This is a genomic window from Promicromonospora sukumoe 327MFSha3.1, assembly GCF_000385135.1.
GTDB lineage: Bacteria > Actinomycetota > Actinomycetes > Actinomycetales > Cellulomonadaceae > Promicromonospora > Promicromonospora sukumoe_B.
This window is the reverse complement of sequence record NZ_ARQM01000004.1, coordinates 57,672-115,342: the sequence shown is the minus strand read 5'-3', so window position 1 is coordinate 115,342 and position 57,671 is coordinate 57,672. Positions and strand designations below refer to the sequence as shown.

50 protein-coding genes (2 of these 50 cut by a window edge) are annotated in these 57,671 nt (G+C 71.5%); 17 read left to right on the top strand and 33 right to left on the bottom strand.

Annotated features, from left to right (window positions below; genetic code table 11):
* The 5 genes in view from H291_RS0102645 to H291_RS0102625 are tightly spaced (at most 14 nt apart) and all read left to right on the top strand, a layout consistent with a single transcriptional unit that may run on beyond the window.
* A protein-coding gene (locus tag H291_RS0102645; protein ID WP_020013431.1) for a glycosyltransferase crosses the window boundary here: on the top strand, positions 1-813 show its 3' portion. 906 nt of this gene lie to the left of the window's left edge; the window shows 813 of its 1,719 coding nt (coding positions 907-1,719); the start codon falls outside the window, past its left edge; it ends in the stop codon at positions 811-813.
* Complete coding sequence (locus H291_RS0102640) at positions 810-1,712, top strand: ABC transporter permease (RefSeq protein WP_020013430.1); 903 nt, start codon at positions 810-812, stop codon at positions 1,710-1,712. Before H291_RS0102645 ends, H291_RS0102640 begins: the two co-directional genes overlap by 4 nt.
* Complete coding sequence (locus H291_RS28340; RefSeq protein WP_020013429.1) at positions 1,702-2,841, top strand: ABC transporter ATP-binding protein; 1,140 nt, start codon at positions 1,702-1,704, stop codon at positions 2,839-2,841. The genes H291_RS0102640 and H291_RS28340 overlap by 11 nt, the downstream gene beginning before the upstream one ends.
* 14 nt (positions 2,842-2,855) lie before the next feature.
* Positions 2,856-4,031, top strand: a complete 1,176-nt coding sequence (gene wecB, locus H291_RS0102630; RefSeq protein WP_020013428.1) for a non-hydrolyzing UDP-N-acetylglucosamine 2-epimerase — start codon at positions 2,856-2,858, stop codon at positions 4,029-4,031.
* Positions 4,028-5,968 (top strand): XcbB/CpsF family capsular polysaccharide biosynthesis protein, encoded by a 1,941-nt coding sequence (locus H291_RS0102625; protein WP_157236675.1) that lies wholly within the window; start codon positions 4,028-4,030, stop codon positions 5,966-5,968. The genes wecB and H291_RS0102625 overlap by 4 nt, the downstream gene beginning before the upstream one ends.
* Before the next feature lie 119 nt (positions 5,969-6,087).
* On the opposite strand, the gene H291_RS0102620 is transcribed toward H291_RS0102625, so the two are convergent.
* The 6 genes from H291_RS0102620 to H291_RS28330 form a co-directional block, all read right to left on the bottom strand.
* The gene (locus H291_RS0102620; protein ID WP_084467641.1) at positions 6,088-9,945 is read right to left on the bottom strand and encodes a CDP-glycerol glycerophosphotransferase family protein; all 3,858 of its coding nucleotides are present in this window, start codon (positions 9,943-9,945) and stop codon (positions 6,088-6,090) included.
* 26 nt (positions 9,946-9,971) lie between these two features.
* Complete coding sequence (tagD, locus tag H291_RS0102615; protein WP_020013425.1) at positions 9,972-10,364, bottom strand: glycerol-3-phosphate cytidylyltransferase; 393 nt, start codon at positions 10,362-10,364, stop codon at positions 9,972-9,974.
* Positions 10,361-13,444 carry a bifunctional glycosyltransferase/CDP-glycerol:glycerophosphate glycerophosphotransferase gene (locus H291_RS32170; protein ID WP_020013424.1) on the bottom strand — a complete coding sequence of 1,028 codons (3,084 nt, stop codon included), beginning with the start codon at positions 13,442-13,444 and terminating at the stop codon, positions 10,361-10,363. Before H291_RS32170 ends, tagD begins: the two co-directional genes overlap by 4 nt.
* Entirely contained in the window at positions 13,441-14,700 is a 1,260-nt protein-coding gene (wecC, locus tag H291_RS0102605; RefSeq protein WP_020013423.1) for a UDP-N-acetyl-D-mannosamine dehydrogenase, read from the bottom strand. Before wecC ends, H291_RS32170 begins: the two co-directional genes overlap by 4 nt.
* Positions 14,701-14,720: 20 nt before the next feature.
* Positions 14,721-16,538, bottom strand: a complete 1,818-nt coding sequence (locus tag H291_RS0102600) for a glycosyltransferase family protein (RefSeq protein WP_020013422.1) — start codon at positions 16,536-16,538, stop codon at positions 14,721-14,723.
* A gap of 315 nt (positions 16,539-16,853) precedes the next feature.
* Positions 16,854-17,927 (bottom strand): LCP family protein, encoded by a 1,074-nt coding sequence (locus H291_RS28330; protein ID WP_084467639.1) that lies wholly within the window; start codon positions 17,925-17,927, stop codon positions 16,854-16,856.
* A gap of 205 nt (positions 17,928-18,132) precedes the next feature.
* Between H291_RS28330 and rfbA the strand changes: the two genes are divergently transcribed.
* Both rfbA and H291_RS0102585 read left to right on the top strand, forming a co-directional pair.
* The gene (rfbA, locus tag H291_RS0102590; RefSeq protein ID WP_020013420.1) at positions 18,133-18,999 is read left to right on the top strand and encodes a glucose-1-phosphate thymidylyltransferase RfbA; all 867 of its coding nucleotides are present in this window, start codon (positions 18,133-18,135) and stop codon (positions 18,997-18,999) included.
* 182 nt (positions 19,000-19,181) lie between these two features.
* Positions 19,182-19,691 (top strand): hypothetical protein, encoded by a 510-nt coding sequence (locus H291_RS0102585; RefSeq protein ID WP_020013419.1) that lies wholly within the window; start codon positions 19,182-19,184, stop codon positions 19,689-19,691.
* 147 nt (positions 19,692-19,838) lie between these two features.
* Here the strand turns inward: H291_RS0102585 and rfbD are convergent, their stop codons facing one another.
* Positions 19,839-20,711, bottom strand: a complete 873-nt coding sequence (gene rfbD / locus H291_RS0102580; RefSeq protein ID WP_020013418.1) for a dTDP-4-dehydrorhamnose reductase — start codon at positions 20,709-20,711, stop codon at positions 19,839-19,841.
* A gap of 54 nt (positions 20,712-20,765) precedes the next feature.
* Here rfbD and H291_RS0102575 point away from each other — a divergent pair, with 54 nt between their 5' ends.
* Positions 20,766-21,401, top strand: a complete 636-nt coding sequence (locus tag H291_RS0102575) for a dTDP-4-dehydrorhamnose 3,5-epimerase family protein (protein ID WP_020013417.1) — start codon at positions 20,766-20,768, stop codon at positions 21,399-21,401.
* A 187-nt stretch (positions 21,402-21,588) separates the two neighbouring features.
* Here the strand turns inward: H291_RS0102575 and rfbB are convergent, their stop codons facing one another.
* Both rfbB and H291_RS0102565 read right to left on the bottom strand, forming a co-directional pair.
* The gene (rfbB, locus tag H291_RS0102570; RefSeq protein WP_020013416.1) at positions 21,589-22,584 is read right to left on the bottom strand and encodes a dTDP-glucose 4,6-dehydratase; all 996 of its coding nucleotides are present in this window, start codon (positions 22,582-22,584) and stop codon (positions 21,589-21,591) included.
* Between the two features lie 3 nt (positions 22,585-22,587).
* Positions 22,588-23,754 carry a nucleotide sugar dehydrogenase gene (locus H291_RS0102565; protein WP_020013415.1) on the bottom strand — a complete coding sequence of 389 codons (1,167 nt, stop codon included), beginning with the start codon at positions 23,752-23,754 and terminating at the stop codon, positions 22,588-22,590.
* 155 nt (positions 23,755-23,909) lie between these two features.
* Between H291_RS0102565 and H291_RS0102560 the strand changes: the two genes are divergently transcribed.
* Entirely contained in the window at positions 23,910-24,710 is an 801-nt protein-coding gene (locus H291_RS0102560; RefSeq protein ID WP_026365320.1) for a siderophore-interacting protein, read from the top strand.
* Between the two features lie 33 nt (positions 24,711-24,743).
* Here the strand turns inward: H291_RS0102560 and H291_RS0102555 are convergent, their stop codons facing one another.
* Positions 24,744-25,283 carry a DUF402 domain-containing protein gene (locus H291_RS0102555; RefSeq protein WP_020013412.1) on the bottom strand — a complete coding sequence of 180 codons (540 nt, stop codon included), beginning with the start codon at positions 25,281-25,283 and terminating at the stop codon, positions 24,744-24,746.
* A gap of 218 nt (positions 25,284-25,501) precedes the next feature.
* Between H291_RS0102555 and H291_RS0102550 the strand changes: the two genes are divergently transcribed.
* The gene (locus H291_RS0102550) at positions 25,502-28,228 is read left to right on the top strand and encodes a glycosyltransferase (RefSeq protein ID WP_026365318.1); all 2,727 of its coding nucleotides are present in this window, start codon (positions 25,502-25,504) and stop codon (positions 28,226-28,228) included.
* Positions 28,229-28,358: 130 nt separating this feature from the next.
* On the opposite strand, the gene deoC is transcribed toward H291_RS0102550, so the two are convergent.
* From deoC to H291_RS0102490, 12 genes are all read right to left on the bottom strand, one after another.
* A complete protein-coding gene (deoC, locus tag H291_RS0102545; protein WP_020013410.1) occupies positions 28,359-29,105 on the bottom strand; it encodes a deoxyribose-phosphate aldolase in 747 nt (248 codons plus the stop codon).
* Complete coding sequence (locus H291_RS0102540; RefSeq protein WP_020013409.1) at positions 29,102-30,217, bottom strand: adenosine deaminase; 1,116 nt, start codon at positions 30,215-30,217, stop codon at positions 29,102-29,104. Before H291_RS0102540 ends, deoC begins: the two co-directional genes overlap by 4 nt.
* A gap of 20 nt (positions 30,218-30,237) precedes the next feature.
* Positions 30,238-31,116 (bottom strand): hypothetical protein, encoded by an 879-nt coding sequence (locus H291_RS0102535; RefSeq protein WP_157236674.1) that lies wholly within the window; start codon positions 31,114-31,116, stop codon positions 30,238-30,240.
* 135 nt (positions 31,117-31,251) lie between these two features.
* Positions 31,252-32,631 (bottom strand): thymidine phosphorylase, encoded by a 1,380-nt coding sequence (locus H291_RS28325; RefSeq protein ID WP_020013407.1) that lies wholly within the window; start codon positions 32,629-32,631, stop codon positions 31,252-31,254.
* Positions 32,628-33,080, bottom strand: a complete 453-nt coding sequence (locus H291_RS0102525) for a cytidine deaminase (protein WP_051109359.1) — start codon at positions 33,078-33,080, stop codon at positions 32,628-32,630. Before H291_RS0102525 ends, H291_RS28325 begins: the two co-directional genes overlap by 4 nt.
* Positions 33,081-33,082: 2 nt before the next feature.
* Positions 33,083-34,378, bottom strand: a complete 1,296-nt coding sequence (locus tag H291_RS0102520; RefSeq protein ID WP_020013405.1) for an ABC transporter permease — start codon at positions 34,376-34,378, stop codon at positions 33,083-33,085.
* Positions 34,375-35,727: an ABC transporter permease gene (locus tag H291_RS0102515; protein ID WP_020013404.1), complete on the bottom strand. Its 1,353-nt coding sequence runs from the start codon at positions 35,725-35,727 to the stop codon at positions 34,375-34,377. Before H291_RS0102515 ends, H291_RS0102520 begins: the two co-directional genes overlap by 4 nt.
* The gene (locus tag H291_RS0102510; RefSeq protein WP_020013403.1) at positions 35,724-37,247 is read right to left on the bottom strand and encodes an ABC transporter ATP-binding protein; all 1,524 of its coding nucleotides are present in this window, start codon (positions 37,245-37,247) and stop codon (positions 35,724-35,726) included. Before H291_RS0102510 ends, H291_RS0102515 begins: the two co-directional genes overlap by 4 nt.
* A 135-nt stretch (positions 37,248-37,382) precedes the next feature.
* Entirely contained in the window at positions 37,383-38,465 is a 1,083-nt protein-coding gene (locus H291_RS0102505; RefSeq protein WP_020013402.1) for a BMP family lipoprotein, read from the bottom strand.
* 238 nt (positions 38,466-38,703) lie between these two features.
* Positions 38,704-39,465, bottom strand: a complete 762-nt coding sequence (locus H291_RS0102500) for a hypothetical protein (protein ID WP_020013401.1) — start codon at positions 39,463-39,465, stop codon at positions 38,704-38,706.
* Between the two features lie 147 nt (positions 39,466-39,612).
* The gene (locus tag H291_RS0102495) at positions 39,613-40,842 is read right to left on the bottom strand and encodes an amidohydrolase (protein ID WP_020013400.1); all 1,230 of its coding nucleotides are present in this window, start codon (positions 40,840-40,842) and stop codon (positions 39,613-39,615) included.
* A gap of 160 nt (positions 40,843-41,002) precedes the next feature.
* Positions 41,003-42,136 (bottom strand): mannose-1-phosphate guanylyltransferase, encoded by a 1,134-nt coding sequence (locus H291_RS0102490; protein ID WP_026365316.1) that lies wholly within the window; start codon positions 42,134-42,136, stop codon positions 41,003-41,005.
* A gap of 270 nt (positions 42,137-42,406) precedes the next feature.
* Between H291_RS0102490 and sdhC the strand changes: the two genes are divergently transcribed.
* From sdhC to H291_RS0102470, 4 genes are all read left to right on the top strand, one after another.
* The gene (sdhC, locus tag H291_RS0102485) at positions 42,407-42,790 is read left to right on the top strand and encodes a succinate dehydrogenase, cytochrome b556 subunit (RefSeq protein ID WP_084467637.1); all 384 of its coding nucleotides are present in this window, start codon (positions 42,407-42,409) and stop codon (positions 42,788-42,790) included.
* On the top strand, positions 42,790-43,254 hold the full coding sequence (locus tag H291_RS0102480; protein ID WP_020013397.1) for a succinate dehydrogenase hydrophobic membrane anchor subunit: 465 nt from the start codon (positions 42,790-42,792) through the stop codon (positions 43,252-43,254). Before sdhC ends, H291_RS0102480 begins: the two co-directional genes overlap by 1 nt.
* 74 nt (positions 43,255-43,328) lie before the next feature.
* A complete protein-coding gene (gene sdhA, locus H291_RS0102475) occupies positions 43,329-45,161 on the top strand; it encodes a succinate dehydrogenase flavoprotein subunit (protein ID WP_020013396.1) in 1,833 nt (610 codons plus the stop codon).
* Positions 45,161-45,919 carry a succinate dehydrogenase iron-sulfur subunit gene (locus tag H291_RS0102470; RefSeq protein ID WP_020013395.1) on the top strand — a complete coding sequence of 253 codons (759 nt, stop codon included), beginning with the start codon at positions 45,161-45,163 and terminating at the stop codon, positions 45,917-45,919. The genes sdhA and H291_RS0102470 overlap by 1 nt, the downstream gene beginning before the upstream one ends.
* Before the next feature lie 30 nt (positions 45,920-45,949).
* Here H291_RS0102470 and H291_RS28320 read toward each other — a convergent pair whose 3' ends face one another.
* The 7 genes from H291_RS28320 to sigE form a co-directional block, all read right to left on the bottom strand.
* The gene (locus H291_RS28320) at positions 45,950-46,870 is read right to left on the bottom strand and encodes a YihY/virulence factor BrkB family protein (protein ID WP_020013394.1); all 921 of its coding nucleotides are present in this window, start codon (positions 46,868-46,870) and stop codon (positions 45,950-45,952) included.
* Positions 46,871-46,959: 89 nt separating this feature from the next.
* Positions 46,960-47,502: a 2'-5' RNA ligase family protein gene (locus tag H291_RS0102460; RefSeq protein ID WP_020013393.1), complete on the bottom strand. Its 543-nt coding sequence runs from the start codon at positions 47,500-47,502 to the stop codon at positions 46,960-46,962.
* Entirely contained in the window at positions 47,499-48,572 is a 1,074-nt protein-coding gene (gene trpS / locus H291_RS0102455) for a tryptophan--tRNA ligase (RefSeq protein ID WP_051109366.1), read from the bottom strand. The genes H291_RS0102460 and trpS overlap by 4 nt, the downstream gene beginning before the upstream one ends.
* A gap of 40 nt (positions 48,573-48,612) precedes the next feature.
* Positions 48,613-48,999 (bottom strand): twin-arginine translocase TatA/TatE family subunit, encoded by a 387-nt coding sequence (locus tag H291_RS0102450; protein WP_020013391.1) that lies wholly within the window; start codon positions 48,997-48,999, stop codon positions 48,613-48,615.
* A 56-nt stretch (positions 49,000-49,055) separates the two neighbouring features.
* On the bottom strand, positions 49,056-50,567 hold the full coding sequence (locus H291_RS0102445) for a S1C family serine protease (RefSeq protein WP_020013390.1): 1,512 nt from the start codon (positions 50,565-50,567) through the stop codon (positions 49,056-49,058).
* Positions 50,564-51,502, bottom strand: coding sequence for a zf-HC2 domain-containing protein (locus H291_RS28315; RefSeq protein ID WP_020013389.1), 939 nt, complete (start codon positions 51,500-51,502; stop codon positions 50,564-50,566). The genes H291_RS0102445 and H291_RS28315 overlap by 4 nt, the downstream gene beginning before the upstream one ends.
* Positions 51,499-52,104, bottom strand: coding sequence for an RNA polymerase sigma factor SigE (sigE, locus tag H291_RS0102435; protein ID WP_026365315.1), 606 nt, complete (start codon positions 52,102-52,104; stop codon positions 51,499-51,501). Before sigE ends, H291_RS28315 begins: the two co-directional genes overlap by 4 nt.
* A 176-nt stretch (positions 52,105-52,280) precedes the next feature.
* Here sigE and H291_RS0102430 point away from each other — a divergent pair, with 176 nt between their 5' ends.
* Positions 52,281-52,853, top strand: coding sequence for an O-methyltransferase (locus H291_RS0102430; protein WP_020013387.1), 573 nt, complete (start codon positions 52,281-52,283; stop codon positions 52,851-52,853).
* A gap of 135 nt (positions 52,854-52,988) precedes the next feature.
* On the opposite strand, the gene H291_RS33160 is transcribed toward H291_RS0102430, so the two are convergent.
* The 4 genes from H291_RS33160 to dapE form a co-directional block, all read right to left on the bottom strand.
* Entirely contained in the window at positions 52,989-53,156 is a 168-nt protein-coding gene (locus tag H291_RS33160) for a DUF3117 domain-containing protein (RefSeq protein ID WP_084467633.1), read from the bottom strand.
* Between the two features lie 169 nt (positions 53,157-53,325).
* Positions 53,326-54,264, bottom strand: coding sequence for a dihydropteroate synthase (gene folP, locus H291_RS0102420; protein ID WP_020013385.1), 939 nt, complete (start codon positions 54,262-54,264; stop codon positions 53,326-53,328).
* The gene (locus tag H291_RS0102415; protein WP_020013384.1) at positions 54,265-55,116 is read right to left on the bottom strand and encodes a TIGR00730 family Rossman fold protein; all 852 of its coding nucleotides are present in this window, start codon (positions 55,114-55,116) and stop codon (positions 54,265-54,267) included.
* 9 nt (positions 55,117-55,125) lie between these two features.
* Positions 55,126-56,253, bottom strand: a complete 1,128-nt coding sequence (gene dapE, locus H291_RS0102410; RefSeq protein ID WP_020013383.1) for a succinyl-diaminopimelate desuccinylase — start codon at positions 56,251-56,253, stop codon at positions 55,126-55,128.
* Between the two features lie 42 nt (positions 56,254-56,295).
* On the opposite strand from dapE, the gene dapD reads away from it, so the two are divergent.
* Together dapD and H291_RS0102400 are read left to right on the top strand one after the other, a co-directional pair.
* The gene (gene dapD / locus H291_RS0102405) at positions 56,296-57,243 is read left to right on the top strand and encodes a 2,3,4,5-tetrahydropyridine-2,6-dicarboxylate N-succinyltransferase (protein ID WP_020013382.1); all 948 of its coding nucleotides are present in this window, start codon (positions 56,296-56,298) and stop codon (positions 57,241-57,243) included.
* A gap of 90 nt (positions 57,244-57,333) precedes the next feature.
* Positions 57,334-57,671: the beginning of a hypothetical protein gene (locus tag H291_RS0102400; RefSeq protein ID WP_020013381.1), read on the top strand. It continues 631 nt past the right edge of the window; the window shows 338 of its 969 coding nt (coding positions 1-338); the start codon lies at positions 57,334-57,336; its stop codon lies beyond the right edge, outside the window.

Here is a 57,671-nt window from a genome sequence, read left to right as displayed (position 1 = left end):
GCGCAGGGCACGGCCGAGGCACGCGCGCGGGCGGCGGCGTCCCGCCGTCGGGCACTGATGCAGGCCAAGGAGACCGAGCTGGCCCTGGCCGCCGACGCGGTGGTGACGCTCAGCGGCACGATGCGCGACGCGCTCGTGGCGCGGGGTGTGCCCGCGGAGCACATCACCGTGGTGCCGAACGCCGTGCCGGACGCCCTGCTCACCGCGCACCACCCGGCGCCGGAGGCGGCGCGGGCGGCGCTGGGCCTGCCCGCCGGCCCCGCGATCGGCACGGTGAGCAGCCTGGTCGACTACGAGGGTCTGGAGACCGTGGTCCGCACCGTGGCGACGCTCCGCGCGCGCGGCCAGGAGGTGACGGGCGTCCTCGTGGGCGACGGCGTCTCCCGGCCGGGGCTGGCGCGGCTCGCGCGCGAGCTCGGCGTGGCCGACCACGTGGTGCTGCCCGGGCGGGTGCCGCCCGACGTCGCGCTGACCTGGCTGGCCGCGCTCGACGTGGTGCTCGTGCCGCGGCGCGACCACGAGGTGACTCGCCTGGTCACGCCGCTCAAGCCCGTCGAGGCGATGGCGGTGGGGCGACCGGTGGTGGCGAGCGCGCTGCCCGCGCTCGTCGAGGCGGTGGGCGGGGCGGGACTGCACGTCGACGCGGACGACCTGGAGGGCTGGGCGGACGCCGTCGGCGGTCTCCTGGCCGACGCGGGACGACGGGCCGAGCTGGTGGAGCTGGGCCACGGGGTGGCTACCGAGAGGACATGGGTGCGTAACGCGGAGACCTACCTGGGCATCTACCGGAAGTGCCTGGGGGTGAGGGTGTGAGCGCGGGACCCGAGACCGGTTCGTACGCGGCGCTGTTCGACGCCTCGCCGACGACGACGAAGCTGGTGACGCTCGGCAACCTGTCGCGCGTGGGAGCGCGACCGCCGCTGGGGCAGTACGCGCGGCTGCTGTGGGCGCGCCGGCACTTCCTGTGGGCCGACGCGCGGGCCAAGGTGGCCAGCGGCACGCGGCAGAGCCTGCTGGGCAAGGCGTGGCTGGTGCTGAACCCGCTGATCGACGGCGCGGTCTACTACCTGGTGTTCGGGCTGCTCATGAAGACCGAGCGCAGCGTCGACAACTTCGTCGGGTACCTGCTGATCGGCGTGTTCCTGTTCCAGTTCACCACGCAGTCGATCAACGGCGGGGCGCGGTCGGTGCAGACCGGCAAGAACCTGATCCGGGCGTTCACGTTCCCGCGGGCGGCGCTGCCGATCTCCGTGGTGCTGCGCAACCTGCTCAACCTGGGCCCCACGCTGGTCACGCTCGCCGCGCTGATCTACTTCGTGCCGCCGGCCGAGGAGTACACCTGGCGCCTCGCGCTGGTGGTGGGCGCCCTGGCGCTCCAGGTCATGTTCACCACGGGGATCTCGCTCCTGGTGGCCCGGTGGGCGGCCGCGCTGCCGGACATCACCAACCTCATCGGCATGGCGATGCGCGTCTGGCTGTACGCGTCGGCGGTGTTCTTCTCCTTCGACCACCTGCTGGCCGACAAGCCGGAGCTGAAGGTCTGGCTCGAGGCGAACCCCATGTTCATCGTGCTCGACATCGTGCGGGACTGCGTCCTGTACGCGACGACGCCCGACCCGATGCGCTGGATCGTGCTGGGCGGCTGGGCCGTCGGCACCCTGGTGATCGGGTTCGTCGTCTTCTGGCGGGCGGAGGAGAGCTATGGCCGCTGATCTCGACTACCCGATGCCGCCGCCCCTGAACCAGGGCGGCGGCGCGCCGTCCGCTCCGATCGCCGGCCCGGTTGGCGCGCGCCCGCTCACCGGCGCCATCCCGATGTCGGTGCAGGCCCCGCCGCACACCGGCCAGCTCGCCGCCGTCCGGCCGAAGTCCGGGAGCACGCCGGTGCTGTGGCCCACGGTGGCCGTGCAGGGGCTGCGGATGTTCTACCGGACGCCGTCCACCGACACGAGCCACGGCCGCCGGGCCAAGGCGAAGCGGGCCGTGCTCAACGTCCTGGGCCAGGAGCCCAAGGTGACGGTGCGCGCCCTGACGGACATCTCGTTCGTCGCCAACTCCGGCGAGCAGATCGGCCTCGTGGGGCAGAACGGCTCGGGCAAGAGCACGCTCCTGCGCATCATCGCCGGGCTGGAGAAGCCCACCAAGGGCCAGGTGCTGGCCGAGAGCACGCCCGTGCTCATCGGCGTCAACGCCGCCCTGGTCCCGGACCTGCCGGGCGAGGAGAACGTGCGCCTCGGCTGCCTGGCGATGGGCCTCTCCCCCGCCGAGGCGCAGGCCGCCATCCCCGACGTGATCGAGCTGGCCGGCCTGGGCAAGTCCATCTACCTGCCCATGCGCACCTACTCCTCGGGTATGGCGGCGCGCCTGCGCTTCGCCATCGCGACGGCGGCCCGCCCGCACATCCTGCTCATCGACGAGGCCCTGGCCACCGGCGACGCGGCGTTCAAGGAGCGCAGCGAGGCCCGGATGACCAGGCTCCGCGAGCAGGCGGGCACGGTGTTCCTGGTCAGCCACGCGGCGCAGACCATCGAGGAGTCCTGCACCCGTGCGATCTGGCTGCACCACGGCCGCCTGGTGCTCGACGGCGAGGCGCAGGACGTCGCCGTCCGCTACCGCAAGTGGGCGTGGGCCTTCGCCAAGGACAAGCCCGAGGAGGCCAAGCGGATCCTCGAGGAGGCGTTCGCCGAACGCCGCGAGACGCAGGTGCGCTTCGACACGCCGGAACCACCCAGGGGGCGGGTGCGGGAACGGCATGCGCGGCCGACGGGCCGCGACGCCAAGCAGGCAAGGGCCGCGGCGGCACGCGCCGCGGCCATCCGTGCGGAAAGGAGCGACCTGTGAGTCGCCCCCTCGTCATGACGATCTACGGGACGCGTCCGGAGGCCATCAAGGTGGCCCCGGTCATCACGGCGCTGGAGGCGGACGACCGCTTCGAGTCGGTGACGGTCGTGACCGGGCAGCACCGGGAGATGCTCGACCAGGTCAACGAGGTATTCGGCATCGTGCCGGACCACGACCTCGACATCATGAGCCACGGGCAGACGCTCGGGGAGATCTTCGCCCGCGTGATGGCCAGGCTCAACCCGATCCTGGAGGCCCGCCGGCCCGACGTCGTCGTGGTGCAGGGCGACACCTCGACGTCGACGGCGGCCGCGCTGGCCGCGTTCTACCGGGGCATCCCGGTGGTGCACCTGGAGGCGGGCCTGCGCAGCGGCGACATCGCGTCGCCGTTCCCGGAGGAGGCGAACCGCAAGATCACGTCCCAGATCGCGTCGCTGCACCTCGCACCGACCCTGCGCAGCCTCGCGAACCTGGTGGCCGAGGGCGTGCCGCTGGAGAACATCGTCGTGACCGGCAACACCGTGATCGACGCCCTGTACCTGGCCGTGGAGCGCCGGACGGCGTTCGCCGACCCGGCCCTCGCGCGGGTCGCGGCGTCGGGCCGCCGGATCGTGCTCGTGACGACGCACCGCCGGGAGAACTGGGGCGCGGCGATGGAGGGTGTCGGCCGCGCGCTGGCACGGATCGCCCGGCGGTTCCCCGAGGCCGCGATCGTGCTGCCCGTGCACCGCAACCCCGTGGTGCGCGACGCCGTCCTGCCGCACCTCGAAGGACTGGCCAACGTGACCGTGACCGAGCCGCTCGGCTACGGCGAGTTCACGCACCTGCTGTCCCTGGCCACGGTGGTGCTCACCGACTCGGGCGGGCTCCAGGAGGAGGCGCCCAGCCTGGGCAAGCCGGTGCTCGTCATGCGGGAGAACACGGAGCGTCCCGAGGCGGTCGAGGCCGGTACCGCGCGCCTGATCGGCACCGAAGAGGACCGCATCGTGGCCGAGGTGCACCGGCTGATGACCGACGAAGCCGCCTACGAGCTCATGGCGCAGGCCATCAACCCGTACGGCGACGGACGCAGCGCGATCCGCGTGCTGGACGCGACGGCGCGCATGCTCGCGCCCGAGCTGCCCGGCCTGCTGCCGGACCTCGACCTGTCGGAAGAATTCACTGCCGTTACTGCAGAGGGTGGAGCATGAGCAAGACCAGGGTCTTTATCTACGGTTCGTGCGTGTCGCGGGACACGTTCGAGCACTTCGATCCGGAGCAGTTCGAGCTGGTGCAGTACGTGGCACGGCAGTCCGCGCTGAGCGCCACGACCCGGCCGGTCGAGCTGATGGCGCCGCCGACGCTGGAGTCCCGGTTCCAGCAGCGGATGATCGCCGGTGACTTCGGATCGAGCCTGCGGCGCATGCTCCCCGACTTCGCCGAGCACGTCGACGTGCTCCTGGTGGACCTGACCGACGAGCGCCTCGGTGTCTACCTGCTGCCGGACGGCACCGTGCTGACCCGCTCGGTGGAGCTCATCCAGTCCGGCGCCGAGAACCACCTCCCGCAGGGCACGCGCCACCTGCCCTTCGGCACACAGCAGCACTTCGAGTACTGGCAGGGCGCCATCCGCGCGCTCGGCGAGTCGATCCGCAGCATGATGCCGCACGTCGGTATCGCACTGCTGGACATCCCCTGGGCCGAGTGGTCCGAGAGCGGTCAGCCCACGCCCGACTCGTTCGGGGTCTCCGCCGCCCAGGCCAACCCCGTGTTCCGGCCGTACGTGGAAGCCGCGGCGCAGGCGCTCGGTGCCCATGTCATCTCCGTGGACCCGTCCACCGTGGCGTCCGGACCCCACCACCCGTGGGGCGACGCGCCGTTCCACTACGCCGAGCGCGTGTACCTGGACGTCGTCCGCCAGCTGACGGGCATCGAGGGGCGGGTCGTGTGGGGGCCGGAGGCACAGCCGGCGACGGGCGGCCACCGCATGGCGAGCGCCGACGTGCCGGTCGCGAACCCCGCCGGACCGCAGACCGGCTCCCGCGCGGCCGTCCCGGCGCACACGGCCCAGGGCACCGGTGGGTCGGGTGTCGCGTCGAAGCCGAAGAGCACCGCGGTCGTCAAGGCGACCATCGCCGACGGCGCGGCCGGCGTGGCAGCGCAGATCGAGCAGAACGGGACGCTGCCGAAGTTCATCCACATCGACACCCTGGATGCCGCGCCCAAGGACAAGAACCTGATGGTGGCCGCGCGAAAGGACCCCCGCGCCCGGGACACGCTCAACTACCTGGTCAACAACGGCTTCTACATCTACAAGGCCGGCGGGACGGAGACCCGGCTCGTCCAGCACGGTGAGGTCCGCCGCCTGTGGCAGGCGGTCAAGGACGGGAAGTTCAAGATCACCGACGACAACATCGTCTACACCTACACCCCTGCAACCGGTGGGACCACGACGCAGATCGTCGTGGTCTTCTCCCCGATGTCGTCCAACCCACTGGAAACCAGCATCAACCGTCACTTCACGCAGACCTACCCCAGCTTGCAGAAGCAGCTCATCCCGGGGACCGGCGTTCTGCGGATCGCCGACCTGGGCGGCGTGAAGGGCGCGTTCTACCTGAACACGACCTACCTCCCCGACAACGCGGACCGGATCACACGGTTCATCGCGGAATTCGTGAACGAGCAGGGAATCGGAAGCCCTCGAGTCGTGCTGTACGGCCCTTCGAAGGGCGCGACCGGAGCCGTCTATCACGGCCTTCGCGGCGGCTGGAACTTCGTGGCCGCTGATCCCGTCCTCGGTGACGCGCTCTACGTCGAGAAGTACGCGGACATTCACTTCACGACGGGCGGGATCTTTCCGGAGACCAAGGAGAGCGTCTTCGGACGCGCGGTGTACGAGGCTGCCGGCCGGTCCTACCCGGACTGGATGACGCCGATCGTCGTCTGCTCCCACCGGTCACCTCAGTTCGACGTCATCAGCAAGACGCTCGACCCTCTGTCGCGCTGGATCACATTGCTCAACTCCGACAACCCGCTGATCAAGGACCACCCCGACGTCCCCCGGCAGACGTTGCAGCACCAGGTCACGTCCATCAACCTGCTGCTCTCCGGGTTCGGTCTGCCGGCCGGCATGCACGACGTCGTCTGACGGCGCCACCGACCAGGCGCTCCTCTGTGCGCACCGAGTTGCTCCTTGTGCCGCGACGCACGAAGGGCCCCGAGACCTCAACCGGTCTCAGGGCCCTTCGAACGTCGTACCGCGAGTGGCTATGACTGACTTGCTCCGTGAACCAGATCGTCGAACTCGGCCCGTGCCCGGAGATTGAAGGCGACGGCGTCGAACGTCCCGGCAGCCCCACCCGTGCCGTCCAGTGTCTCCAGCACCGCCTCGGCGAGGGCTTCCGGGGCAGGTTCGACGACGCGGCCGTAGCCGAGCTCGACCGCCTCCCTGATGCCCGGGGTCGGATAGGTCACGATCGGTGTGCCGAGGATCATCGCCTCGAAGAGCACCTGCGGCTGCCCCTCGTGCGTCGACGTCATCACGAAGACGTCGGCCCGCTTCATCAAGGGCATCGGATTGGCCAGCTGCCCCGTGAACACCACGGAGGCAGCGATCCCCGCCTCCACCGCCGCCGTCTTGAGAAACCCCTCCAGGGGGCCCGAGCCCACGACCGCGAGCCTCGCGTCGGGCCGCTGACCCAGCACACGCTTCATCGCTCGGATCGCGTCCACCTGGTTCTTCTCCCGCGAGAAGCGACCCACCACGACGACGAGCGGGCCCTCGTGCGTCTCCAACCCGGCCGGAAGCTCGTCCGCCTCTCCAGCCCGGGCGACCACCTGATCGTGGTCGAGGGCGTTGTGCACGGCGGCCATCGGCTTGCCGCGCAGGTAGCCTGCCGCCTCGAGCTCTGCGCCGTTGAGCTCCGCCGTCGCGGTGGAGACGCTGGCCAAGCCGGTGAAGTCGCGGTACTGCTGGAACACCGCTTCCAGGGACGGGTACTTGGTGTCCTTCTCCGCGAGCATCTCGTTGTGGAGGAAGGCGTAGGAGCGGTGACCAGCGCCTTCGGCCGCGGCGAGGAGCGACATCCAGAACGTCGAGTAGCCCTCGAACTCGACGAGCGTCACCGGGCGCGTGGTGCCGAGGAGCCGCCGCAGCTCACGGCGGTAGCCCCTGCGTACGATCTCCCACTGTGGCTCCGAGAGGTAGCCGTGCTTGGTGAACCGGTCGACGAGCCAGCGCTCCTCGACCGAGACCACCATGGCCCCGTTCCTGGTGATCAACGAGACGTCGGACGGCACCTTCGCCAGGGTCTCCAGCCGGTCCGGATACTGCTCCAGGATCCCCGGCTCCATGAGGAGCGCCGGCTGGTAACGCGAGCGGTCGAGGTGCGTCAGGAGGTTCAGCAGAGAGGTCGAGATCCCGTTGGGGATGAGGGAGGAGAAGAAGACGATCGGCTCGGCACCGGGCTCCGCCTGCACCGTGGTGTCGACATGGGCAGGCTCGTGCCGCCGGATGATCAGGTCTAGGCATCGCGCCGCGGCCTTGCCGTCCTCGGCGGCCGTGAAGCGCCGGCGCGACTCCTCGTACCGCGGGCCTGGTTCGAAGGGACCGGTCCTGCCGAGCAGCTCCTGGAGCTCCGGCCGGGTCCCCACGACGTCGTCGAACACCTCGTCGGGCCGGAAGTACACACCACGTTCCGCGACGTACTCCTCGAGGTCCGGCGTGTAGAGGATCACCTGCCGACCCGTGACGAGAAAGTCGAACATCAGGCTCGAGTAGTCCGTGACCATCACGTCGACGCACGGCAGGACGTCGTAGGTGTCGATGTCCGCGGGGACCTTGATGGCCGGGACCTCGATGTCGCCGACGACGGCCTCGACCATGTGATGGACCCGGTACAGGACGACCGTGCCCGGGACGGAACCCATCGCCGTCAGGTCCTTGACGACCGACTCCGCGTCGATGGTGCGGTTCTCGCCGCCGCCGCGCCACGTCGGCGCGTAGAAGACCACCCGTTCACCGGGACCGACCTCCAGGCCGAGCCGGTCCAGTGCCGCCCGGCGCTCCGGTTCGCCCGCGACGACCAGGGCGTCCAGCCGCGGGGAGCCGACGGCGTCCGCCGACCCGCGATAGGTGACGTCGAGGTCGTAGTCGTGGACGAGCACGTCACGGGTGTGCACGTTGGGCGCGATGATGCTGGTCGTGTTGCGCAGGTTGCGCGCGACGTTGGCGTATTCGGCCACCCCGGTGCCGATGCGCTTGCCGAGCGTCTTGAGCGGCGTGCCGTGCCAGGTGTTGAGGTACAGCTGGCCGGGGCGCCGCGTGAAGTAGTCGACGAACGAGGTGTTGTTGACGAGGGCACCGGCCGTGGCAAGGCTCCGGACGTGCAGCTCGCTGCCGTAGGTCGCGAGCACGGTCCGGCGGTCGGACCGCACGTCGATGGGTACTTCGGTGTCCGCCTTGACCACCCAGACGAAGCTGTGGTCCTGATAGCGCGCGTCGCGCACCATCGCCCGGTAGATGGCCAGCGGGTTGCAGGCCACCTTGTCGCCCCAGTACGACTCGAAGAGCACCGTCTTCTCGGCGACCTCGTACCGCTCGGAGTACTCGACGTAGAGAGCGCGCCGGCGGGCATGGTCCGAGCTCGTGACAGCACCGAGCGGAAGCCCGTCGGGCTGCGCGAACTCGCGCCCGGCGAGCAGGAGCCGGCAGGCGGCCACGTACTGCCCGAGGCGCGCCATGACGACGGCATGGCGCGCGCGGTTGCGCAGGTCGATCTCCGGCGCACGTCGTTCGTGCTCGAGATACGCCTCGTCGGCCCGAACAAGGTCTCCGACCGAGGACAACAGCTCCGCGAGCCGGAGCCACAGGTTCGGATCCGTGGGAAGGATGTCGACGCCGGACCGGGCATACGCCAGCTGGGCGCTGGCGGCCTCGGCGCCGATCAGGTCCGGCCGCTCGGGGAGGTCGCCACCGGACGATCCGTCCACGCCGTCGCCTGCGGCAGCCAGTTCCTCGGCCAGGTCGTCCGCACCTGCGAACCGGAGCAGGACGTCGAGTGCCTCCACCGGACGCTCGTCCTCGAGCAAGCAGCTGCCGAGCCGGTAGAACCAGTCCCGCTGCGAGCGCCCGCCAAGCTCGAGCGCAGCCGCATAGCCTCTGATCGCAGCGGAAAGATGACCGGCACGTTCGAGGGCGAAGGCCCGCTTGTAGTGCCGGTACGGCAGTCGCGCATCGAGCCCGAGGGCGATGTCGAACCACTCGACCGCCTCGTCCCACAGGTACTGCCGCTCGAACGCGTAGCCCGCCTTGAATGCGAGCTCCGCGTCACGCACGCCCTCGTTCCAGCGGGCGACGAACCGCTTGGCGGCCTCCCGCCAGTCGCCCTGACGCTCGAAGAAGATGCCGGGCCCCACGACCGTCGTGCGCGTGTCGCCGTCGAGACGGCACGCCTTCTCCAGCTCGCGCCTGGCCTGCGCCGTACGGCCGAGCCGCTCGGCCGCGAGCCCCGCGAGCAGGTAGGTCCGGGAGTCCGCCTGGTGGGACTTCTCCAGGCGGGTGACGACCCGCAGCACGTCCTCGTCCCGGCCGAGGTCGTGCGCGACCCGCAGCTGCTGCGTGTACCCGTCCTGGCTGTCCAGGATCGGGGCGACCAGGTCCAGGATCTCGTGCTTGCGCCACAGCGGGACGCTGTTGTCCAGCATCTCGTAGAGCGCCGCGGCAGCTCTGACGTGCTGGGGGTCGAGGACCACGGCCGTCTCGAACCGCTGCATCGCCTGGCCACGGTTGCGCAGCGCCTGGAGGCAGCGTCCAGCCCGGTAGTGACGCTCCGCCACCGCGGGGTCCATCGCGAGCGCCCGCTCGTACGAGGCCAGCGCATCCGCGTAACGCTTGCGACGCTCCTGGACGAACCCGAGCTTGTGGTGCCACATCGCCTGGCTGTCGTCGATTGCCAGGGCATGTTCAAGCCTCATCTGGGCGCCGGACAACCGGCCCGCTGCGATGTCGAGCACCGCGAGCCGGTAGTGCGCCGCCGCCGCGGCGGCGCCCTGTCCCTTGGCCACTGTCTTGAGTCCGACCTCGCGGACCTGCTCGGGTACCCCCGCCTTCACTTCACGCCCCATCTTCTTCGTTGTCCTGACCAGGTCGTTCAGGACGCCTTCGTCAGCTCTGCCTTGATCTGCGTGGTCGAGATCTCGGGCGTCCGCGCCAGGTAGACGACCTCGCACTGCGCCTGGAGCTCGTTGAACTTTCCTGCCCAGTCGTCCCCGATCACGAACGTGTCCACCTGGTACAGGCCGATATCCGAGGCCTTCTGCTCCCAGGTGTGCTCGGGGATGACCAGGTCGACGTGACGGATCGCCTCTAGCATCCGCTTGCGGTCGTCGTACGAGAAGTAGGCCTTCTTGCCCTTTCCCGCGTTGAACTCGTCGCTGGACAGCGCGACGATCAGGTAGTCACCGAGCGCACGCGCTCGCCGCAGCAGCTCGATGTGCCCGTAGTGCAACATGTCGAACGTTCCGTACGTGATGACGCGCTTCATCGAATCTCCTTGGTACCGACGTGATCCGCCTCGCCCGTGACCCAGCGGTCCAGGTGGCGGGAGATCTTTCCGACGAGCCGACGCCGCTCGTCGCCGACGCGGGTCCCGTCCAGTGCCCGCGCCACGCCCGCGGTGCCGCCGTCGAACGCCGCGCGCACGGCGGCGGCCAGGTCGTCAGCCGTCTCGGTGAGCGGCCACGGGGAGCTGGAGGGCCACTCGCCGTAGAAGCCGCGCTCGACGTCGCGGTACAGCTCGAGGTCCGGCGCGTAGACGATCGCGGGCCGCTGCGTGACCGCCCAGTCGTGCAGCACCGACGAGTAGTCGCTGACCAGCAGGTCGGCCGCGAGCATCAGCTCCTCGACAGACGGGTAGCTGCTCACGTCGAGCACGCCGTCTCCCGTCGCGACCGCACGGCCTGAGACGTGGTGGCTCCGGACCAGCACCCGCGCGCCCACGGCCGCCGCGAACCCTGCCGGGTCGAGCGTCTCCGCCCAGGTTCCGGCCCGGGACCGGGTCCGGTGCGCCTCACGCCACGTCGGCGCGTAGAGCACCACCCGTTCGTCCGGTGCCAGCCCGAGCTGCTCACGCACACGCTCGCGCACGCCGTCACCCTCGTAGAGCACACCGTTGGCCGGCTGCTCCACGACCCACGTCTCGCCCTCGTACCCGAGGCCGGTACGCAGGTTCTGCTCCGCCTCGGGGGTCTGCGCCAGCATCAGGTCCCACATCGGCACCTGACGTCGCATCATCCGCCGATACGTCAGCGGCGACGCCGAGCTCGGCAGGTCGAAGAGCAGTCGCTTGATGGGCGTGCCGTGCCAGGTCTGGAGGTAGAACTGGCCCGGCCGCTTGGTGAACCAGTGCGGAAAGTTGTTGTTGTTGACCAGCACCTGCGCCGTCGCCAGCGCCCGGTGCCAGTCGGCCGAACCGATGATCAGGGCGGTACCGCCCTCAGGGACCGGTACCGACAGGTCGCGCACGGACCAGTACATCGGCACGTCGACGCCGGCCGCGCGCAGAGCCGCGAACACCGCGCGTGGGCTGCCCTCGCACGACTTGCCGTTGAACGTCTCGAAGAGGACCGCCCGTTCGAGCCCTGTTGCTCGGGACACATCGCGCAGTCGTCGCTGCCCGGCACGAGACCGTTCCTCGGGAGTCAACGGAGGGCCGATCGTCAGGCTCACCGCGTTCTCGCCGTGGCGTCTCATGGACAGCCGCTGAAGCTCGCCCTCCACCTCGATCGAGCCCTCCGTGAGTGCACGGCCCGGCCGCGCCCAGCCCACGAGCGGGCCGTCGACCTTCGTCGACCAGCGCGCGAAGTAACCGTCGCTCGGGAACGCCGCACGGCCCGGCGCCACGATCGGAGCCTCGAACGAGCCGTCCGGCGCCGGCTCGACCGTCGTCTCGAACGACTCGCGGGACGTGGCGATCCCCACGCGCAGCGACGGCACCGCCGGGTCCACGCGACCGACGAGGGTGACCTGCGCCCCGTCCACCCGGGCACCATTCATACGTATCCGGGCAGGCCCGAAGCCACTGGTCCGCACACCCACCGCATCCGGGCCGGCAGGACCGGAGGCCTCATCCGTCACGGGAAGCCCCACCGCCAGGTCGGTGGTCCAGCTCAGCCCGCCCTGGTCCACCGTGACCACGAGGGCTAGATCCGTGCCGCGTGGTCCGTCGACCTTGACGCGCGCCTCGAACCCGGCTCGTGCGTAAGACCGCCACGGGTCACCGCTCTCGACGTCGATCTCCGGGTCGGTGGCCGGGTGCACCTCGCACGCGACCTCGTCACCCGCGGAGGTCCGACAGCTGATCGAGGCCACGGCGCCTTCCGTCCCCGCCTCCAGACCTGGCACGTACGCCCATCCGGTCACCGACAGCAGCCCGGGAGCGACCCACCTGACCCGACGAACCCCGGTTACCAGCTCGAGCAGCGCAGGGTCGACGACGAGCAGGTGCTCCGGGACGTGGGTGGTCAGCCGCCCGAGCACCTCCGGCACGGCTCGCAGCGTCGCACCGTCCACCACGAGCGGCACGGCAGTGGTGTCCTCCGCACGCGTGCCGAGCAGCTCCTCGGCGTCTTCCCTGGAGCCCTGGCTGATCACGTAGCTCAGGAGCCGGTCCGTCACCTGGATCCGCGACCAGACCTCCGGGGTGGCACCGGCGGCAAGCCGGGCGGCCGACTGCTGCAGCGCGGCCCAGTAGGCGTCGTCGCACTGGGGCACGTGCGCTGCGAACATCCCGAGGTCGGTACCGAGCCAGCGGGCCCAGACCCTGTCGCGCACCTGAGCCGGCGCCCCGGTGAGGAGCGGGACCTTCCGCTCGATGACCGCGACGCGGTCCTCGAGGTCGGTGAGCTCTGCCTTGTGCTGCGAGCGAGAACCGCGCCCCTCGGGCAGGCGCCACGAGTAGACGTCGCGTTCCAGCAGGTCGAAGCGACGGGCGCGCAGCGTCGCACGCAGGGCCGGCTCGCGGTCCTCGTAGTTGCCTGCCTCGGGAAACGGCCCGACCGCGCGGCGCCAGAAGCTCGTGCGGTACACGCGGTTCCAGACGACGGGTTCGTCCAGTGCCTCAGGTGAACGTGCCGCGGTGGTACCGAGCACATCGGCTCGGTGCACCCTGGCCACCACCTTGGGACGGTGGCTCCCGGTCACGCCGTGGCGCTGGTAGCCACCCATGACCATGTCGACGCGCGGACGACGCAGCCGGCGGACCATGTCGCCGTACGCCCCGGGCAGGACGACGTCGTCCGCGTCGACGAACGCGAGGTAACGACCCCGGGCCAGGTCCACGCCGAGGTTCCGGGCGACGCCGGGCCCCTGGGCTCCGCGGGTCCGGGCGGCACGCAGCCGCCTGTCCCGCGCACGCAGGCGGTCCACCACCTCCCGGGAACCGTCGGTCGACCCGTCGTCGACGACGATCACCTCGAGGTCCCGAAGGTCCTGGTTGAGCACGCTGCGGATCGCCGGCTCCAGGTACTCCCCGCCGTCCCGGCACGGCATGACGACGGACAGGCGGGGGCGCCGGGCCCGGCGCACGACGCCACCGAGAAACCGCCGGAACGGGGCCGCGATCATGCGGGCGACGCCGCTACCGGACCGACAAAGCTCAGCACCCGGCCCGCGTCGACGATCGATCCCGCGCTGACCTGGGCGAACGCCGAGTGGCCGACGAGCAGCGCGATGACGTCCGCACGCGCGGCGGCGTCGTCGATCGTGCCCAGGACGACGTTGCGCCGGTTCGCGAGCTCCTTCGGCAGCTGGTCGACGTGCGGCTCCACCACGAGGATCTCGGCATCCGGGTACTCGTCGGCGAGCTCGGCCACGATCCGGCGGGCAGGAGACTCCCGCAGGTCGTCGATGTCCGGCTTGAACGCCAGGCCGAGTGCCGCGATCACCGGCGCCTCCGTCCCTGCCACGGCGGCACGTACCTGGTCGAGCACCCAGCCCGGCTTGGCGTCGTTGACCTCCCGCGCCGTCCGGATCAGCCGGGCGTCCTCCGGCGCGGCATCGACGATGAACCACGGGTCCACCGCGATGCAGTGCCCGCCCACTCCGGGCCCGGGCTGCAGGATGTTGACGCGCGGGTGGTGGTTGGCGAGCCGGACGAGCTCCCAGACGTCGATCCCGAGCCGGTCCGAGATGACGGACAGCTCGTTCGCGAACGCGATGTTCACGTCGCGGAACGAGTTCTCGACCAGCTTCGCCATCTCGGCGGTCTTCGCGTCGGTGAGCAGGATCTCGCCGTGGCAGAACGTGCGGTACAGGTCACGCGCGCGCTCGGCCGCCTCGTGCGTGAGGCCGCCGACGATCCGGTCGTTGGTGACCAGCTCGACCATCACCCGACCCGGAAGCACTCGCTCGGGGCAGTGCGCCGCGTGGAACACGGGCCGCCCGTCGGTCCCGTCCAGGCTCAGGTCGGGACGGGCCTCCAGGATCCAGTCGGCCAGCTTCTGCGTGGTCCCGGGCGGGGAGGTCGACTCGAGGATGATGAGCTCGCCGCCCCGCAGCTGCGGCGCCACGGCCTGCGCCGCGGCCTTCACGTACGACAGGTCTGGTTCGTGGCCGTCCTGGAACGGCGTGGGCACCGCGACGATGAAGCAGTCGGCCGGCTCGGGGCTCGCGACGGCACGCAGCTTGCCCGTAGCCACGCTCCCACCGACGTAGGTCGCCAGGTCGGGCTCCACGAACGGCACCTCGCCGCGGTTCACGGCGTCGACCGTCTGCGGGTTGACGTCGATCCCGGTCACGGACACGCCGTTGGCAGCCAGGATTGCCGCCGTCGGCAGCCCGATGTATCCGAGACCGACGACTCCGACGCTGCTGATACCCATGTCTCTCGTTCCCCGCGCTCTCAGAAGACCACGTGCGATGTCGCACGCCCGTAGAACTTGACCTCGCCGCTGGCGAGCAGCTCGGTGTCGGCCACGTCCCAGGAGTGGCCGCCGGCGGCGGACCTCACCTGGACGAAGTTGAACCGGTCGGCCGAGAACACGGTCCCTCCCCCACGGACCACACCCTGGAGGAACCGTGAGTCCTCACCCCGGCTCACCGGCTTGAACCGCACCGTGGCGGCCACGTCGCGCCGGGCGACGATCGTCGGCCCCATCACGAAGTCCGTGTACCGGTGCTCCCGCTCCGCGAACCGCAGGATCGTGGCGTCCGCGCTCTCCAGGTACATGTAGTGCGCCTGCTTGCCCACCACGTCCGCCCCGGAGTACGCCAGCGCGTACAGCTGGTCGGACAGGTACTGGGGGCCGTACAGGTCGTCGTCGTCGATCTTGGCCACGACATCGCCGTCCGCCGCATCCAGCAGGCGGTTGAGACAGCCGCCCAACGGCACGTCCGCGGGTGCGGACAACAGCTCCAGCGAGCCGACGCCGGCTTCCTTCGCGCGGGCGCGCAGGTCGGCGTCGTCCACCTCGAACCCGTGGGTCAGCAGCGCGACCTGCAGGTCCACCGCCTTCTGAGCCCCGAGCACGCCCAGCACGTGGTCGAGCTGGTGCGGTCGGTTCGTCGAGACCAGGGCGGTCACGCTCGGCCGTGTCACCAGCGGCGACATGACCAGCCCGGCGTCGTGCAGCACCTTCTGCGCGCGGGCCTCGTAGGTGTGCTCGCGCCAGATGCGGCGCTGGCCCTTGTGGACGGCGCGGTCACGCAGCTCCGGTGAGCGCACGAGCGCGCGGATCGCGTGCGCACCGGCCTCGCGGGTCTCGGCGACGAAGACCTCGTCCGGCGGGAAGAACTCGCCCACAGCTGCGCTCGGTGTGGAGACGACGGGCGTGCCGCTGGCGGTGATCTCGAAGATCCGCCGCGCGCACATGGACGGCGAGCCGACCACCGAGTTCACGTTCAGGAAGACCTTGTACTCGCGATAGGCGGTCAGCATGCGGTCGTAGTCGAGCGAGCCGACGACGCGTCCGTCGAGCGGGGCCGGGAACTGGTACCGGGAGTCCTCGCCCCTGAACCGGCTGAAGATCTCCAGGCCGTGCCTCATCCTCGGGGAGACGTCGAGCGCCGCACCGAGCAGCAGGTCCATCTGCTCACGCCGCTCCGGATACTTGTGCGCGAAGTACATGCCGGCGAACGCGACGTCCCGCTCCGGGCCCCGGCCGTGCAGGCGCACCGGGTTGTGGATCGCAGGCTGGGCCGCGAACTCCAGCACGCTGACCCGGTCGTGCCCGAGCGCCTCGACGTAGGCGGGCAGCCGGTCGACGTCGGTGGTGTAGACCCGGTCGAACAGCCGGGCCGCGTCAAGGAAGTCCTCGAAGTGGACCGGGTCCTCCTTGTTCCAGAACACCGTGGGCACGCCCGCCGCGCGGCAGGCCGCCACGAGCTCGACGAACGCGGGCCGCGGGGCCGACGTCCCCGTGAGGTGGTACTGCCACTCACCGCCGTTGCCGTTCCAGGCGGACTCCACGAACAGCAGGTCCAGGCCGGCGGACAGCTCCTCCCGCCACGTCGCGGGGGTCACGGCGACCTGGTCCCACTCGGGCCCGAACGCGAGCCGCGAGAAGTCGTCCAGGATCACACCGACGCGCAGGTCACGCGGTCCGCCGAGCCGGTCGCTCGCCTTGGCAGCGCGTGCCAGGGCTGAAACGGGCCGGGCCGGCCACGGGTCGAACGTGCGCCCGTCCTTCGTCAACGTCGAGCCGCCGACCTGCTTGGCCATCGGAATCTGTTGCCTGCGCAGATGCGTTCGTAGCTGGTCGAAGCCGCCCTGCCGAAGGTGCCATGCCGCACGACGGAGCCCGGAGATCACGCCCGACGCACGATCCTTCACGGCAAGAATGTCCTTGTCTGCCCGAGAGCAATAAGTGAGAAGGGCACCCCGCCAGGCGCAATAAGGAAGGTGCCGGAGTTCAGGATGCGCCATTGGTGACCCGATGTTACAAGCGGCCCATACCCACCCATTGCTGATAGCGGGTGAAAGGTATCGATGTTCACCCGGGCGATATTCCGAGCCGGAAGCTCCGTGCCGACCGGCCTACTCCACGACGTCCGGCAGCATGTCGATCCCGCCCGGCGACCCGGCCAGGTAGTCCGGCAGGTCGTCCTTCGCGACGGCCTCCATGAGCGGGTCGAGCGCCTCCCGGTCGAGCAGCACGATCGACTGCCCGTCGGCGCTGCGCCCGGTCCCCGCGTAGGGCGCGGTCATGAACGTGATGTCGCCGGTGGAGAGGTCCTTGGCGCTGACGGCGAGCTCCAGCATCCGGTCGATCGTCAGGTCCTCGTCGACGGAGACCGCCCGGACGGCGGCCTCCAGGAACCGGGACATCTTCAGCAGGTCGCTCTTGTCCTGGGTGGCCTTGGTCGCGATGGCCCGCATCCAGGCCTGCTGCCGCTGCACGCGCCCGAAGTCGCCCTTCGCCAGCGCGTACCGCTCGCGCGTGAACTCCAGCGCCTCCTTGCCCGACATCTCCTGCTCGACCGAGCCGCCGGCGCCGTCGGGCACCTTGATCTCGACGCCGCCGAGAGTGTCGGTGAGCGTCGTGAACGACTCGAAGTCGCTCACCGCGAAGTGGTCGATCCGCACGCCGGTGAGCTGCTCGACCGTCTGGATCATCAGTGCCGGGCCGCCGTACGAGAACGCGGCGTTGATCTTGCCCTCGCCGACGCCGGGGATGTCCACCCAGGAGTCGCGCGGGATCGAGATCGCAGCGGCCGACTTCCGGTCGGCGGACAGGTGCAGCAGCAGGATCGCGTCCGTGCGCTGTGCCCCGACCTTCCAGTCGGACGGGTTCCCCGCCGAGATCCGGCTGTCGGAGCCGAGCGCCAGGATGTTCACGGGCGCCGTGGTGCCCTCCATCGGCGCGGGCTCGGGCCGGGAGGCGTCGTCGATGTCGGCGAACGGGTCGTCGATGCGCTCGATCTTCTCGTCGAGCGCGATCCGGTAGCCGTAGTAGGCCATGGCCCCGCTCCCGCCGACCAGCACCAGGGCGCCGATGACGATCGCCGCCACGAACCCCTTGCTCCGTCGACGACGGCGGGTGGGCTGCGACTCGGGTTCGCCGGGATTCGGCGCGGTGAGCAGGTCACCGACTCCTTCAGGTCCATGCATAGGCAATTGAGTACCGCTCCAGCGGTATCCGACGCATCACCCTCGGAAGGAGATCACCCGTGATTCACCCCTTCCCCGACGTGCAGGTCAGCCGTTCGTCCGGCATTGAATTTCAGCCGGGTGAATCTTCCCGGGAGATTTCCTGATGGGAGATGGACACCGGTGGAAGTCCCCTGGCCACCCGAGGCGTGGGAGGATCCGCCTCATGCGCGGAATCATTCTCGCCGGCGGTTCGGGCACTCGCCTGCACCCGATCACCCAGGGCATCAGCAAGCAGCTCGTCCCGGTCTACGACAAGCCGATGATCTACTACCCGCTCTCCACGCTGATCCTGGCCGGGATCAGCGACATCCTGGTCATCACGACGCCGCATGACGCCGGGCAGTTCCAGCGCCTCCTCGGCGACGGCTCCCAGTTCGGCATCTCGATCACCTACACGGCCCAGCCGTCCCCCGACGGGCTCGCCCAGGCCTTCGTGCTCGGCGAGGAGTTCCTGGGCAGCGAGTCCGCGGCGCTCGTCCTGGGCGACAACATCTTCTACGGCCCAGGACTGGGCCATCAGCTCATGCGGTTCGCCGACCTCGACGGCGGCGCCGTCTTCGCCTACCGCGTCGCCGACCCCACCGCCTACGGCGTGGTCGAGTTCGACGACGACGGCAAGGCGCTCTCCCTGGAGGAGAAGCCCGCTCGGCCGAGGTCCAGCTACGCGGTGCCCGGCCTGTACTTCTACGACAACGACGTCGTCGAGATCGCCAAGGGGCTCAAGCCCTCGGCGCGCGGCGAGTACGAGATCACCGACGTCAACGCCGAGTACCTGCGCCAGGGGCGGCTCCAGGTCGAGGTGCTCCCCCGCGGCACGGCCTGGCTCGACACCGGCACCTTCGACTCGCTGCTCGAGGCCTCGGACTACGTCCGCACCATCGAGCGGCGCCAGGGCCTGAAGATCGGCGCCCCCGAGGAGGTCGCCTGGCGGCGCGGCTTCCTGTCCGACGACGACCTGCGCACCCGGGCGGAGAAGCTCACCAAGTCGGGCTACGGCACCTACCTCCTGGGGCTGCTGGAGCAGCAGTGACCCGGTAGCGCCGACTCGCCTATACCGGGCACACGGCGTGTCGCGCTTGCGGGCGCAAAGGCGCACCCCCGTAGCCTCACCACACCTACGGAGGAGATCGATTGAGCGCCCGCATGCCCAGAAGCCGACGACCGGATCCGGCTCCGAGCAGCCCGACCGCCGCGAGCCCCGCTCACTGGTTCGTGGACGAGACCAAGGCGGGCCGATTCATCGTCGTGGTAGCGGCCGTGTCGACAGCAGTGCTCGGCGTCGCCCGGAAGGACCTGCGCCAGCAGCTCCGAGCCGGACAGCGGAGCCTGCACTTCACCAAGGAGAGCAACTCGTCCCGGCGCGCGGTCCTCAAGATCATCGCCGACCTGCCCATCGAGGTCACGGTCTACCGGGTGTCCGGCAAGCACGGGTCCCGGGAATCACGCGAGCGATGCATCCGAGCGCTCGCGCGCGACGCCGTGAACGCGAGGCCACGGCGGATCGTCCTCGAGCGCGACGACTCACTGCAAGTCCATGACGAACGCTGGCTCTATGAGGAACTGGGCCCTGGCAACCGGCGCGATACGGAGTATCTGCACCTCAACCGGCACGACGACCCGATGCTCTGGGTGCCGGACGCGATCGCGTGGTGCATCCAGAAGGGCCGCCCCTGGCTCGACGAGGTGGCGAACGTCATCGTCCGCACCGTCGACCTGCCGTAGACAGCGCGAAGCCCGGCTCACCAACCGTCCGGATGGCTGCCGGGCTCACTTCTTGGAGCTCCTGCCCCTAGCACCGCCAAGATTACGGCACCGGTCACGCCCTGTCCACGACACCGAGGCGTCGCACCAGAGGGCACGTCCACGGCCCTACGGGGTTCCAAGCACCGTCCCCGCCGCCGCCTTCCAGCGGTCGGCCCAGTCGCCGATCGGCTCCACGCCCGCCGCCCGGAGCCGGTCGTGCCCCAGCACCGAGTACTTCGGCCGGGGCGCCGGCGCCTGGTAGGCGGCGCTCGTCGTCGGGTCCACCGGCGTCGTCAGCCCGGCGGCCGCGACCACCTCGCGGGCGAACCCGTGCCACGTCACGTGGCCCGACGACGTGCCGTGGTACAGCCCACCGGGCGCTCCCGCGGCCAGGAGGCGTACGACGAGGTCGGCCAGGTCGGCGGTCCAGGTGGGCTGCCCGGTCTGGTCGTCCACGACGGTGAGCCGGTCCCGCTCCCCCGCGACGCGCGCGATGGTCTTCGGGAAGCACTTACCGCCCGCCCCGTAGAGCCAGGCGGTACGCACCACCAGGGCGTCCGGCGCGAGCGCGCGCACCGCCCACTCGCCGGCGGCCTTGGTGCGCCCGTAGGCCGAGCGGGGGTCCACCGGCGCGTCCTCGGCGTACGGCTGCGTGGCGACGCCGTCGAACACGTAGTCCGTGGACACGTGGACCAGGCGCGCCCCGGACGCCGCCGCAGCGCGCGCGAGGTGCGCGGGTCCCGTCGCGTTCGCGGCGAAGGCCTCGGGCTCGTGCGTCTCCGCGTCGTCGACGGCGGTCCAGCCCGCGCAGTTGACGACGACGTCGTGGCCGGCCACCGCGGCGAGCACCGCCGAGGCGTCGGTGATGTCGACGTCGGCCCGCCGCAGTGCGGTCACGCGGTGCCCCGCGGCCTCCGCCGCGGCCACCATGTCCTGGCCGAGCATGCCGGCCGCGCCGAAGACCACCCAGCCCTGCTTCGTGCTCTGTCCGCTGGTCACCCTAGGATCCTAACCAGGGTCGCAGGGCCGTCGACGAACCACTCAAGGAGCCTCATGGAGTACCGCGAGCTGGCAGTGCCCGGCGCGTTCGAGATCACGCCCAAGCAGCACGGGGACCCCCGCGGGCTCTTCCTGGAGGCCTTCAGGGCGGGCCCGTTCGCCGACGCCGTCGGGCACTCCTTCGACCTCCAGCAGGCCAACTGCTCGGTCTCCGCCGCCGGGGTGCTCCGCGGCATCCACTTCGCCGACGTGCCGCCCAGCCAGGCCAAGTACGTCATGTGCGTCGGCGGCGCCGTGCTCGACGTCGTCGTGGACATCCGGGTGGGTTCGCCCACCTTCGGCACCTGGGACGCCGTCCTCCTGGACGACGTCGACCGCCGCGCGATCTACCTGTCCGAGGGCCTGGGCCACGCATTCATGTCCCTGGAGGACAGCTCGACGGTCCTCTACCTCTGCTCCGCGGGCTACGCCCCGGGCCGAGAGCACGGCATCCACCCCCTCGACGAGGACCTCGCCATCGCCTGGCCCACCACGGCGAGAGACGGCACCCCGCTCACGCCCCTCCTCTCGGAGAAGGACGAGGCGGCCCCCACCCTGAAGGAGGCCCAGTCCCAGGGCCTCCTCCCAACCATGGAAGCGGTCAGCACCTACGTCGCCGGTCTTCAAACCGCCCCAGCGACCAGGCTCTGACGGAGGCCAAGTACGCAACCACCCCGCCAGCGAGCAAGGGCGACCCAACAGCAGAGGTCCGGGCGAACGTGAGGGGTGCGCCGCCGTAAAACCGTAGCGGAGGGCCCCCTGGGGCCCGTGAGCGAGGCGGCGCACCCCTCACGTTCGCCCGGACCGGACCCAGCCACAGGCCCGAACCCAAGAGAAGCTACTGCCCCGAAGCCGCGTACTTGGCCTCCGTCAGAGCCTTCGCGCCCCTCCACCAGGCCTCGTTCTCCCGGTACCACTCCACGGTCGCCGCCAGCCCCTCGCGGAAGTCCGTGTACCGCGGCGCCCACCCCAGCTCCGTGCGCAGCCGGCTCGCGTCGATCGCGTACCGCAGGTCGTGCCCCGGCCGGTCGGTCACGTGGTCGTAGTCGTCGGCGTCGCGCCCGAAGATCTCCAGCAGGGTGCGCACCACGTCGAGGTTGCTGGTCTCGCCGTCGGCTCCGATCAGGTACGTCTCGCCGACGACGCCCTTCTCGATGATGGCCCAGACCGCGCTGTTGTGGTCCTCGACGTGGATCCAGTCGCGCACGTTGAGGCCGGCGCCGTACAGGCGGGGGCGCACGCCGTCGATCAGGTTGGTGACCTGCCGCGGGATGAACTTCTCGATGTGCTGGTACGGGCCGTAGTTGTTCGAGCAGTTCGAGATGGTCGCCTGCACGCCGAAGGACCGCACCCAGGCCCGGACCAGCAGGTCGGAGCCCGCCTTGGTCGAGGAGTACGGCGACGACGGGTTGTACGGGGTGTCCGGCGTGAACCGCTCCGGGGTGTCCAGCGGCAGGTCGCCGTACACCTCGTCGGTCGAGATGTGGTGGAACCGCACCCCGTGCCGGCGCACCGCCTCCAGCAGCGTGAACGTGCCCACCAGGTTGGTCTGCACGAACGGCGACGGGTCGTTCAGCGAGTTGTCGTTGTGCGACTCGGCGGCGAAGTGGACCACCAGGTCCGACTCCCCCACGAGGCGGTCCACGAGCGGCGCGTCGGTGATCGAGCCCTCGACCAGCTCGACCTGGTCCGCGACCGGGTCGAGCGACGTGCGGTCGCCCGCGTAGGTGAGGGCGTCGAGCACGGTGACCCGCGCGTCGGGGCGCTCGCGCACCGTCTGGTGCACGAAGTTGGCCCCGATGAAACCGGCGCCGCCGGTGACCAGCACGCGCATCGCTCAGTCCCGTCCGTAGATGTCGCGGGTGTAGACCTTGTCGGCCACGTCGTCGAGCGCCTCGGTGCGGCGGTTCGCGATGATGACGTCGGCGCGGCCCTTGAACGCATCCAGGTCGCGGACGACCTCGCTGGAGAAGAACTCGTCGTCCTCCAGGCTGGGCTCGTAGACGATGACCTCGATGCCCTTGGCCTTGATGCGCTTCATGATGCCCTGGATCGAGGATGCCCGGAAGTTGTCCGACCCGGACTTCATCACCAGTCGGTAGACCCCGACCGTCTTCGGCTCACGGCGCAGGATGTCCGCGGCGACGAAGTCCTTGCGGGTCGTGTTCGCCTCGACGACCGCGTTGATCAGGTTCTGCGGCACGTCGGCGTAGTTCGCCAGCAGCTGCTTCGTGTCCTTCGGCAGGCAGTACCCGCCGTACCCGAACGAGGGGTTGTTGTAGTGGGTGCCGATGCGAGGGTCCAGGCCGACGCCCTCGATGATCTGCGCCGTGTCCAGGCCGTGGGTCGCCGCGTACGTGTCGAGCTCGTTGAAGTACGCGACCCGCAGCGCGAGGTAGGTGTTGGCGAACAGCTTGATCGCCTCCGCCTCGGTCGGGTCCGTCAGCAGCACGGGGGTGTCCTTGGTCAGGGCGCCCTCCAGCAGCAGGTCCGCGAACTGCTTGCCCCGCGGGCCGCGGTCGCCGACCACGATGCGCGAGGGGTGCAGGTTGTCGTACAGCGCCCGGCCCTCGCGCAGGAACTCCGGGGAGAACACGATCGCCGCGCCGGGGTGCTCCTCGCGCATGCGCCGGGTGAACCCGACCGGGATCGTCGACTTGATCACGATCGTCGCCTCCGGCGCCGCGACCAGGACGTCCGCGATCACGGTCTCCACCGACGAGGTGTCGAAGAAGTTGGACTCCTCGTCGTAGTTCGTCGGGGTCGCGATGACCACCACCCCCGCGCCCGCGTAGGCGGCGTCCTTGTCGAGGGTCGCGGTCAGGTTCAGGTCGACCTCGGCCAGGTACTGCTCCAGCTCCGCGTCAACGATCGGCGACCTGCGGTCGTTGACCAGCGCGACCTTGGCGGGGTCCACGTCCAGCGTGAACACCTCGTGGTGCTGCGCGAGCAGCACCGCGTTCGACAGCCCGACATACCCCGTACCGACAACAGCGATCTTCACGACGATGCTCCTGACAGGAAGACTTGGACGACGCGCCCATGGTAGGCGCGTGGCAGGCTCCCGCTCATCGGCCCCAGGTCCGATCTCTCGCGCTTCGCCCAGTGACGCACGCCACACCGGCGTGCGCACGCCTGCGAGGTTAGGCTTGCCTCACCATGTCTGAGAACACCGCCGCATCCCCCGCAAGGCCCCGCAAGGGCGTCCGCACCACGGCGACCGTGACCGCGGTCCGGCAGCTCACGCCGCACATGATCCGGGTGTCGATCGGCGGTGAGGCACTGGCCGGCACCGACGCCACGCCGTTCCCCGACCGCTACGTGAAGCTGGTCATGGCGGAGCCCACGGAGCCCGAGGGCCGCCCCGTGCTGCGCACCTACACGATCCGCGCGGTGACCGAGGCCGGCTGGGACATCGACGTCGTCACGCACGGCGACGTGGGCCACGGCGGCCCCTGGGCGCAGCGGGTCCAGCCGGGCGACGAGGTCTCCTTCGTGGGCCCGGGCGGCGACTACGCGCCGTCCCCGGACGCCCCGTGGCACCTCCTTGCGGGCGACGAGTCCGCCCTCCCGGCCATCGCGGCCGCGTGCGAGGCCATGCCCGACGGCGCCGTGGCGCACGTCTTCGTCGAGGTCTCCGACGCGTCGGAGGAGCAGCCGATCATCAGCGCCGCGAACCTCCACCTCACCTGGGTCCACCGGTCCGCCGGCGCGAACCTGGTCGACGTCGTGCAGGCGGCCGAGCTGCCCGACGGCGCCCCGCACACGTTCCTGCACGGCGAGGCCGGCTGCGTGCGCGACCTGCGCCGCTGGGCCCGCGCCGCGCTGGGCGTGCCGCGCGAGCTGCTCTCGGCCTCGGGCTACTGGCGCCGCGGCCGCGACGACGAGCACTGGCGCGCGGAGAAGCCCGAGTGGCGCGCCGCCGTCGAGCAGGACGACCTGGTCCTCAGCGCGCACTGAGCGCGCTGAGCGCACCGGCCACATCAGGACGTACTACAGCCCGTCGAGCACCGCGAACCAGCGGTCCGCCGTGGCGCCGTCGTACGGCGCCTCCCCGGCGCTCACCGCGGCGAGCAGGGCGTCGGCGTCCGACCGCACCTGGGCCACGACCTCCGGCGGGTACCCGTAGCGGACGGTGTGCTCGGCGAACTCGTCCTCGTCGTCGATGAAGAAGTCGCCCCGCTCCCGCGCCCGCTCGCTGCCTGGCCGCAGCGCCAGCACGTCGAGGTCCATGTCGACGGCGGAGACCTCGAACGCCGGACGGCGGCGACCCCCGCCGTCGGGCACGGCGCGCCACTCAGGCACCGTGGCGAGGTCGATGTAGAGCAGCACGCCCCGCGGGTTGTCGCGGTAGAGGTCGGCGACCCACCCGCCGTCGCCGAAGAGGACGACCCCCGGGTGGCGTGTGCGGTAGTCCCGCCCGGGCCGGCTGAACCGGGTCCCGGTCGGGTAGCCGAGCCAGACGCCGTGCTCGTCCTCGCCGAGGTACGCGGCGTCGAAACGCCAGTGCGGGGTGCCGTCCCACTTGCGCATACGGCAGCCCACGAGGGTCCCCGGCCCGGTCGGCCGCGGCGTCGGCCGAGACCCTGAAAAGCCCTGGTCAGCAGGTTGTTGCGCAGACATGTCCGGGAGCCTACCCAGTCGTCGTCGGGCCGTAACCGAAGGGCACTACGCTCTGGCCACCGTCGGCGCCGTGCACACGCCGGGACGACGGTTCTCCTGCTCAACCGTCGACCCCACGAGGAGTCTTCATGTCCCCTGCAAGCCGCCGTCTCGCCGCGTCCGGTGAGACTGCGCACCAGGTCCCGGCCGCCGACGAGATGATCACCGAGGCGCTGCTCGCCGCCACGGCCGAGACTCTGCACAACCCGCATCCGGACAGGCCGGACCCGTTACCGGACGCCCGGCCCCTGCCGGCCCCGGACCAGGAGTCCTGGGCCCTGGCCAAGGAGCCCAACCGGCTGCCGCGCGAGGTGTGGTCCGCCCCGGACCGCGCCGCCGACCGCCCGTTCCAGGAGCGCCCCGAGCCGCCGTCGGGCGATGCGGTGGTCACCGCCGCCCTGCGTCGCGGCCTGCCGGTCGACGAGGCCGTCACCACCTCGATCCGCGGGGCCCGCACGCTGGACACCAGCCAGTGGCGGTCGCTCTGCCACTCGCTCATGGCCTATCCCGAGACCCGGCGCGCCGGGGTCGCCGGCGCGGCCCTGATCGCGCAGCGCGTGGGCCTGCGCGAGCTCGCGTGGGACCTCCTGCGCCAGCTCGGGCCCGACGACGCCGCCCGGCTCGCCCCGGCGGAGTACCTGCGGGCCGGCATCGCCATGGCCGACCCCGACGTCGCCCGCACGGCGGCCACCTGGGTGCGCCACGGGTTCGTGTCCGACGCCGCGGTGCTGCTCGACCTCGCCCGGCTGCTGTTCATCGCCGACGAGTACGCCCTGGCCGCCGAGGCCCTCGACGCCGCCCGCCACGCGACCGGGCTGACCGAGCAGGTCCAGGCGTCCGTGGACCACCTCGCACCCTGGATCGAGAAGGCGCTGCGGCCCGCCACCCCTGCGAAGGTGCCTACGGGGCACGTGTCGTTCGCCGTGCTCGACTACAAGGCGCCCGACGAGAACGTGTCCTCCAGCAACATCGGCGACACCGTGCAGACCATCGCGAGCCTGGGCCACCTGCTCCGCCACGAGGGCGTGCGCCTGCACGGCGACGACGCCGTCACCGAGCCCGTGCGGCGCCTCGCGGACCGGGTGCGGCCCGAGCACGTGGTGCCGGGACCGGGCGCCGACGTCGACCTGACCCTGGTGCAGCGCGACATGTCCCGGCTCGACGCCGTGCCGGAGAACACGTGGATGCTCGCGTTCGGCTGGTACATGCACAGCCAGTTCGACCTGCGGTTCGACTTTCCGTTCCACGAGAACCTGCAGCCGCTGTTCGTGTCGTTCCACATCAACAAGCACGCCATCCTGACGCCCACCGCGATCGACTACCTGCGGGCCCACGGGCCGATCGGCTGCCGCGACTGGACCACCGTGCACCTGCTGCTCAACGCGGGCGTCCCGGCGTTCTTCAGCGGCTGCCTCACCACCACCATCGACACGGTCTTCCCCGCGGGCCACACGCCCGCGCCCGCCGGCGCCCCGGCCGTGTACGTGGACACGCCCGTGCCCGAGCACGACGCCGGCAGCGAGCTGGTCACGCACCTGCACCCCTCGGTGCGCAGCAACCCGTTCGCCCGGAACGTGCACGACGCCGTGGACCTGCTCGACTCCTACCGCGGCCGGTACTCGCGCGTGGTCACCTCGCGCCTGCACGCCTTCCTGCCGTCCTGGTCCATCGGGGCGAACGTCGACTTCCGCCCCCGGAACGACGCCGACATCCGGTTCGCCGGCCTGCTCGACGCCGACGAGGCCGCCCGGCTGGCGATGCGGGAGAAGATCCGCGGCCTCGTGGCGCCCGCCATGGGCCGCGTCCTCGCCGGCGCGTCCCGCGACGAGGTCTACGCGACCTGGGCTGCCACCGTGGCGCCCGAGGTGGAGCGGGCGCTGGTGGTGCACGCCGCACCGGTGGCCGCGCCGTCGGGCACCTGCGACGTGGCCGGCATCGTGGCCGGCGTGCGCGCCACGCGCACGGTCGTGGCGGCGACGACGCCGCGGTCCGCGGCGGGCGAGCTCAACGTGGCCGTGGCCCTGGACGGCAACCTGCGCGCCCAGATGGAGGTGGTCGTCGCCGGGGTGGTGCGGCACACCGACCGGCCCGTGCGGTTCGTCGCCCTCACGCGCGACCACGGCACGGCGGACCACGAGCGGCTCGCCGCGCTGTTCCCCGAGGTCACGTTCGAGTGGTACGCCTGCGACGGGATCGACTACGGGGCCGTGCTCGGCATGCTCAAGCACATCACGGTCGCCACGATGGACCGGCTGCTGCTGCCCGAGCTGCTGCCGCACCTGGACCGCGTGCTCTACCACGACCTGGACGCGCTGACCGTGACGGACCTGGCGGAGCTGTACGACACCGACCTGGGCGGGGCGCCGCTGGCCGCCCGCCCGTCGATCTCGTACAACTACCGGCACGGCGTGGGCAACGTCATCCGGGCCACGCGGCTGCTCAAGCACGACCCGGCGGCCGCGCGGGACCTGGTGCGCGCCATGATGCAGCGGCACCGGCACGGCTACCAGGGCTTCAACGCGGGCATCCTGCTGCTGAACCTGGACGTGATGCGGGCCGACGGCTTCACCGCCGAGTTCGTGCCGTACGCCGAGCGGTACGGCCTCAACGACCAGGACGTGCTGAACGCGTACGCCGGGTCGCGGTACCGGGTGCTGGACGCGCGGTGGAACGCGTGGCCCACGCAGGAGCTCGTGTCGGAGCCGGCCCTGATCCACTGGGCGGGCCCGGTCAAGCCGTGGCACGAGGACCGGTACGTCCTGCTCAAGGAGCACTGGCGGGCCGCGGAGTCCTGGCTCTCGACCCGGCGCGGCTGAGGCGCGGCTCCTCGCAGGTCGCGCCTCTCGTTGGTCGAGCTTGTCGAGACCCAGGTCTCGACAAGCTCGACCAGCGAACGCAGATCGACCCGCGAAGGTCTCGACAAGCTCGACCAGCGAACGAGGTGCGTCAGTACGTGTCGGTCGACGCCGGGGCCGGCGCGTCCTCGTCGAAGCCCGCCAGGACCGAGGCCGTGCCCGACAGCCCCAGGCGGGTGGCGCCCGCCTCGATCATCGCGAGCGCCGTCTCCAGGTCCCGGATGCCGCCGGAGGCCTTGACCCCGAGGCTGCCCCCGCCCACCGCGCCGACGGTGCGGGCCATGAGCGAGACGGCGTGCACGGAGGCGCCGCCGGCCGGGTGGAAGCCCGTGGACGTCTTGACGAAGTCGGCGCCGGCGGCCTCGGCCGCCTTGCAGGCACCGACGATCTGCTCGTCGGTGAGCGCGGCGGACTCGATGATCACCTTGAGCACGCGGCCGGGCTGGACGGCGCCGCGGACGGCGGCGATGTCGGCCTCGACGACGTCGAACCGGCCGGCGCGGGCGGTGCCGACGTCGATCACCATGTCGACCTCGTCGGCGTCGTCGGCCACCGAGCGGGCGGCCTCGAACGCCTTGACGTCGCTCATGTGCTTGCCCGACGGGAACCCGCAGACCGTGGCGACGGCGAGCCGCCCGGCGGCGACCTCCACCGCTAGCGAGACGAACGAGGGCGAGACGCACACCGAGTAGACGCCGAGCTCGGCGCCCTCCTCGACGAGGGCCGCGACGTCGGCGGCCGTGGCCTCCGGCTTGAGCAGGGTGTGGTCCACGAACGCGGCGAGGGCCGCCTTGTCACGCGGCACGAGGACGTGCGGCGCGGGAGTCGATGCGGTCATACGAGGGCACCTTCTACTTTCTGAAATCCGGGGAGGATGACCTGGTCCACGAGGTCGCGGCGCTCGTCGTGGTGGATGAACGCGCCCCAGGCGGCGGTGACGGTCACGTCCGCCAGGTCGTCGAGGGTCCAGCCGGCCTCGTCGACGAGGAGCTTCATCTCGTGCGTCATCGAGGTGCGGGACATGAGGCGGTTGTCCGTGTTGAGCGTGACGGCGAAGTCCAGCTCCTTGAGGCGGGTGATCGGGTGCGCCGCGATCGAGCCGGCGACGCCCGTCTGGAGGTTCGACACGGGGCACAGCTCGAGCGGGATCTGGTGGTCGCGCACCCAGTGCGCCAGGCGGCCGAGCTCGGCGGCCTGGTCGCCGTCGGTCGTGAACGCGATGTCGTCGATGATCCGCGCGCCGTGGCCCAGGCGGTCGGCCTGCCCGAGGTGTACGGCCTGCCCGATGGAGTCGAGGCCGGCGGCCTCGCCGGCGTGGATGGTCACGGGCACGTCGTGCTCGGCGAGGAACCGCCAGATGCCGAGGTGCCGCGAGGGCAGGAACCCGTCCTCGGGCCCGGCGATGTCGAACCCGACGACGCCGCGGTCGCGGTAGGTGACGGCGAGCTCGGCGACCTCGTGCCAGCGGTCCGCCTGCCGCATCGCGCCGACGATCTGGCCCACCCGGATGATGTGGCCCTCGGCCGCGGCGGCCGCGATGCCGTCGTCGATCCCGGCCTGGACGGCCTCGACGGCCGCGCCGAGCGACAGGCCGCCGGCCAGGTGCTGCTCAGGAGCCCAGCGCTGCTCGGCGTAGACGACGCCGTCGGCGGCCAGGTCGAGCACCGCCTCGCGGGCGACGCGGGCCAGGTTGTCGGCCGTCTGCATGACGGCGATGGTGTGCTCGAAGGTCTCGATGTACCGCACGAGCGAGCCGGAGTCGGCCGCGTCGCGGAACCAGGCGGCCAGCGAGTCGGCGTCGCCGGCGGGCAGCTCGTGCCCGGCGGCGTCGGCGAGCTCGAGGACGGTCTGCGGTCGCAGGCCGCCGTCGAGGTGGTCGTGGAGCAGTACCTTGGGCAGGGCGCGGAGGAGCGCCTCGCCGGGGCGGGCCCCGGGGTCTTGCGTGGTCATGCTGACAACCTACCGTCCCGTCAGTGGGCTTCCATCGTCGCCCCGGTGTCGCCGGTCTGCCACCGCCCCACGCGCTCGGGCAGCACCACCCAGGCGACGTGCGGCCAGCCGCCGAGCCCGGCGGTCAGCGCCTTGCGCACGCGCGCGGCGGTGCGGTCGACCGAGGTCTGCTGCACCTCGCCGTCCGTGGCCGGGAAGGGCGGCGGGTCGAGCAGCGCGGAGACCGGCACGGTGTGCAGGCCCGCGCCGGACGGCTCGTAGAGGACGGCGTTGCCCTCGTCGCCCTCGCCGTCGGCCAGGGTGAGCAGCACCACGTGGCGCGGGACGGCGGTCTCCCAGCCGCCCGCGACGTCGCCGCCGGTGTACAGCGGCACCGGGATCCCCGCGCGGGCGGCGGCGACCGCCGCCTCCAGCAGGGCCCGTGAGCCGCCGACGCGGTGGGTGTAGCGCACCCCGCCGTAGCTCGCGAACCGCGCGGCGCCCCACGGGGGCGTGCCGTAGCTGCGCGGCCAGCCCGCCACGACCAGCCCGTGCCGGTTCGTGGCCGCCTGGATCGCGTGCTGGAGCCGCGCGAACCGCGCGGCCGGGTCGTCCCCCGCGATCCGCAGCGCCGCCCGGGGGTCCCCGGCCAGCCCGAGCATCGCCAGCACGGCCGACCCGCACGTGGTCTCGTCCACCTGCACCGCCGCGGCGGCAGTGCCGTCGAGCGAGGGCAGGTTCAGCCGCCGCGGGAAGCCGACCGTGCCGGTGCCGCGCTCGCGCGCCAGCGGGTCCAGCACGGACCGCGCGGCGCGCGACGTCGCCGACTCCAGCCGGCGCTCGACGTCGTGCGGGATCACCGGGCGCTCGAAGCGGCCCGGCGGCGGCACGTCAGGAACGGGCCCGGCGAATGCACGCATCGCACCGAGCAGGGACGAAAGGCGCATTGTCGACTGCACGTTCGTCAGGCTAAGCCGACGTCACGCGACTCGCCGGTCCGCCACGCTGAAGAACGGTGCCAGCCCGCTTCCGGTGGGTGAAAACTACCTCCCACCTCAGACGATGCGGTCCAGCACCACCGATCCCTCGGCCGCCAGGGCGGCTCCGACGAGGGCTCCCGCGCCGAGGTCCATGCTCGCCAGCGCGCCGGCGGCACCCGAGAGGGCCCCGCCCAGCACGCCGTCGCCCGCGGGGTCCACCGACCAGCCGCCGTCGAGGGCCGCGCGGGCCCGCGCGAACCGCTCCGGGGTGTCGGTGTGCAGCGTCATGAGCGGCTGCCCGGCGGTGACCTGCTCGCCCGGCTTCACGTGGATCTCGATGCCGGCCGCCGCCTGGACCGCGTCCTCCTTGCGGGCCCGGCCCGCGCCCAGCCGCCGGACGGCGACGCCCACGGCGTACGCGTCGAGCGAGGTGAGCACGCCGGACTCGGTGGCCACGACCGTCTCGGTCTCCTTGGCGACCGGCAGCGGCGCGTCGACGTCGCCGCCCTGCGCGGCGATCATGGCCCGCCACCTGTCCATGGCGCGGCCGTCGGCCAGCGCGGCCCGCACGTCGTCCTCCGACCGGGGCCGGTCCGCCGCGGCGAGCATCTCCACGGCGAGCGCGACGGTCAGGTCGACGACGTCGGCGGGGCCCCCTCCGGCCAGCACCTCCAGCGACTCGCGCACCTCCAGGGCGTTGCCCGCGGTGCGGCCCAGGGGCACGGACATGTCCGTGACGAGGGCGACGGTGCGCACCCCGGCGTCCGTCCCGAGGTCGACCATGGTGCGGGCGAGCTCGCGCGCGTCGTCCAGGGTCTTCATGAAGGCGCCCGAGCCGACCTTGACGTCGAGCACCAGCGCGCCGGTGCCCTCCGCGATCTTCTTGGACATGATCGAGCTCGCGATGAGCGGGATCGCCTCGACGGTGCCCGTGACGTCGCGCAGCGCGTACAGCTTGCGATCGGCCGGGGCCAGCCCGGAGCCTGCCGCGCAGATGACGGCGCCCACGTCCTCGAGCTGCGCCATCATCTCGGCGTTGCTCAGCGCGGCCCGCCAGCCCGGGATGGCCTCCAGCTTGTCGAGCGTGCCGCCCGTGTGGCCCAGGCCGCGCCCCGAGAGCTGCGGCACGGCGACGTCGAACACCGCGACCAGCGGCGCGAGCGGCAGCGTGATCTTGTCGCCCACGCCGCCGGTGGAGTGCTTGTCCGCCGTCGGCCGCGAGAGACCGGAGAACGACATGCGCTCTCCGGTCCGGATCATCGCGGCGGTCCACCGGGAGATCTCCTGACGGGTCATCCCGTTGAGCAGGATCGCCATGGTCATCGCGGACATCTGCTCGTCGGCCACGACGCCACGGGTGTAGGCGTCCACCAGCCAGTCGACCTGCTCGTCGGTGAGGGACTCGCTGTCGCGCTTGACCCGGATCAGGTCTACCGCGTCGAAGGGTTCGGTCATCGTGCTGCCTCCCGCACATGGTCCAGGTCGCCCGGCCCGAAGGCCTGGGGCAGTACTTCCGTCATCGGCTGGATGCCCAGCGGGGTGTCCACCAGCAGCTCGGCGCCGCCGTGCTCCCACAGGAGCTGGCGGCACCGGCCGCACGGCATGATCGTCTCGCCGAGCGAGTTCACGCAGGTGAACGCCGCCAGCCGGCCGCCGCCCGACATGATCAGGGCGCTGACCAGCGAGCACTCGGCGCACAGGGTGACCCCGTACGCGGCGTTCTCGATGTTGGCGCCCGTGAGCAGGCGGCCGTCGGCGGCGAAGGCCGCCGCGCCCACCTTGAAGTCGGAGTACGGCGCGTAGGCGTGCTCGACCGCCTCGCGGGCCGCGGCCCGCAGGCCGTCCCAGTCCACGGCGGTCTCGGTCTCGGGGCGCGCGGGATCGACGGAGTTCACGTCCACCATCCTCACCCCTTGATGTACGGCTCGCCCGACGCGGCCGGCGGGCGCGAGCGTCCCACCAGGCCGGCCACGGCGAGCAGGGTGACCACGTACGGGATCATCAGCATGAACTGGCTCGGCACCGGGGAGCCGACGACGGAGAGCACGTTCTGCAGGTTCGACGCGAAGCCGAACAGGAGGCCCGCGAACGCCGCGCGCACCGGGTCCCACTTGCCGAAGATGACGGCCGCGAGGGCGATGTAGCCCGCGCCGCCGGTCATGTTCTCGCCGAACTGGCTGAGCTGGACGGTGGTGTAGAACGCGCCGCCCAGGCCCGCGACGGCACCGGCGACGAGCACCGCGTTGTACCGGGTGCGGACCACGTCGATGCCGACGGTGTCGGCCGCCTTCGGGTGCTCGCCCACGGCCCGCAGGCGCAGGCCCCAGCGGGTGCGGTTGAGGGTGTACCAGACGGTCGGCACGGCGATGAACATCAGGTAGATGAGCAGCGGCTGGTCGAACAGGACCGGGCCGAGCACCGGGATGTCCGACAGCACCGGGATCGGGATCGACTGGAACCGCGTGGTCGAGTTCAGCGCCTCCGCGTCGGGCACGAGCACCTGCGAGTACAGGAAGCTCGTCAGCCCGACGACGAGCACGTTGAGCACGACACCGACGATCACCTGGTTCACGTGGTACGTGATCGCGAACACGCCGAGCACGAGCGCCACCAGGGCGCCCGCGGCCACGGCCGCGACCAGGCCGGCCACCGCGCTGTTGGTGATCGAGGAGACGATCGCCGCGGTGAAGGCCGCGCCGAGCAGCTGCGCCTCGATCGCGATGTTCACCACGCCCGCGCGCTCGCCGATCACGCCGCCCAGGGCGCCGTAGACGAACGGCACGGACCACAGGACGGCGCCACCGAGCAGGCCGACGATCGACAGGTCGCGGGGGCTGCCCGCGCCGGCCCAGGCCAGGAAGCCGAGCAGGCCGGCCAGGGAGAAGAGCACGACGAGCCAGAGCGACGTGCGGCGCCCCCGCGCGGTGAGCACGAAGGCCGCGGCCGTCACGGCGAGCATGACCGCGCCGCACACCCAGGCGAACGCCGTCGCGGGCAGCACGATCACGGGGATCTGGAAGAAGTCGGCACGCTGCGACAGCAGGAACCGGGTGTCACCCGCGTGCGGCACCGCGACGAGCAGCAGCGCGTACAGCAGGGTCACGGCGAGGAGCACGCCCGCCGTCTTCCACGACACGACCGTGACGGTGCGCGTGGTCTCCGACAGCGGCGCGTCGAGCTGGGTGGTGGGGTCGGCGCTCACGCGGCTGCCTCCTTCTGGTTCCGGGCCGCCTTGGGCTTCTTCGGTGCCCGGCGCCGGTTCGGGTCCGGCAGCCGGAAGATCGCGCGCACCAGCGGCGGCGCGGCGATGAACAGCACGATGAGCGACTGCACCACGAGCACGATGTCGCTCGGGACGCCCTCGGCGGCCTGCATCGTGGTGCCGCCCGCCTTGAACGCGCCGAACAGGATGCCGGCCGCGAGCACGCCCCACGGGTTGGAGCCGCCGAGCAGGGCGACGGTGATGGCGTCGAACCCGATACCGGCGTCGATGTCGGAGCTGAAGCCGGTGGTGACGCTGCCCAGCACCTGCGAGGCGCCGGCCAGGCCGACCAGGCCACCGGCCACGAGCATCACGTTGATGGTGGCGCGCCCGGTGTCGATGCCCGCCACGCGCGCGGCGCGCGGGTTCTCGCCGACGGCGCGGAACGCGAAGCCGGTGGAGGAGCGGTTGAGCAGCCACCACACGCCGACGACGGCCAGCAGCGCCAGGACGAAGCCCCAGGTCAGGTTGAACCGGTCGCCCAGCAGCGCCGGGAGCTGCGCCGACTCGGGCGTCGGCGGCGTCTTGGGGTTGGACGAGCCGGGAGCCTGCAGCAGCCCCGGCGTCGCCAGGAAGTACGAGATCAGGTAGTAGGCGACGTAGTTGAGCATGATCGTGACGATCACCTCGTGCGCCCCGGTGCGGGCCTTGAGCACGCCCGCGATCCCGGCCCACACCGCGCCCGCCGCGATGCCGGCCACGAGGGCCAGCAGCAGGTGCAGCGGGAACGGCACCCCACTGACGCCGAAGCCGACCCAGCCGGCCGCGGCGGCGGCCACGAGCATCTGCCCCTGGCCACCGATGTTGAACAGGCCGGCCCGGAACGCCAGCGCCACGCCGAGGCCCGCCGCGATGAGCGGGGTCGCGTAGCTGAGGGTCTCCGTGAGCGGCCGGATCGCGGTGACGAAGTCCGGCGCCTGCAGGTTCACCACGGAGCCGCGGAACAGCGCGGAATAGGCTCCGCCGACCGCCTGGCCGATCGCGACGAACGTGTCGGCGGGCCGCGCGAAGAAGTAGACCGCAGACGCCTTCACCTCCTCGTCGGTGAAGACGATCATGATGGATCCCGCCAGGACGGCGAGCAGGACGGCGCCCACGGACACGGTCCACGGGCTCGTCATGGTCTGCTGCAGCGCCTTGGCCAGGCGGCTCTCCGTGTCCGGCATGTCCTCGCCGGCCGGGCTGCCCAGCTCGCGGGCCCGCTCCTGCTCCAGCTCCTCGGCGGTGCCGGGGTCGAGGCCCGGCTCCTGCTCGGGGTTCGACCCCGGGCTCGACTCGGGCGCGCTCACGCGACCTCTCCCTTCGCGTCCTGCGGCGAGATCCCCGCCATCATCAGGCCCAGCACGTCACGCGGGGTGTCCGCGGGCACGATGCCCACGACCTTGCCGCGGTACATCACCATGATGCGGTCGGCCAGGGCCACCGCCTCGTCCAGCTCGGTGGAGACCACCACGACCGGGATGCCGGCATCCCGGGTCTCGACGATCCGCTTGTGGATGAACTCGATGGAGCCCACGTCCACGCCACGCGTCGGCTGCGCCGCGACGAACAGGCGCAGGTCGCGCGACAGCTCACGGGCGAGCACCACCTTCTGCTGGTTGCCGCCCGACAGGCGGCCCACCGGCGTGGTGATGGACTGCGTGCGGACGTCGAACTCCGCGACCTTCTCGTCGGCGAACCGGTCACGGTGCGCCAGCTGCAGCGCGCCCGCCTTCACGAACGGCGGGCCGTCGGTGCGGTCGAGCATGAGGTTCTCGGCGATGGTGAACTCGCCGATCAGCCCGTCGAGCGTGCGGTCCTCGGGCACGAAGCCCACGCCCTGGTCGAGGATCCGGCGCACCGAGCGGCCCACCAGCTCCTTGCCGTCCAGCGTGATGCTGCCGGAGACGTCGCCCTGCAGGCCGATCAGGGCCTCGGTGAGCTCGGTCTGGCCGTTGCCCTGGACGCCGGCGACCACGAGCACCTCGCCGCCGCGCACCTCGAAGCTGACGTCGTCGACCACCACGGTGCCGGACTCGCTGGTCACCACCAGGTCGGTGACCTTCAGCGCGTTGTCCCGCAGCGTGGGCTCGTCCTTCTGCACGGTCAGCTCGACGGCGCGGCCCACCATCAGGGAGGCGAGCTCCGAGTCGGACGCCGTGGGGTCGGCCTCGCCGACCACCTTGCCGTGCCGGATCACGGTGATGCGGTCGGCCACGGCGCGGACCTCGCGCAGCTTGTGGGTGATGAACACGATCGCGGAGCCCTCGTCGCGCAGCTGGCGCATGATCGCCATCAGCTCGTCGGTCTCCTGCGGGGTGAGCACCGCCGTCGGCTCGTCGAAGACCAGCACGTCGGCGTTCCGCGAGAGCGCCTTGATGATCTCGACGCGCTGCTGGACACCCACGGGCAGGTCCTCGACCAGCGCGTCGGGGTCCACGTGGAAGCCGAACCGCGCGGAGATCTCCTTCACCTGGGCGCGGGCCGCCTCCAGGTCGAGGCGTCCGCCGCCACGGGTCTGCTCGTGGCCGAGCATGACGTTCTCCGCCACGGTGAAGACGGGCACCAGCATGAAGTGCTGGTGCACCATGCCGATGCCGGCGGCCATGGCGTCACCGGGGCCTGCGAACTCCTGGACCACGTCGTCCAGGAGGATCTCGCCCTCGTCCGCCTCGTACAGGCCGTACAGCACGTTCATCAGGGTGGACTTGCCAGCCCCGTTCTCGCCCAGGAGCGAGTGGATCTCGCCTGGCTGGACGACCAGGTCGATGTGGTCGTTCGCGACGAGCGCGCCGAAGCGCTTGGTGATGCCGCGCAGCTCGAGCCGCATAGGAATCCTTCCCGAAAGGGGTCCTGCTCATGACAGGTCCCGGGGCGCACGGCGCGTGCCGTGCCCCCCGGGACCATCTTGCGTCAAGTTCTGGCCGTCGACCGGTCCGCCGTGGGCCGACCGGTCGAGCCGACGTCACTTGGCGAGGTAGGACTCCACCGGCACGTCACCGGCGATGATCGACTCCTTGAGGGCCTGGACCTCTTCCCAGAGGGCCGGGTCCACCTTGTCCTCGAAGTTGTGCAGCGGGGCGATGTCCACGCCGCCGTTCTCGAGGGTACCCACGTACGGGGTCGGGTCGAACTCGCCGTTGCCCGAGGCGACGACGGCCTCCTCGGTGGAGACGTCCATCTTCTTCAGCACCGAGGTGAGGACCAGGTCCTGCGTAGTGGCGTCGGTCTCGTAGAAGTCGGCGTCCGCGCCGATGATCGCCACGTCGTCACCCGAGTCCGCGATCGCGTCCATCGCGCCCTGGTAGATGGGCCCACCAACCGGGAACAGGACGTCGACACCCTGATCAAGGATGTTCTGAGCGGTGGTCTTCGCCGCCGGGTCGGCCGCGAAGCTGCCCGTGAACGAGCCCTTCTTGCCGTCCCATCCGATCAGTTCCACGTCAGCATCGTTGGTCTCGTTGTAGTAGTCGATGCCCTGCTTGAAACCGTCCATGAAGATCGTGACGGTCGGAAACTCCTGGCCACCGTACGTACCCACCTTGCCGGCCTCGGAGTAGCCCGCGGAGAGGTAGCCCGCGAGGAACGCAGCCTGCGCGGTGTCGTACAGGAGCGGCTTGATGTTGTCGGCGTCGGCCTTGCCGTCGCCGTCCGCGTCGGCGGCGTCGTCGATGATGATGTAGTCGATGTCGGGGTTCGCGGTCGCCGACTCGATGGTCGTCGCCGACAGCGCGTACCCCACCGTCACGATCGCGTTGCAACCCTCGCCGACGAGAGACTCGACGTTGCCCTTGTACTCGCTCTCCGACGCGGACTGCACGTCGACGAGGTCGGTGCCAAGCTCCTTGGCCGCGGCGGTCGCGCCCTCGAAGCTGAGCTGGTTGAAGCTCTTGTCGTCGAACCCGCCCTGGTCCGACACGATGCAGGGCTTGAAGTCACTGGCGGCGTTGCTCTCGCCACCGGTGGACTCCTCCGGGGCAGCGCCGCACGCCGAGAGCGCGAGCGCCGTTGCTCCCGCAATGGCGGTGAGCCAGACAGCCTTCTTCACTGGTGCTCCTTCGATGATCCAGAGGGCGATGTCCCAGACGGATCTGAGGCCCTATACCGCACCGAGGGTAGCCAGCGCATCTGGCATTTCGCGTTTCGAGACGGTAACCGGAGTAAGTCGTTACCGAAGCGTCATCGACAGCAACCTAGCCAGGAGTGACAAGGCAGCGAGACGAGGACGAGGATGCCCCAGCGCGACTCAGCCATCGCCGGGACATCCTCGAGGTTTCCTCGCTCGGTCAGACCGAGAGCCTTGCGGACGCGACGTTCTTGCCGACGATCAAGCGAAGCTCAGCAGTTCCACTGGAAACCCCGACAACCTCCCACCGGGTAGTCATGGAGACCATCGCGCTCCGGCTCGCGCTCTCCTCCTTGACCCACCGGTTCCAGGCCGGGGCATCGCAGACCGCTCCGTTGCACTGCTGATAGGCCGTGTGTCGCGCAGTGATCTTGTCGTTGTACGCGCCCTGGACGAGCGTGTAGTCGGCGATGAAACCGAGCTTGATCCCGGCACCGTTCGATCCCGACACCGCGCAGTCCTCACGTCGGGCAAACCCCGTACCGCTGAAGACCTTGCAGCTCTTGATCGAGCCGTTGTAACTGGCCATCGCCGAGAACTCCTCCTCGGACATGCCCAGAGCAGAAGGATCGAACGCCCCGGACTCCTCCTGGACCAGGGTCCGGGTCACAGACCCATCAGAGAAGAGCGCGGTGTCGACCTGGTTTCCGTCCTGCCGGGTCGACACCGTCTCGACGGGCACGGAACCGCTCAGCATGCTCTCGGGAAGCTCACCCTCACGCAGTCCAGCCTCGAGCCGTCGCTGGACCTGAGGCGAGACTTCCGCAGCACTCCAGAACTCTCGCGTGCTTTCGATGGACTGCACGACAACCGCGGCCGCGGCCGCCTCAGCTCGGGCCTCATCAGCGCTCAGCGGATCTCCCTGGGCTGCCGCCGGGACGACCGTCACGACGAGGAAGACTGCCAGCAGCGAAGCGACCACGCCTCGCATCCACGTGGTTGCTCGTCCCAAGGTTTCTTGCATGCGCATGTGCGACCTACCCCCCGCAACAGGTGAGACTCACGGATCGAGCCTCCTTCCGCGCGACAATAAACTCCCGACACCCACTCGGCAATGAAAGCCTTTGCCTCAGGAGGCAGCGAACTGCGCGAGTGTCCGTACGCCCACGCCGATCGCCCGCTCGTCCACGACCAGGTCGCCCTGGTGCAGGTCGTAGGTGCGGCCGCCGGGGGTGCGCACGCCGAGCCGCGCCATGGTGCCCGGAACCTTGCGCAGGTACCAGGCGAAGTCCTCGCCGCCCATGGACTGCTCGGTGAGCTGCACGGCGTCGGGGCCGACGGCGTCGCGGATCGCGGCCTCCAGGTCCCCGGTCGCCTCGGCCTCGTTCTCGACGGGCGGCACACCGTGCGTCACGGTCACCGAGATGTCCACCTGGTACGGGGCCACGACCTGCTCGACGGCCTCGCGCACCAGCTCGCCGGCCTTCTCCCACGCGCGCACGTCGAGGCAGCGCAGCGTGCCCTTGAGGATGCCGCTGGACGGGATCGCGTTCGGCGTGGAGCCGGCCTGCACCGCGCCCCAGGTGAGGTTCACGCCCGAGCGCGGGTCCAGGCGCCGGCCCAGGACGGCGGGCGTCTGCGTGATGACCTGGCCGAGCGCGAAGACGACGTCGCCGGTGAGGTGCGGGCGCGAGGTGTGCCCGCCGGGCGACGAGATGGTCACCATGACCGAGTCGCTCGCGGAGGTGATGGGGCCGATGCGGGTGCCCACGTGGCCGACGTCGAACTTCGGGTCGCAGTGCAGCGCGGCCATGCGGTCCACGCCGTCGAGCTCGGACGTCTTGTTGATGATGTCCTCCGCGCCGCCGGGGAAGACCTCCTCGGCGGGCTGGAAGAAGAGCCGGACGCCGCGGCGCAGCCGCCCCTCCTCCTGCAGGCGGGCCAGCACCAGGCCGGCGCCGAGCACCGCGGTGGTGTGCACGTCGTGCCCGCAGGCGTGCGCGACCCCGGGGCGGGTCGAGGCGAACTCCACGCCGCTCGTCTCGTGCAGCGGCAGGGCGTCGAGGTCGGCGCGCAGGCCCACGCGGCCCTCGCCGTCGGGCCCGTGGTCGGGGCCGATGTCGCAGACCAGGCCGGTGCCCGTCGGCAGCGGCCGCGGGTCCAGCCCGGCGGCGCGCAGGCGGTCGACCAGCAGCGCGGTGGTGCGGATCTCCTGACGGGAGAGCTCCGGGTGCCGGTGCACGTCCCGGCGGAACGCGACCAGCTCGGCGTCGAACCCGTCCGCGAGCTCGCTCACGCGGGCCGCCAGCGCCGCGACGACGTCCGTCGCGTTCCCCCCGGGCACGTCCCCGACCGGCATCTGATCGTGCGAAACGATCTGATCGAAATCGGCAAGACTGACGGGCTGCTGGGTCGGGTTCACGCCTCTCACGGTAGCGCTGTCCGCCTCGCGAGACACGACAGCGCGGCATCCGTCCCACGATACGGACAACTATGAGACATCGGGGAAAGATCTTGGTTCAGAGGAGATCTTCCCTGCCCCGTTCGCGTACCGCGGCCACCACCTCCTTGACCTGCTGCGCCCGGGCGCGCGTGGTCACCAGCAGCGCGTCGGGCGTGTCCACGACGACGACGTCGTCCAGCCCCAGCACCGTCACGAGCCGGCCCGACGCCGGGACCACCACGGAGCCGGCGCTCTCGATGCGCAGCACGTCGCCCGGGTCGCCGAGCACCTTGGCGCCGCGGTCGTCGTCGGACGGCAGGAGCACGGCGAGCGAGTTGTAGTCGCCGACGTCGTCCCACCCGAAGGTGCCCGGGACGACGGCGACGCCGCCCGCCTCGGCGACCGGCTCGGCCACCGCGTGGTCGATCGCGATCTTCTCCAGGCCCGGCCAGACCTCCGCGAGCACCGCGGCACGGCGCGGGGTGTCCCACGCGTCGGCCACGGTGCGCAGGCCGTCGTGCAGCGCGGGCCGCTGCTCGGCGAGGTGCCCCAGCAGCACGGACGTGCGCGAGACGAACATGCCCGCGTTCCAGCGGTACTCGCCCGAGGCGAGATAGGCGCGCGCGGTGGCGGCGTCCGGCTTCTCCGTGAACCCGCGCACGTGCAGCGTGTGCGGGGCGCCGTCGACGCCGAGCGGCTCACCCGAGCGCACGTACCCGAACGCGGTCGACGGCCGCGAGGCGGCGATGCCCACGGTCGTCACGTAGCCGGCGCGGGCGGCGGACACGGCCTCGCGGACCGCCAGCTCGAACGCGCGCTTCCCGTGGATCACGTGGTCCGCCGCGAACGACCCGACCACCACGTCGCCGTGCCGCTTCTCCAGGACGGCGGCCGCCAGCCCGATGGCCGCCATGGACTCGCGCGGCGACGGCTCGGCGAGCACCGCGTCGTCGGACAGGCCCGGGAGCTGGGCGCGGCAGGCGTCCACGTGCTGCTCGCCGGTGACCAGCACGACACCGTCCGGCCCCGCGAGCGGGCGCAGCCGGCGCTCGGTGGCCTGGAGCAGGGACTCGCCCGATCCGACGAGGTCGTGCAGGAACTTGGGCTCCCCGCCCCGCGAGAGCGGCCACAGCCGCGTGCCGGACCCGCCGGCTGGTACCACTGCGAAGAAGTCGTCGATCGGGGACGATGGGGCGGCGGCCGAAGTCATGCCCCGCAGGATGTCAGCCGGACCGTGTTCCCGCAGCCAAAACTCGCCAGAATCCGGGCGAACCCTGGCTGAACTCAGGGGCAGGTCCGGGCAGCAACGCACGAGCAACCTGACGGGTGCCCGAAGCCACGACATCTCCCCTGTGGGATCAGTCACAAATGCCGTGTCTTGATGCCCGCGAGGGCTGCCGGGCGGCGATCGAGGCGAGCAGTTGTCATTACAGTGGGGACCAGCCACCCCCCAGCCGGACAGCCATAGGAGGCTACCGAAGTGCCCACCGCACCAGCAGGCACGTTGTACCGCGGCCGTGAAGGCATGTGGTCGTGGGTCGCGCACCGCGTGACCGGCGTGCTGATCTTCTTCTTCTTGCTCGTGCACGTGCTCGACACAGCCCTGGTGCGCGTGTCCCCCGAGGCGTACAACGCAGCGATCGGCACGTACCAGACCCCGATCATGGGGCTCGGCGAGGCCGGGCTCGTGGCAGCGATCGTCTTCCACGCCTTCAACGGCATCCGCATCCTGCTGGTGGACTTCTGGGCCAAGGGCCCGAAGTACCAGAAGGTCATGCTGTGGGTCGTCGTCGGTCTGTTCGTCGTGACGATGGCGGGCTTCCTGCCGCGGCACCTCATCAACGTCTTCACCGGGGGTCACTGATGGCACACGGAACCGCCGCGGTGGCGAAGGTCGACTCCCCGCGCTCGCCGTACGCACGCCGCAAGACGACGCGCGGCAACTACGAGCTGTACTCCTGGGTCTTCATGCGGGCCTCGGGCGTGGTGCTCCTGGTCCTCATCTTCGGCCACCTCTTCGTGAACCTGATGGTCGGCGAGGGCGTGCACGCCATCGACTTCGCCTTCGTGGGCGGCAAGTGGTCCAACCCGATGTGGCAGGTCTGGGACCTGCTGATGCTGTGGCTCGCCATGATCCACGGCACCAACGGGGTGCGCACCATCATCAACGACTACGCCACGAAGGACGTCACCCGCGGCATCCTCAAGGGCCTGCTCTTCCTCGCGTTCACCGTCGTGGTCGTGCTGGGCACCCTGGTCATCTTCACGTTCGACGCGTGCCCGCCGGACGCTCCCGCAGAGCTGCTCGCCTCCTTCTGCACGGCCTGAGCAGCGCGCGCCGCAGCACCGGCACCACCCCCAGCCCCACACTCCGAACCTCATAGCAGGAGGCATCGAGCCCGATGCAGACCCATCAGTACGACGTCGTGATCGTCGGCGCCGGCGGCGCAGGTATGCGAGCCGCCCTCGAGTCGTCGAAGGAGGCCCGCACCGCGGTGATCTCCAAGCTGTACCCCACCCGCTCCCACACCGGTGCCGCCCAGGGCGGCATGGCCGCGGCCCTCGCCAACGTCGAGGACGACAACTGGGAATGGCACACCTTCGACACCGTCAAGGGCGGCGACTACCTCGTCGACCAGGACGCGGCCGAGATCCTCGCGAAGGAAGCCATCGAGTCCGTCCTCGACCTGGAGCGGATGGGCCTCCCGTTCAACCGCACCCCCGAGGGCAAGATCGACCAGCGCCGGTTCGGCGGGCACACCCGGGACCACGGCCAGTCCGCCGTGCGCCGCGCGTGCTACGCCGCCGACCGCACCGGTCACATGATCCTCCAGACGCTCTACCAGAACTGCGTGAAGCAGGACGTCGAGTTCTTCAACGAGTTCTACGTGCTGGACCTCATCACCGACCACGACCTCACCACCGAGGAGATCGCGGACGGCGAGGAGGTCAACGCCACCGGCGTCGTCGCCTACGACCTGGCCACCGGCGAGATCCACGTGTTCCAGGCCAAGGCGATCATCTTCGCCACCGGCGGCGCGGGGAAGATCTTCAAGACCACCTCGAACGCCCACACCCTCACGGGTGACGGCATGGCGCTGGCCTACCGCCGCGGCCTGCCGCTCGAGGACATGGAGTTCTTCCAGTTCCACCCGACAGGCCTGGCCGGCCTGGGCATCCTCCTGTCGGAGGCGGCCCGCGGCGAGGGCGGCATCCTGCGCAACTCCGAGGGCGAGCGCTTCATGGAGCGCTACGCCCCCACCATCAAGGACCTCGCGCCGCGTGACATCGTGGCCCGGTCGATGGCGAACGAGGTCCGCGAGGGCCGCGGCGCGGGACCGAACAAGGACTACGTCCTGCTCGACCTGACGCACCTGGAGCCGGCGCACATCGACGCCAAGCTCCCGGACATCACCGAGTTCGCGCGCACCTACCTCGGCATCGAGCCGTACACCGAGCCGGTCCCCGTGTACCCCACGGCGCACTACGCCATGGGCGGCGTGCCGACCAACATCAAGGGCGAGGTGCTCCGCGACGGCGTGAACGTCGTCAAGGGCCTCTACGCCGCCGGTGAGGTCGCCTGCGTGTCGGTGCACGGCTCCAACCGCCTCGGCACCAACTCGCTGCTGGACATCAACGTGTTCGGCAAGCGGTCCGGCCGCGCCGCCGCGGAGTACGCCAAGACGGCGTCGTTCCACGAGCTGCCCGAGGACCCGACCGTCCGGGTGGTGGAGCAGCTCGACGAGATGCGCAACCGCCCCGACGGTGAGCGCATCGCGGACATCCGCAAGGCGCTGCAGGACACCATGGACCTGAACGCCCAGGTGTTCCGCACGGGCGACTCGCTGAACGCGGCCCTGGCCGACATCCGCGAGCTGCAGAAGCGCTACCGCAACGCGTCCGTCCAGGACAAGGGCAAGCTCTTCAACACGGACCTCCTGGAGGCCATCGAGCTGGGCTTCCTGCTCGACATCGCCGAGGTCACCGTGGTCGCCGCGATCAACCGCAAGGAGTCGCGCGGTGGTCACTACCGCGAGGACTTCCCCAACCGCGACGACGCCAACTACATGCTGCACACCATGGCCTACCGGCGCCCCACCGCGGCGTCCGACCAGGCCGAGGGTCACGTGGAGGGCTACTTCGACCACGTCGAGGAGTTCGACGGCTACAAGGTCGTCCTGGGCTCCAAGCCCGTTGTCCAGACCCGGTACGAGCCGATGGAGCGTAAGTACTGATGACTGCCACACTCGAAGCCGCCGCACCGTCCCCCGCGGGCGAGATCCCGTCGTTCACGGTCACGCTGCGGATCCGGCGGTTCAACCCCGAGGTGTCCGAGGAGGCCACCTGGGAGGACTTCACCGTCGAGGCGCACGGCACCGACCGCATCCTCGACGCCCTGCACAAGATCAAGTGGGACGAGGACGGTAGCCTCACGTTCCGCCGGTCCTGCGCGCACGGCGTGTGCGGCTCGGACGCGATGCGGATCAACGGCCGCAACCGCCTGGCCTGCAAGACGCTCCTGAAGGACGTCAACCCCGACAAGCCGATCACGGTCGAGCCCATCAAGGGCCTGCCCGTCGTGAAGGACCTCGTGGTCGACATGGAGCCGTTCTTCGCCTCCTACCGCGAGATCATGCCGTTCCTCATCACCTCCGGGAACGAGCCCTCCAAGGAGCGCTACCAGTCCCCCGAGGACCGCGCGAAGTTCGACGACACCACCAAGTGCATCCTGTGCGCCGCGTGCACGTCGTCCTGCCCGGTGTTCTGGACGGACGGCCAGTACTTCGGCCCGGCCGCGATCGTGAACGCGCACCGCTTCATCTTCGACAGCCGTGACGAGGGTGGCTCGCAGCGCCTCGAGATCCTCAACGACAAGGAGGGCGTGTGGCGCTGCCGCACGACCTTCAACTGCACCGAGGCCTGCCCCCGCGGCATCGAGGTCACGAAGGCGATCCAGGAGGTCAAGCGCGCGATGATCACCCGCGCGTTCTGATCCTCCCGAGACGACGGGGCGGCATGGGACCTACGGGTCCTGTGTCGCCCCGTCCTCGTTCTCGGGGTCCTGCTCGGCCTGCGCGGCCGGCGGGTCGGCCACCCAGGCGCAGGCCATGAGCAGCACCCGGGCCAGCAGGTTGACCAGCACCAGGATGGTCACCACCACCGCGAACGACGCCAGCAGGGCGTTGCGGGCGGCGGCGTTCGAGATCACCTCGGTACCGAGGTAGCGCAGCCCGCCGGCGACGACGCCCACCGCGAGCGAGCCGTACATCAGCTCCCGCCAGTCGGTCCGCACGCCGCCCACGTACCGCACGACGGCGGCCACGACGACCGCGTCCAGCGCCAGGGTCACCAGGGCGCCGCCGGCGCGCACCGCGAAGGACACCGCGCCGCCGTCCAGCCCGAGGCTCTCCAGGGTCCAGGGCACGGCCGCCGAGACCGCCACGCTGGCGGCCGCGGTGACCAGCACGCCGGCGCCGAGCAGGACGAAGCCCAGGAGCTGCCGCAGGCGGTCGGTGACGGGGTTGCCGTGGCCGTTCGTCTCGCCGAACATGGCCCGCACCGACGTGCGCAGGGCGCCCATGAAGTTCGTGGCGGACCACAGCAGCACCAGCGCCGCCACGGCCGAGGTCCAGCTCAGGCCGGTGGAGATCACGAGGTCGTTCGGCGACAGCACGCCGCCGTGGCCGGTGTCGACGAGCCCCGGCACCCAGGTGTCGATCTGGTCCAGCACCGCGTCGCGCAGGTCGGCGTCGCCGCCGAGCACCCGCACGAACACGGTGTAGCCGATCGCGAGGGCCGCGAACAACGAGAACAGCGCGGCATAGGCCATGCCACCGCTGAGCACGGCGCCGTTCGCCGTGTTGAACCGGGAGATCGCCCGGCCGGGCCGGGTCGCCTCCCAGCGCGCCCAGAGCGCCTGTCCCCGCTCGATCAACCGCTTCACTCGCGAAGAGTAGACGGCGACGGGCAGGCGGGTCCTGTCACGGCCGTGGGTGTGTCGTGGGGGACGCCGGGCGCGGGCTCGCGCCCGGGTCAGACCCGGCCGAGCTGGAAGGCCGCCTGGGGCCGCCAGATCCCGTCGTCGCCGTGCTCGTACTGGTAGAACCGGTCGACGTCGAACTCGGCGGAGTAGTCCGTCATGGCCTCGAAGGCCTTGTCGAGGTCGGCGTCCGCCACCTCGTGCGCGATGGTCACGTGCGGGTGGTAGTTGAACCGCAGGTCCCCGTCCAGGATCCCGGAGCGCACGCTCGCCTCGAGCTGCTCGCACTCCGCGATGCCCTGCGCCAGGGCCACGAACACCACGGGCGACACCGGCCGGAACGTGGCCGTGCCCCGCAGCCGCACCGTGAAGGGCGACGCGGCGGCGGCCACGGTCGCCAGGTGCTCGCGTGCCTCGGCGAGCTGGCCGAGGTCGATCAGCGTGGGCCCCAGCAGCGTGATGTGCGGGGGGATGAAGTTCGCGAGCGGGTCGTCGGCAGCCACCCGCGCCGCGCTGAGCTGCGCGGCGTAGGGCTCCGGGATCTCGATCGCGATCCCGATGCGGACCTGGCCGGGTCCGCGCTCGGGCAGGTTCACCGGGTGCCTCGGACGGGGAGCAGCCCGAACCGTTCGTACAGCCGGTCCAGGACGGGTCGGGCGATGGCGCGGGCCCGGTCGGCGCCGTCGGCCAGCACGCGGTCGAGCTCGGCCGGGTCGGCCAGGTAGGTGTTCGCGCGGGCCTGGAACGGCTCGAGGAAGGCGACGACGGCGTCGGCCAGGTCCACCTTGAGGTAGCCGTAGCCGCGGCCGTCGTACTCCTTGGCGATCTCGTCGATGTCGCGGCCGGTCACGGCCGAGAAGATCGTCAGCAGGTTCGAGATGCCCGGCTTCTCGGCCGGGTCGAAGCGCACGCCGTAGGACTCGTCGGCGTCGGTGACGGCCGACTTGATGGCCTTGACCGCCTTCTTGGGGTCCTCCAGCAGCCAGACGACGCCCTTGCCGCCCGTGCTGGACTTGCTCATCTTGGCGCTCGGGTCCTGCAGGTCCTGGATCTTGGCCACGGCCTTGACGATGTGCGCGTCCGGCACCACGGCGGTGCCCTCGCCGAAGCGGGTGTTCAGCCGCGCCGCGAGGTCACGCGTGAGCTCCAGGTGCTGACGCTGGTCCTCGCCGACGGGGACCAGGCCGGCGTCGTACAGCAGGATGTCGGCCGCCATGAGCACGGGGTAGGTGAAGAGCCCGACCGTGGTGCCCTCGCTGCCCTGCTTGGCGGACTTGTCCTTGAACTGCGTCATCCGGCCGGCCTCGCCGAAGCCGGTCTGGCAGCTGAGCAGCCACGCCAGCTCGGCGTGCGCCGCCACGTGCGACTGCACGAAGAGGATGGACCGCTCGGGGTCGATGCCGCCCGCCAGGTACTGCGCGGCCGTGCGCCGGGTGCGCTCGCGCAGCAGCGCCGGGTCCGGGTTGACCGTCAGCGCGTGCAGGTCCACGACGCAGTAGAGCGCGTCGTAGGAGTCCTGCAGCGCGATCCACTGGGACAACGCACCGATGTAGTTGCCCAGGTGGAGGGAACCGTCGGTGGGCTGCATCCCGGAGAAGATGCGCTTCCGGGTGGGGACGTCGGCCACAGCAGCTGGTTCCGGCGCGGTCGAGGTGAAGGACGACATGGCCCACATTCTGGCAGGTCCGTCCGCGCTCACCGAATCCTCAGGTCGCTTCGTCGTCGTACGGTGCCTTCCCGGGTTCCGCGGCCGGGCCGGCCGACGTCGCTGACATGCCGTTCCGTGCCGCCACGCCGTCCGCGGCCTGCGCGGCGGCGGACCGTGTGTACTCCGACGGGCTGTCGTCCATCAGTGCGTCCCGCACGATCTTGCGCGGGTCGTACTGGCGCGGGTCGAGCTTGGACCAGTCCACGTCGCTGAACTCCGGCCCGAGCTCGTCGTCGACCCGCGCCTTCGCGTTCTGGAGCAGGTCGCGGCCCCGGCGCACCATCGCGCCGAGCTGTTCCGCATAGGTGGGCAGCCGCTCAGGGCCGATGACGAGCATCGCGATCACGATGATGATCACGAACTCCCAGCCGTTGATACCGAACACGGGTCAGAGCCTACTCGCGTCGCGGGACAGCCCGGAGAACGCCGGATGAACCCCGTTCACTGGCCGCTCGACCGCTCTTCGAGCACCACGCGGACCTCGCGCTCGTTCTTGCCGGACCGCACCTGGAGCGTCACCGGGTCGCCCGGCGCCTTGGCGCGGATCGCGACGATCAGCTCGTCGGCGACCGACACGGGCCGGCCGTCCACGGAGAGGATCACGTCGCCCGGCTTGATGCCGGCCTGGTCGGCGGGGCCGTTCGGCGTCACGGCGGGCGTGCCCTGCTGCGCCTCCTGGGACACCTGCACGCCCTCGCCCTGGTAGGCCGGGTCGAGCAGGACGCCGATGATCGGGAACGTCGCCGAGCCCGTCTCGATGAGCTGCTCGGCCGTGTGCCGGGCCTGGTTGGACGGGATGGCGAAGCCGAGGCCGATGTTGCCGGTGGCCGTGGTGGTGCCGGGCCCCTGCGCGATGGCCGAGTTGATGCCGATGACCTCGCCCGCCGAGTTCACGAGCGGGCCGCCGGAGTTGCCGGGGTTGATCGCGGCGTCCGTCTGGATGGCGTCGATGAACGCCGCCTCCGCGGACTCGCCCGCCTTCACGGGGCGGTGCAGCGCGCTGACGATGCCCGTGGTGACCGTGGCCTCCAGGCCGAGCGGGGAGCCGACGGCGAGCACGGCGTCGCCCACGACGACGTCGTCGGAGTCGCCCAGCACGAGCGGCTCCAGGCCGGTCTCGTCCACCTTGATGACGGCCAGGTCGTAGTCCGGGGTGGCGCCCACGAGCTCGGCGGGCTGCTCGTGCCCGTCGGAGAACGTCACGGTCACGTCGGCCCCGGAGGCCGCCTCGGCGACCACGTGGTTGTTCGTGAGGATGTAGCCCTCGGACTTGAGGATCATGCCCGACCCGGTGGCCACGCCCTGCGGGGCGCGCACCTCGATCGAGACCACGCTCGGCAGCGCGGCGGCGGCGATCGCGGCGACCGAGCCCTCGGGGCGCTCCACCTGGGTGGTCCCCGCGGCGTGCTGCGGCAGCGCGGCATCCGCCGGGCGCGCCGCGGTGCGCGAGTCCAGCAGCGCGTAGGCGCCCACCCCGCCGGCCGCGCCGGCGAGCAGGCCGAGCAGCACGACGGCGGACACGGTGCCCGCGCCGAGCCGGCCGCGGCGCGACCGGGGCGGCTGGGCGGTGCCGTAGGGCCCGGTGGCGTGCGCCGTGCCCGCGTGCCCGGCCGAGGGGTCGTGCGCAGGGGCGTGCGAGCCGGACTCGTGCGACCCGGACCCGTGGGAGCCGGACCCGTGTGACCCGGGCTCGTGGGCCCCGGCGGCCGACGGCGCCGGCAGCGTGGTCAGGTAGCCCGCCGTCGGGAGCTGCGCGGTGGGCCGGTCGGCGGGCTGCGCCGGAAGCTGCTGGGTCGACTGCTGCTGCGCCGACGACGTCTCCGCCGGCCGCTCGGCCGGCGCTCCCCCGGGCGCGGGTTCGGGCGTGCTCCCCGGGGCCGGGACCGCCGGCTCGTTCGCGGGGGGCACTGCTGCGCGCGGTGTGGGGGGCGCGAACGGGTTCTCGTCGGTCATGGGCTTTCGATGGCTCCTGTCACGGTGTGCCACCCGCGGGCGATGCGGGGCAGGACCCCGGCATCGTAGCCATGCTCACCGAAGGACGCCACGAGCTCGGTGAGTACCTCCTCGGGCGCGTCGGCGACCACGTCGACCACCATGTCGTCGGACTGCCACGCCACGTGGGCGGGCTCCGTGGCGAGCACCTGCACGCCGCCCACCGTGGTGCCGCTCCGGGCCAGCTGGCCGGCCCGCTCGCGGACCACCGCGTGCCCGGAGGGACCGGTCAGGTCGATCTCCAGGGTCTGGCCCTCGTCGCCCACCAGCCGCATGGCCGAGACCGAGTAGCCGTCGGGCAGGTCGGCGGGCGCCACCCAGCCGTTGTCCGCGACCCAGTCGAGCGCGGCGGGCGTCACCTGGTCGGCGTCGACGTCGAGGCCGGCCAGCACGTCCTGGCCGGCCGCCGCGGCGTCGGGCCCGGTGCGGCCGAGCATCGTCATGCTGGTCTGCGCCGAGAGCTGCGGGGACACCACGGGCACGTCGCCGAGCGTGAACAGGGCCAGGCCCAGCACGCCGGCTCCGCCCACGCCGAGGGCCGTGATCCGGGCGGCCCGGCGGCGGCGCGCCGGACGGTCGATCCGGCCGTCGAAGCCGTCGAACGCCGAGGCCGACCACACCGGGGCGGCCAGCGGGTCCGGGCCCAGGAACGGGCGGCGCAGCGGGTCCTCGTCGGTGGGCGGGATGCTCGCCTGGAGCGCCATCAGCCGGGCCGTCAGGGCCGGGTCGGGCATGACGTCGGCGGCGGACGAGAGCGCGCGGCGGGCCGCGCGGGCGGTGTCGAGCTCGCGGGCGCACAGCCGGCACATCGTCACGTGGGCCAGGGCGCGCTCCGTCTCGGCGGGCGAGAGCTGCCCGTCAGCCAGCGCGCTGACGAGGTCGCCCAGGTGGCTCATCGTGCGCCGCCGCGCGTCGGGGCCAGGTGCTCCAGCGCGTCGCGGAGCTGGGCGCGGGCGCGGTGGATGCGGGAGCGGACGGTACCGAGCTTGACGCCCAGGGTCACGGCGATCTCCTCGTAGCTCAGGCCCTCGATGTCGCAGAGCACCACCGCGGCGCGGTACTCGGGGCGCAAGGCGTCGAGCGCCTTCTGCACGTCCTGGTCCAGGTTGGCGTGCTCGTAGCCACGCTCCGGGCGGCCGAAGTCACCGGTGTCGGCGACGTGGCCGTCGTCGTCACCCATCGCCTCCATGCGGATGCGCTTCTTGCGGCGCGCCTGGTCCAGGAACAGGTTGGTCGTGATGCGGTGGAGCCAGCCCTCGAACGTGCCCGGGGTGTAGCTCGACAGCGAGCGGAACACCCGGATGAACGTCTCCTGGGTCAGGTCCTCGGCGTCCTGCTTGTTACCGGTCAGCCGGTAGGCGAGCCGGTAGACGCGTGCGGAGTGCTCCCGCACGATCTCTTCCCAGGTCGGCGGCTGCCAGGGCAGGTCGGCGGCGCCGGCCCCGGAGGGTACCGACGCGGATGCGTCTGCTGCTGGTCGAGTGCTCACGGAAGTCATCGTCCTCTCAACGTACGTCAAAGCCCAGGCGTTCCCACGGGCTGTACCCTGACGCCGCACGTGATGTACACAACTGCCTGGTTCAGCGGAGGAAAGCCATCAGCACAGCGGAGCCGTCAGGCCACGGGAAGGTCGCGGCCTGGGTCTACAGCGAGGCCTTCGTCCCCGAGGACGAGGTGCTGCTGCGCGCCCGCGAACGCGCCTCGGAGCTGGGCTGCCCGGCCGTCCTGCCGGGGGTGGGCGCGGTGCTGCGGGTGCTCGCCGCCGCCTCGAACGCGCACGCCGTGGTCGAGGTGGGCACCGGCGCCGGCGTGGCCGCGCTGTGGCTGCTGCGGGGCATGCCGGCCGACGGCCAGCTCACCACGATCGACCGCGAGGTCGAGCACCAGCGGGCCGCGCGGACGGCGTTCGCCGAGGACGGCGTGGCCCCGCAGCGCACCCGGATCATTCCCGGCCGGCCCGCGGACGTGCTGCCCCGGCTGGCCGACGGCGCCTACGACCTGGTGCTGGTGGCCAGCGACCCGCTGGCCTACCCCGAGTACGTCGACGAGGCCCTGCGCCTGCTGCGCCCGGGCGGTGTGCTCGCCGTCGACGGCGCGCTGCTGCGCGACCGGGTGGCGGACCCCGCTCGCCGCGACGAGCTCACCACCGTGGTCCGCGAGGTGGGCCGGACGCTGCGCAACGACGAGCGGGTGCTCCCCGCCATGCTGCCGAGCGGGGACGGCCTGCTGCTGGCCGTCCGCCGCTGACCCTCGAAGAGGCTGGTCCCCGCGGCGGACGACCGTCGAACGAGCTCAGGCTCTGTCAGACGTCGGCAGAGCCTGCGGTTCCGCTACAGGCGCGTGCCTCGTACCTCGGCCCGCACCCTGCGCTACACCTCCGGCTCAGCCGACGACGGTCTGGAGTGCGTCCCCGAGCTCGCTCGCCTCGGTCGCGTTGAGCTCGACGACGAGCCGACCGCCGCCCTCGAGCGGCACACGCATGACAATGCCGCGCCCCTCCTTGGTGACCTCGAGCGGTCCGTCACCCGTTCGCGGCTTCATCGCAGCCATGTGTGGCTCTCCCATTCCGTTGTCCGGTGTGTAGCAGCATTCATGTGTCCGGCGAACGCCGAGGGCACAGACCCATTCTAGTTCAAATGGCGCCCCTTACTTTCCACTCGCCCATTCGTGGCGCTTCACCGGATCGGGTGCCGGGAAGCCGGTCGAATCGTGCGTGGGCTCAGGCGAGACCCCTCAGCGCGGCGGCGGGCGGCGCCTCGTCGCGCACCGCGGCGACGAGGTCGAGCACCCGGCGGGTCGCGGTCACGTCGTGCGCCCGGAAGACCCGCGCGCCGAGCCACGCGGCGACCGCCGTCGCGGCGAGCGTGCCCTCCAGGCGCTCCTCGGGCGGCAGGTCGAGCGTCTCCCCCACGAAGTCCTTGCGGGACAGCGCCATCAGCAGCGGGAAGCCGAGCCCCGACAGGGCGCCGGTACGGCGCAGCAGACGCAGCGAGTGCCACGTGTTCTTGCCGAAGTCGTGCGTGGGGTCCACGAGCACGGACGCGCGCGGCACGCCGCACGCCACGGCCCGCTCGGCGGCGGCCCGCAGGGTGGCCACGACGTCGCCCAGCAGGGCGTCCTGGTCGTCGGTCGAGGGGTACTCCACGCGGTACGGGTCCGTGCGGGGCACGGCCCCGCCGGTGTGCGAGCAGACGACGCCGACACCGGCCGCGCCCGCCACCTCCACCAGGCCCGGGTCGTGTCCTGCCCAGGTGTCGTTGATCAGGTCCGCCCCGGCGTCGATCGCCGCGCGGGCGACCCCGGCGCGCCAGGTGTCGACCGAGACGAGCAGGTCGGGCACGGCGCGGCGCACCGCGGCCACGAACGGCACGACGCGGCGGATCTCCTCTGCCTCGTCGACCGGTGTGCCGTTGCCGGCCCGCACGCCGCCGACGTCGAGGATCTCGGCGCCGTCGGCGTACGCACGCTCCGCGGCGGCCAGCGCCGCGGCGTCGTCGGGCACGCGGGCGGGCGCGTAGAACGAGTCGGTGGTGCGGTTCAGCACCGCCATCACCACCGGCCGCACCGCGCGCCCGTCCCGTCCGACCTCACGCCCGCGCAGCACCAGCGGGGCGGACGGCGGCGGGACGGCGCCCGCGGGCTCCTCCGGACGGTCCACCTAGGAGTTGCCCACGACGGCGTCGTGCCGGGCCGCGGCCGACGCCTGCTCGGTGGCGCGCTCCGCCGCCACCGCGGCCTGCAGCGCCGCCTGCTCGGCCGCGATCTGGTGGGCCCGGTCGACGACGTGCCGCACCGCGTCGGCCGGGTCGTCGGTCAGGTGGATGATGTCGAGATCCGCCTCGCTGATGACACCGTGCTCCAGCGCGGTGGTCCGGACCCACTCCAGGAGCCCGCCCCAGTACTTCTTTCCCACCAGGACGATCGGGAACTGGGTCACCTTGTGGGTCTGCACCAGGGTGACCGCTTCGAAGAGCTCGTCGAAGGTGCCGAATCCTCCGGGCATCACGATGAATCCCTGCGCGTACTTCAGGAACATCGTCTTTCGCGCGAAGAAGTAGCGGAAGTTGATACCCAGATTGACGTACTCGTTGACGCCCTGTTCGAAGGGCAGCTCGATACCGAGGCCGACCGACGTGCCGCCGGCCTCCGCCGCACCCTTGTTCGCGGCCTCCATGATTCCGGGCCCGCCGCCCGTGATGACGGCGTAGCCCGCCTCGACCAGCAGCCGGCCCACGGTCTCGCCCGCGTCGTAGTCCGGGTGACCGGGCTTGGTGCGTGCGGAGCCGAACACCGAGACCGCCTCGCCCAGCTCGGCAAGCGCGCCGAAGCCCTCCACGAACTCGCTCTGGATGCGCAGCACCCGCCAGGGGTCCGAGTGCAGCCAGTCGGTGTCCTGGTCGGGTGCCAGGAGGCGCTGGTCCGTCGTGGTGCGGGGGATCTGGTTCCCGCGCAGGAGCACCGGACCACGGCGATAGCCGCGGCCGGACTGTGGGATGCCGTCGTCGCTCATGCGACCAAACTAGTCGTCGAGCAGCCACGCTCGCAGCGCGTCGCGGCACTGCGCGAGCTGCGCGACGGGGAGGTGCTCGTCGTCCTTGTGCGCGAGCAGCGGGTCACCCGGGCCGAAGTTGACCGCGGGCACTCCCAGCTCGGCGAACCGGGCCACGTCGGTCCACCCGTACTTGGGGGCGGGCGCGCCACCCGTCGTGGCCAGCACCGACTGCACGAACTGGGCCGCCAACGGGTCGTCGAGGCCGGGGCGGGCGCCGCCCGCGGCGTCCGTCACGAGGACCTCGAAGCCCTCGAAGACCTCCCGCAGGTGGGCCTCCGCCCCGGCCACGGAGCGCGAGGGGGCGAAACGATAGTTCACCTCCACCGTGCAGGCGTCGGGGATGACGTTGCCCGCGATGCCGCCGTCGATCCGCACGGCGTTGAGGCCCTCGCGGTAGACCAGGCCGTCCACCTCGACCTCGCGCGGCGCGTAGGCCGCGAGCCGGGTCAGCACGGGCGCGACCGCGTGGATCGCGTTCTCGCCCGTCCACGCGCGCGCCGAGTGCGCGGCGACGCCGTGGGTGCGCACCTCGACCCGCATCGTGCCGTTGCAGCCGCCCTCGATGCCGGCGTTGGACGGCTCGCCCAGGATCGCGAAGTCGCCCCGCAGCAGCTCCGGGTGGTTGCGGGCCAGGCGGCCCAGGCCGTTCAGCGCGGAGTCGACCTCCTCGTGGTCGTAGAAGATCCACGTCAGGTCGTGCGCGGGCGCCGTGCCGGGCGCGCCGAGCTCGACCGCCAGGGCGAGCGCGACGGCGACCCCGCCGAGCATGTCCACGGTGCCGCGGCCCCAGAGCTCGGTGGTGCCGTCCTGCTCGACGAGGCGGGTCGGCAGGTTGTCCGCGATCGGCACGGTGTCGATGTGGCCGGCCACCACCACGCGCCGGTCCCGGCCGAGGTGCGTCCGGGCCACCAGGGCGTCGCCGTCGCGCAGCACGTCCAGGTGCGGGCAGGCCCGCAGGACCGCCTCGATCGTGTCGGCGAGGGCCCTCTCGTCGCCGCTGACGGACGGGATGTCGCACAGGATCCGGGTGAGGGCGACGAGGTCGGCCCCCTCGCCGGACGGGTCGAGCAGGGCAGGGTCGATCGCGTTGTCCACAGGGCAAGCCTAGGCGCTCGTCGTGGCCGTTAGGCTGGACGCATGACGACCGCATGGGGCTTCGGCCTTGCCACGATCGCCGACGACGGCACCACCCTCGACACCTGGTACCCGGAGCCCGCCCTCGGCGACGCGCCCGACGGCGCCACCCCGCCCGAGGCTCTCGCGGCGGCCGCGGGCGCGGACGCCGTCCGCGGCGTCCGGCTGGAGGTCGTGACCACGCAGATCGACCTCGCCGACCCCCCGAAGGGCGTCTCGGACGCCTACCTGCGCCTGCACCTGCTCTCGGCCCGCCTGGTCAAGCCGCACGGCCTCAACATGGACGGCATCTTCGGCGCGCTGACGAACGTGGTCTGGACCAGCGCCGGCCCGTGCGCCGTCGAGGGCTTCGAGGAGACCCGCCTGCGCCTGCGCGCCCGCGGCCACGTCACGGTGTTCGGCGTCGACAAGTTCCCCCGCATGGTCGACTACCTCGTCCCGTCGGGCGTCCGGATCGCCGACGCCGACCGGGTGCGCCTGGGCGCGTACCTCGCCCCCGGCACCACGGTGATGCACGAGGGCTTCGTGAACTTCAACGCCGGCACGCTCGGCGTGTCCATGGTCGAGGGCCGCATCTCGGCCGGGGTCACCGTGGGCGACGGGTCCGACGTCGGCGGTGGCGCCTCGATCATGGGCACCCTGTCCGGCGGCGGCAAGCAGGTCGTGTCGCTCGGCGAGCGCTGCCTGCTGGGCGCCAACGCCGGCCTCGGTATCCCCCTCGGCGACGACTGCGTGGTCGAGGCCGGCCTGTACCTGACCGCCGGCACCAAGGTGACGGTGCTCGGCGCGGCCGCCGACCCGTACGGCGACGGCACCGCGCCCGTCAAGGCGCGCGACCTCGCGGGCCGCAGCAACCTGCTCTTCCGCCGGAACTCCACCACGGGCGCCGTCGAGGTGCTCGACCGGACCGGCGTCGGCATCGAGCTCAACGAGGTGCTGCACGCCAACTGAGGCGCCCCGTACCCGTTTTGCACCATCCCTGACCAGGCGGATTACAATTCGTGGCCCTTCTGGTACCGCCCCGGACGACAGGGAGCACGTATGGCCATCCTGGCCGAGACCGGCCCGCCGGTCCCGCCACCCGTCGACGGCCCCCCGCCGCGACGGCAGCTGGGGCGCGCCCTGAAGTACATCGTGACGGTCTGCGCCGTGTGCGCGGTCGCCACGGTGGGCGTCGTCGTCGGGCTGAACCGGCTGACGGGGTCCGGGCCCGTCACCGAGCGCTGCACCGCCGTGCTCGAGGGCTCGAACTGGTACCTCTCGCCCGACCAGGCGGACAACGCGGCGCTCGTGGCCGGCACCGCGGTCGCCCGCGGCCTGCCGGCCCGGGCGGCCACGATCGGCCTGGCGACGGCGCTGCAGGAGTCCAAGCTCATCAA

Excerpts from the sequence above, each read along its gene's own strand:
- H291_RS28340 (WP_020013429.1), top strand. The coding sequence starts at position 1,702 with ATGGCCGCTGATCTCGACTACCCGATGCCGCCGCCCCTGAACCAGGGC.
- wecB (WP_020013428.1), top strand. The coding sequence starts at position 2,856 with ATGACGATCTACGGGACGCGTCCGGAGGCCATCAAGGTGGCCCCGGTC.
- H291_RS0102625 (WP_157236675.1), top strand. The coding sequence starts at position 4,028 with ATGAGCAAGACCAGGGTCTTTATCTACGGTTCGTGCGTGTCGCGGGAC.
- H291_RS0102620 (WP_084467641.1), bottom strand. The coding sequence starts at position 9,945 with ATGGGGCGTGAAGTGAAGGCGGGGGTACCCGAGCAGGTCCGCGAGGTC.
- tagD (WP_020013425.1), bottom strand. The coding sequence starts at position 10,364 with ATGAAGCGCGTCATCACGTACGGAACGTTCGACATGTTGCACTACGGG.
- H291_RS32170 (WP_020013424.1), bottom strand. The coding sequence starts at position 13,444 with ATGATCGCGGCCCCGTTCCGGCGGTTTCTCGGTGGCGTCGTGCGCCGG.
- wecC (WP_020013423.1), bottom strand. The coding sequence starts at position 14,700 with ATGGGTATCAGCAGCGTCGGAGTCGTCGGTCTCGGATACATCGGGCTG.
- H291_RS0102600 (WP_020013422.1), bottom strand. The coding sequence starts at position 16,538 with ATGGCCAAGCAGGTCGGCGGCTCGACGTTGACGAAGGACGGGCGCACG.
- H291_RS28330 (WP_084467639.1), bottom strand. The coding sequence starts at position 17,927 with ATGCATGGACCTGAAGGAGTCGGTGACCTGCTCACCGCGCCGAATCCC.
- rfbA (WP_020013420.1), top strand. The coding sequence starts at position 18,133 with ATGCGCGGAATCATTCTCGCCGGCGGTTCGGGCACTCGCCTGCACCCG.
- H291_RS0102575 (WP_020013417.1), top strand. The coding sequence starts at position 20,766 with ATGGAGTACCGCGAGCTGGCAGTGCCCGGCGCGTTCGAGATCACGCCC.
- rfbB (WP_020013416.1), bottom strand. The coding sequence starts at position 22,584 with ATGCGCGTGCTGGTCACCGGCGGCGCCGGTTTCATCGGGGCCAACTTC.
- H291_RS0102560 (WP_026365320.1), top strand. The coding sequence starts at position 23,910 with ATGTCTGAGAACACCGCCGCATCCCCCGCAAGGCCCCGCAAGGGCGTC.
- H291_RS0102555 (WP_020013412.1), bottom strand. The coding sequence starts at position 25,283 with ATGCGCAAGTGGGACGGCACCCCGCACTGGCGTTTCGACGCCGCGTAC.
- H291_RS0102550 (WP_026365318.1), top strand. The coding sequence starts at position 25,502 with ATGTCCCCTGCAAGCCGCCGTCTCGCCGCGTCCGGTGAGACTGCGCAC.
- deoC (WP_020013410.1), bottom strand. The coding sequence starts at position 29,105 with ATGACCGCATCGACTCCCGCGCCGCACGTCCTCGTGCCGCGTGACAAG.
- H291_RS0102540 (WP_020013409.1), bottom strand. The coding sequence starts at position 30,217 with ATGACCACGCAAGACCCCGGGGCCCGCCCCGGCGAGGCGCTCCTCCGC.
- H291_RS0102535 (WP_157236674.1), bottom strand. The coding sequence starts at position 31,116 with ATGCGTGCATTCGCCGGGCCCGTTCCTGACGTGCCGCCGCCGGGCCGC.
- H291_RS28325 (WP_020013407.1), bottom strand. The coding sequence starts at position 32,631 with ATGACCGAACCCTTCGACGCGGTAGACCTGATCCGGGTCAAGCGCGAC.
- H291_RS0102525 (WP_051109359.1), bottom strand. The coding sequence starts at position 33,080 with ATGGTGGACGTGAACTCCGTCGATCCCGCGCGCCCCGAGACCGAGACC.
- H291_RS0102510 (WP_020013403.1), bottom strand. The coding sequence starts at position 37,247 with ATGCGGCTCGAGCTGCGCGGCATCACCAAGCGCTTCGGCGCGCTCGTC.
- H291_RS0102495 (WP_020013400.1), bottom strand. The coding sequence starts at position 40,842 with ATGCCGGTCGGGGACGTGCCCGGGGGGAACGCGACGGACGTCGTCGCG.
- H291_RS0102490 (WP_026365316.1), bottom strand. The coding sequence starts at position 42,136 with ATGACTTCGGCCGCCGCCCCATCGTCCCCGATCGACGACTTCTTCGCA.
- H291_RS0102480 (WP_020013397.1), top strand. The coding sequence starts at position 42,790 with ATGGCACACGGAACCGCCGCGGTGGCGAAGGTCGACTCCCCGCGCTCG.
- sdhA (WP_020013396.1), top strand. The coding sequence starts at position 43,329 with ATGCAGACCCATCAGTACGACGTCGTGATCGTCGGCGCCGGCGGCGCA.
- H291_RS0102470 (WP_020013395.1), top strand. The coding sequence starts at position 45,161 with ATGACTGCCACACTCGAAGCCGCCGCACCGTCCCCCGCGGGCGAGATC.
- trpS (WP_051109366.1), bottom strand. The coding sequence starts at position 48,572 with ATGTCGTCCTTCACCTCGACCGCGCCGGAACCAGCTGCTGTGGCCGAC.
- H291_RS0102445 (WP_020013390.1), bottom strand. The coding sequence starts at position 50,567 with ATGACCGACGAGAACCCGTTCGCGCCCCCCACACCGCGCGCAGCAGTG.
- H291_RS28315 (WP_020013389.1), bottom strand. The coding sequence starts at position 51,502 with ATGAGCCACCTGGGCGACCTCGTCAGCGCGCTGGCTGACGGGCAGCTC.
- sigE (WP_026365315.1), bottom strand. The coding sequence starts at position 52,104 with ATGACTTCCGTGAGCACTCGACCAGCAGCAGACGCATCCGCGTCGGTA.
- H291_RS33160 (WP_084467633.1), bottom strand. The coding sequence starts at position 53,156 with ATGGCTGCGATGAAGCCGCGAACGGGTGACGGACCGCTCGAGGTCACC.
- H291_RS0102415 (WP_020013384.1), bottom strand. The coding sequence starts at position 55,116 with ATGAGCGACGACGGCATCCCACAGTCCGGCCGCGGCTATCGCCGTGGT.
- dapD (WP_020013382.1), top strand. The coding sequence starts at position 56,296 with ATGACGACCGCATGGGGCTTCGGCCTTGCCACGATCGCCGACGACGGC.